Raw genomic sequence first — 57,353 nt, forward strand, 5'->3', positions numbered from 1 at the left:
AAGCCTTTGAACGGCCCACCGCGCAATGGCTCGCGGGCCGACTCACGCTCCTTGGCCTGGAACGCTTCCAGCCCGCCGGACTGATAAACGCGCTCCGATTCATCGGAAAAAATCACCGCATCACCGTCGAAAGCGATGCGCAATTCGTCGCTGGCCGCGCGACTGGCGCCACCGGACAGAATCGTTGCTGCGGCGAAACCGGCGTCCAGTGCCGCGCGCACGTCTTCAGCATGCGTCGACAAAAACAGGTCGCAACCGAAGGCTTTCAGATACGGATACGGACTGCGCCCGCCGACAAACGCCGCGCGGGAAATCGCCAGACCGTAATGGTGAATCGAGTTGAACACGCGCAGGCCGGTGTCGGCGCTGTTGCGCGAGACCAGAATCACCTCGACCCGTGCGCGGCCGAGGCGACTGTTGAGCGCCAAAAGTTTTTCCACCAGCGGGAAGGCATCGCCGGGTGCCAGAATTTCGTCTTCGTGCTCGATCTGATATTGCCGATAGGCTTCAACGCCGCTCGACAGATAGACCTTGTGGCTCTCGCTCAGGTCGAACAAGGCGCGCGACGAAATCGCCAGCACCAGTTTGTCATCGATGTTCTTGGCCATGCCTTCCCCCAGAGCGACCGGCTTAAACGTTGCGCCGGTCGATAAAACTTAAATTGCGATACAACGCTTCGATGCGCGGCAACTCACAACCCTCGGCTTTCGCTGCCGCCAATGGTCGAGCGTAGATCGCTTGCAGCTCCAGCGGCCGTTTATGTAGAAAGTCGTGGTACATGCTCGGCCAGTAGTCGGGCATTTTCTCGGTCATCATGAACAGATAGTCGGCGTATCCCGGCGGTATATCGTGGCCACAGGCCTTGGCGCCTTGCACCACTTCGGCCATCAACGCCTGGATCAACGCACGGCTGTCGGCATCGGCCATCAACGGCGTGGTGCCTGCACCGAGCAACACCGAGAGTCCGTTGTAGGGAATATTCCACACCAGTTTCTGCCAGCGCGCCTGTTGCAGATTGGGCATTGCCTGGGAATCGATTCCGGCAGCGCGGAACAACCCGCAGCCCTCCTCGACAATCACCATGCGCGCGCCATCATCCATGGCCGGGCCGCTGTGATAGCCAACGTTGACCGCGCCGAGCGCCTGATGGGTGACTTGTCCGGGACCTTCGCGGTGTACACAGATCAGGCACAAACCGCCCAGCAGATGCAGGGAATCGGGGAGCAGTTCACGCAAACTGTCTTCGACGTCGAGACCGTTTTGCAGCACCAACACTTTCGCATCCGGTTTGGCCGCTTGAATGATAGAAGGCGCGAGGCCGGCGTTGCTGGTGGTTTTTGCCCCCACCAACAGCCAGTCACATTTGGGCATGTCTTCGGCCGACGAATAGGCCTGCGCCGGATGCAACGTCAGCGGGCCATGCACCGCGCTGTTGATTTGCAGACCGCGCTCAGCCACCGCCGAAAACTCGCTGCGCAACAGAAAGTGCACATCGAAACCGGCACGCGCCAGCATCACACCGTAAAAACCCCCAATTGCGCCGGTACCGATAATCCCTACGACCGGTTTATTCACTGCCCCCATCATGGCAACTCCTCTGCAACTCGACCCAGTGCCTGCACCAGCGCCGCGTTCAACGCATCGGCCGTCAGGCGCGTGTGCAATGCCCCAAAGAACTCACCGTCGCGCACCACAAACAGCGCCGGCAAATGAAAGACCTGATAGCGCTCGACCAACCCGCCGTTGTCGCCGGCATCGATCCAGCACAACTGATTGATGGCTAGATCAAGTCCCGGCAACACCTCGCGGGCATAACGGCAACTGGCGCAGCCGACACTGGTGAAAATCACCAGCGAAACGCCGCTCATCGCCAATAGCCGTTGATCGGCGTCGAAATCGGTCAGTTCGGATTCGACCACTATACTGGGGGAAACAATGTCAAATGACCGACACAGGGAGTCTGTGCTCATGGGACGTTTCATTCCTCATCCGGACGAGGTGCCGGTTGAATTAACCTTGCTCAAGCCTGAGTGTATTTCCAGGCAACAGCTGCACACTATCAGCCTCGGCGGCATCGCTTGCAATTACCACCGTGCCTGGCGTCATGGCACAGCGCTGCAAGTGCGCATGCCGACACTCAACGCCGACATCTGTTATCCGGGCTATGTGGCATGGTGCCTACGGCGTAAAAAAGGCTATCTGGTGGGCATCGCCTTCACCGATGAGCAGACGCTGTTCAGCGCGCGAATGGGTGAACAAGTGTGTCAGATCGAGCGCTACTGCCGCATGCACGAAACCCACGATGACCTGCAGGAAATTCAGGCGGTGGCCCTGCAATGGGTCGAGCAACATGCCGACGAGTTCTCCCACGACAGCGTGCGCAAGGCTTTTGCGCAGCCAGCGCTGGACTAAAGCACCTTTTGCCCATTGTCGAGCAGGCGCTTTACGCGCTAAGGTTCCGCTCCCCGACGCGCTTTAATCTGCTGTGCTCCGCCGCGCGGGGATCGCTGGCGGCCGGCACCCGTGACCTGACGAGTAAACGATGGCTGATTTACCGATCAACGACCTAAACGTCGCCTCTAACGAGACCCTGATCACTCCCGATCAGCTCAAGCGTGATATCCCTCTGAGCGATGCTGCCCTGCGCACCGTCACCAAGGGCCGCGAAGTCATTCGCAACATTCTTGATGGCACCGACCACCGTCTGTTCGTAGTGATCGGCCCGTGCTCGATCCACGATATCAAGGCTGCCCACGAATACGCCGATCGCCTCAAGGTGCTGGCGGCGGAAGTCTCCGACACCCTGTATCTGGTCATGCGCGTGTATTTCGAAAAGCCACGGACCACCGTTGGCTGGAAAGGCCTGATCAACGATCCGTACCTGGACGACTCGTTCAAGATCCAGGACGGTCTGCACATCGGTCGTCAGTTGCTGCTGGATCTGGCCGAAAAAGGCCTGCCAACCGCGACCGAAGCCCTCGACCCGATCTCCCCGCAGTATCTGCAGGACCTGATCAGCTGGTCGGCCATTGGCGCGCGTACCACTGAATCGCAGACTCACCGGGAAATGGCTTCCGGCCTGTCCTCGGCCGTCGGCTTCAAGAACGGTACCGACGGCGGTCTGACGGTGGCGATCAACGCCTTGCAGTCGGTCTCCAGCCCGCATCGTTTCCTCGGTATCAACCAGGAAGGTGGCGTGTCGATCGTCACCACCAAAGGCAACGCCTACGGTCACGTGGTGCTGCGCGGTGGCAACGGCAAGCCGAACTACGATTCGGTCAGCGTTGCCCTGTGCGAACAGGCGCTGAACAAGGCGAAGATCAAGCCGAACATCATGGTCGACTGCAGTCACGCCAACTCCAACAAGGATCCGGCCCTGCAACCGCTGGTGATGGAGAACGTTGCCAACCAGATCCTCGAAGGCAACCAGTCGATTATCGGTTTGATGGTCGAGAGTCATCTGAACTGGGGTTGCCAGGCGATTCCAAAAGACCTCGCCGACCTGCAATACGGCGTGTCGATCACCGATGCCTGCATCGACTGGTCCGCCACCGAGAACACCCTGCGCAGCATGCACGCCAAGCTCAAGGACGTGTTGCCGAAACGCCAGCGCAGCTGATCAGCGTTTTACTGGCATAAAAAAACGCCGGGCATTGCCCGGCGTTTTTGTGTGTGCGATTCAGATCTTGGCGGCGCGGCGCTGATGGCGCTCCATGTAGCGCTCGACGTAAGAGCAGGACGGGATCACCGTGTAACCCATCTCTTCGGCGTACTGCAGCGCGCTCTCGGTCAGCGCTGCGGCAATGCCACGGCCACGCAGGGCGTTAGGCACGAAGGTGCGATAGATATCCAGGGTCTGTTTCCCCAGATCCATATAGGTCAGGTAGGCACGATGACCGTCCACATTGGTCTCGAACTGATGACCAGCCTGGTCATGGTGGATGGACAACGCCTCGCTCATCACTACTCCTCGCGGGTCTTGAATTCTGACCCCTACCTTACCGATGTTTTTCCGGCGAAGGAACATCTACGCCACCCCGTGCCTGATGGACACCGAGAAGAGCCACACCGATCTCGCGCAACCTGGCACCTGATAAATAGTAGGCACCATTGGCAAAAATGCTCAAGGTACGCTCGTCATCAAGCGAGTTGGCGTGGGTTGCTCCGATGGACGCAGGGTGGGCCTGGAAGAAGATCTTGCCAAACCGGTCACCTGAACATTGCCGGATGTTGAGACTTAAGACGTGCAGCCTTTTTTAAAGTCACCTCAACATGCACAAAGATAAGCGAAGCAGCACGCAAATTCGGAACAAAAGTGTCGACGTATTCATCTAGAAAGACTTTAGCCAAGACTGCAAAAACAGCACGTGGCAACGGGAACTTTTTCGCATTAACTCGCTCAGCTCGGGGCTTGCAGCTGTATATTTTTTAAACAGCGCAGTTAAAAGTTGCTCGAAAAAGAATCAACGCCTACAATTTTTTTTGCTTCTTGCCTTACGTCAGTTTACTTACTACAAGTAATGGGTAGTATGTACGCCGGCTATTTCCTCAATCGTGAGGAGACAGCCACTTAATTGAAAGTCCTTGAAGGGGAACACGATGAACAACGTTCTGAAATTCTCTGCTCTGGCTCTGGCCGCAGTTCTGGCTACCGGTTGCAGCAGCGCATCGAAAGAAACCGAAGCACGTCTGACCGCTACTGAAGACGCAGCTGCTCGCTCCCAGGCTCGTGCAGACGAAGCTTACCGTAAAGCTGATGAAGCTCTGGCTGCTGCTCAAAAAGCACAACAGACTGCTGACGAAGCTAACGAGCGTGCTCTGCGCATGCTGGACAAAGCTAGCCGCAAGTAATAATCCTTCGGGGTTGTTATCGAGCCGACCCGATTTTTCGGGTCGGCTTTTTTATGTCCGATGCTTTTCCCCGGGCAATAAAAAACCCGCCGACGCTCCACGCATCGGCGGGTTCTGCACCCCGACTTATTGCTGCAAGTCGATCGGTGTACTCGAGACCATAGGCGCCGAGGTACTCGGTGTGCCGATTTCCGTTGGCAGGCCATCTTCGGCTGCGACCACATCACGCACCACATCCCAGTTCACACGCAGGTTGCTGGTGACGTCTTCACGCTTGAGCATCGCGTTGATCACCGCAGTGTGCTTGTCGACCACTGACGGGTTGCCCTTGTCGTCGATCGGCGTGTGCGCTTCCAGATAGACCTTGCCGCCACTGCTGCCGAACTTGTAGGCATCGTTGAGGATGCGTACAGACGTACCGACCGGGACCATGCCGGCCATTTCCAGCACGTTGTTGTTGAACATGCGGAAGCAGCCGTGGCTCGTGCGCATGCCGATACCGAATTTCTTGTTCGAACCGTGGATCAGGTAACCCGGCGTGCCCAAGGTGAACTTGAACGGACCCAGCGGATTGTCCGGGCCGGCCGGTACTACGTTTGGCAGCGGATCACCGTCGGCGGCGTGTTCCGCCTTGATCGACGCTGGAGGCGTCCAGGTCGGGTTTGGCGTCTTGGCGATGATCGAGGTGTGGGCGATTGGCGAGCCCCAACCTTCACGACCGATACCCAGCGGGAACGTATAAACCACGTTCTTGCCTTTCGGGAAGTAGTAGAGGCGGTATTCGGCGAGGTTGATGACGATGCCTTCACGCGGGCCCGGCGGCAGAATGAAACGGGTCGGCAAAACGATTTCGGTGCCAGCGCCCGGCAACCAGGCATCGACGCCCGGGTTGGCCGCGACCATTTCCGAGTAACCCAGATCGTACTTCGTGCCCAGATCGGCGAAAGTGTCTTCGTACTTGGCTTTGATCACCTGCACTTGGCCGATGATGTCTTCACCGGGTGGTGGCAGGGGAAACTCCAATGCAGCAACGGGACCGGCCACACACAGGGCGGCAAGTGACAGGCAGCGGGTGACGGCAGGAAAGCGCGGCAACATCCGGAAAATCCTTCGCATGATCAACAAGGGTATAAGGGCGCGATTGTACACCGCACTTTGAATATTGGGGGAGACAGCCCGATGGACCGCGTCAGGCCTTGAAAAGATCGCAGCCTGCGGCAGCTCCTACAGGTGTACGCCCTTCCTTGTAGGAGCTGCCGCAGGCTGCGATCTTTTGACCTTAAAGCTCGAAACGCAGCTCCGGCCAGATCGGCGAGGTGCCGCGCTTTTGCGATTCCAGAATAGCCCGGCACAACGAACACAGGCGCTGATCCTGAAACACCCGGCGATCCACACTCGACCAGCGTGGCTGCGCTGGCAACAGACTGCCGCACAGAGTGCGATCAGCCGAGCCACCGAGTTCGAGTTGCCGCGTCACCAGATGCACCCGCACTTCCTGGCAGGCGAACAGATCCAGCTGCTCGTCAGGCTCGATCAGTTGGTAGGCAAACAGGGACCAGGCAGAACGCGACATCGGGGGCTCCAAATAAGGGGGCGCCACATTAGCCGAAAGCCTGCCCTTAGAAAAGCCTCATAACAGCGGTTTTAGCGTCGGCCAGACATTTTCCAGCAACTTGCCCTGAGCCCCGGCCGCCGGGTGCAGACCATCGGCCTGCATCAGGTCCGGATGACCGCCCACGCCGTCGAGGAAAAACGGCACTAGCGGGATCTTTTTATCGTCGGCGAGTTTGCCGTAGACCTCGGCGAAGGCATCGGTGTAACGCTTGCCGTAATTGGGCGGCAGCTGCATGCCGAGCAACAGCACCTTGGCCCCGCTCTGACGCGAGCTGTCGATCATCGAGGCAAGATTTTGTTGCAATTGATTTGGCGGCATTCCGCGCAAGCCATCATTGCCACCCAGTTCGAGGATCACCAGTTCCGGCTTATGCTCTGCAAGCAGCGCGGGCAGGCGCGCCTGGCCTCCGGCACTGGTGTCGCCGCTGATGGAGGCATTGACCACTTTGTCGTCGAAACCCTCCTGTTTGAGCCGTTGTTCGAGCAACGACACCCACCCCAAGCGGGTATCCAGTCCGAAACCGGCGCTGATACTATCGCCAACGATCAGGACAGTACCCGCCGCTGCGTTCTGGGCCATGCACATCAAGGCCAGGCCAGCACTCAAAAACCACACACGCATCGGATTCTCCATGGGCGCAAGCATTCTCACCGCGAAGAACCTCAGCAAAGTGGTTCCCAGCGCGGAAGGTGAACTGACTATCCTGCACGAACTCAGCCTGGAACTGAACAAGGGCGACAGCCTGGCCATCGTCGGCGCGTCCGGTTCGGGTAAATCCACCCTCCTCGGCTTGCTCGCCGGTCTCGATCTGCCGAGCAGTGGCGAAGTCATTCTCGCCGGCCAGGGCCTGAGCAATCTCGACGAAGACCAGCGCGCACGCATTCGTGCCGAGCATGTCGGTTTCGTCTTCCAGTCGTTCCAGTTGCTCGACAGCCTCAATGCGCTGGAAAACGTCATGCTGCCGCTGGAACTTGATGGCCGCAAAGATGCGCGCGAGCGTGCAACCGAATTGCTCCAGCGCGTCGGCCTCGGCCAACGCCTGACGCATTCACCGCGCCAACTCTCTGGTGGCGAACAACAGCGTGTGGCGATTGCCCGTGCCTTTGCTGCCGAGCCTGACGTGCTGTTCGCCGACGAACCCACCGGCAACCTCGACAGCCACACCGGCGAGCGCATCAGCGATCTGCTTTTCGAGTTGAACAAGGAACGCGGCACCACCCTGGTGCTGGTGACCCACGACGAACGCCTGGCCCATCGCTGCCGGCGCCTGATCCGTCTTGAAGCCGGGCTGTTGGTCGCCCCCCTGGAGCCTTGATGGCACGTTTGCCGCTGTTGCGCCTGTTCAGTCTCGCCATTCGCCAACTCATGCGCGATGCCCGCGCCGGGGAATTGCGCGTGTTGTTTTTCGCTTTGGTCGTGGCGGTGGCGGCGAGTACCGCCATCGGCTATTTCGGCGCCCGCCTGAACGGCGCCATGATGCTGCGCGCGACTGAATTTCTCGGCGCCGATCTGGTTCTCGAAGGCAGCTCTCCGGCCCGTGAAGAACAGATCAGGAGTGGTACTGAGCTGCGCCTGAATCACGCGCAAGTGGTGGAGTTTTCCAGTGTCATCGCCACCGACAACGGCATTCAGCTGTCGAGCATCAAAGCCGTCGACCGCGCCTATCCGCTACGCGGCGAACTGAAGAGCGCGCCAGCGCCTTTCGCCACCGAAGAAACTGGCGATGAACCGCAACCCGGCGAAGCCTGGGTCGAGGCACGCCTGCTGACCGCACTGGATCTGAAGATCGGCGACAGCATCGATGTCGGCATGAAGACGTTGAAACTGGCGCGCGTGCTGACCTACGAACCGGATCGCGCCGGCAACTTCTATAGCCTCACGCCGCGGGTCATGATCAACCTCGACGACCTCGCCGCCACCGGCGTGGTGCAACCCGGCAGCCGCGTGAGTTACCGCGAACTTTGGCGCGGCGAACCACAGGCACTGGAAACCTATCGGCAACTGATCAAACCCGGGCTCGCCGCCAACCAGCGGATTCAGGACGCCCGCGATGGCAACCGGCAGATTGGCGGTGCACTGGGCAAAGCCGAGCGCTATCTGAACATGGCCAGTCTGGTCGCCGTGCTGCTGGCCGGGGTCGCGGTGGCGTTGTCGGCCAACCGTTTCGCCAGTCGCCGCTTCGACGCAAGTGCCTTGCTGCGCTGCCTCGGATTGTCGCGGCGGGAAACCATGGTGCTGTTCAGTTTGCAGCTGACCGTGCTCGGCCTGCTCGCCGCACTCAGTGGCGCATTGCTCGGCTGGCTCGCGCAGTTGGGCTTGTTCGCCCTGCTACATGACTTGCTGCCAACCGACGTCCCTCCGGGCGGTCTGTTTCCAGCCATCGCCGGGATCGGCACCGGGCTGGTCGCATTGGCCGGTTTCGCCTTGCCGCCGCTGGCTGCGCTGGGCCGCGTGCCGCCGCTGCGTGTGCTGCGCCGGGACATGTTGCCCATCCCGTCGAGTACCTGGATGGTTTACGGCGCAGCCTTGGGTGCGCTCGGCCTGATCATGTGGCGCCTGAGTCTGGATCTGCTGCTGACGTTCGCCCTGCTCGGTGGTGGCGTGGTCGCCGCGTTGCTTTTGGGCGGCTTGCTGCTGTTGCTGCTGCAAAGCCTGCGGCGGATGCTCGCCCGTGCCTCGCTGCCGTGGCGGTTGGGTCTGGGCCAGTTGCTGCGCCATCCGTTGGCAGCGGCCGGTCAGTCGTTGGCATTCGGTCTGATTCTGTTGTCGATGGCCTTGATCGCCCTGCTGCGCGGCGAACTGCTCGACACCTGGCAAAACCAGTTGCCGAAAAATGCGCCGAACTACTTTGCTCTGAACATCCTGCCGGCAGACAAACAGGCGTTCACCGATCATCTGATCAAAGTGTCCGCGCAAGCCGCGCCACTGTATCCGGTGGTGCCGGGGCGATTGCTCAGCATCAACGGTGAAGCCGTGCAGCAAATCGTCAGCAAGGATTCGGCCGGCGATCGCGCCGTTCAAAGAGATTTGAGTCTGACTTGGGCCGCTGACTTACCGGCGGGCAACAAGCTCACTTCGGGTGAATGGTGGAAGGATCAGCCGACCGACGATGTTCCCGGCGTATCGGTGGAAGGCAAAGTCGCCGAAAGCCTCAAGCTCAAACTCGGCGATCACATGGTGTTCAGCGTCGGCGGGGTCAATCGTGAAGCGAAGGTCACCAGCCTGCGTGAGATCAACTGGGACAACTTCCAGCCGAACTTCTTCATGATCTTTCAGCCCGGCACGCTGAAGGATCTGCCGGCGACTTACCTGACCAGCTTCTATCTGGCGCCAGGTCATGATCAGCAGATCGTCGAACTGTCACGCACGTTCCCGGCAGTGACCATTCTTCAGGTCGAAGCGCTGCTGGAACAACTGCGCAGCATCCTCGCCCAAGTCACCCTGGCGGTCGAATATGTGTTGTTGTTTGTTTTGGCAGCGGGCATGGCCGTGCTGTTTTCCGGCTTGCAGTCGACGCTCGATGAACGTATTCGCCAAGGTGCGCTGTTGCGTGCCCTGGGTGCGGAGCGGCAGTTGCTGATCAAGGCGCGGCGCATCGAGTTCGGCTTGCTCGGGGCGGTCAGCGGCTTGCTCGCAGCGATCGGCTCGGAAGTGGTGAGTCTGGTGTTGTATCGCTATGCGTTCGATCTGCCGTGGCATCCGCATCCGTGGTTGTTGGTGCTGCCGTTGATTGGCGCCGCGCTGATTGGTGGCGCCGGCGTGTTCGGTACGCGCCGGGCACTCAACGCAAGTCCACTGACAGTGTTGCGTGAGGGTTGATAGACTCAGTCGGTCTTAATCACAAGAAGTTGCCATGAGCCGTTATCGCCCTCCACGCCCCGCCGGCACCGCGTTGATCACCCCTGAGGGTGAAGCGCGGATGCGTGCCGAATTTCATGAGCTGTGGCATGTGCGCCGTCCGCAGGTGACGCAATCGGTCAGCGAAGCGGCGGCTCAGGGTGATCGCTCGGAGAACGCCGAATACACCTACGGCAAGAAGATGCTGCGCGAGATCGACAGTCGCGTGCGCTTTCTGACCAAACGCCTGGAAGCGCTCAAGGTCGTCAGCGAAAAACCCAGTGATCCGAACAAAGTCTACTTCGGCGCCTGGGTGACCATCGAAGACGAAGACGGCAAGCAATCGCGCTACCGCATCGTCGGCCCGGATGAACTGGATCTGAAACTGGGCCTGATCAGCATCGACTCACCACTGGCCCGCGCCTTGATCGGCAAGGCGCTGGATGCAGAAGTCCGGGTGCAGACTCCGACTGGTGAACAGTTCGTTTACATCGTCGCCATCGACTATCCGTAAAGCGTATCAGCGGCGAGTGATCAGGCCCTGCCGCGCAACGCGGACCAGTTGTTTGATCATCTCTGGTGCATCTTCGGCAGTCGGGGCCTGAATCACTGCCAGATCAAAACTGTCAGTGGCGAAACGCGCCAGCGACTCGCCGTCTTCAACGAACTGGATCAGGAACGCGGCAGGACCGCCGCTGCGACGTGGCCAGCCATCGAGATAACGCAACAGCGTCGGCTGATGTTTGCCGCCAAGGAGGATTTTCGGGTTGCGTTGAGTGATATGCGCAGTGATCGGCGCGGGACGTGCTGGAGGGCGTAGTGCATTCATCGTGTCGTGTCTCTGCCTCAAAAGTCTGCATGGCAGGTGAGAGGCAACACCGAACCAGCGCTTTAGCGGTATTTCGAAGCCCTGTTCCGGCTTCTGACGGCAACTGTTGAAGTCACCTGGCGCCCCGCAAGTAGCTGTTTAAATCGGCGCATGGGCAACATCCTAGAGAACGTGACCGATCAGTGTCAAGAATCAGCCGCAACAAAAAAGGCCCGCACAATGCGGGCCTTTTCCTTGAGCCAGAGCGCTTAACCGGCGATGGCGCGGTCCACCGAGAGCTTGCCGGCGCCTTCGATCAGTACAGCGAGGCTGCCACCGAGCAGGGCGAGAGCGAACTCGTAACCGTTGTTGGCCATAAACAGACCGTTGCTGATGTGTACGGTGAAGATCGCCACCAGCGACAGGAAAGTCAGACCCAATGCCGCCGGACGCACCAGCAGGCCGATGATCAAGGCCAGGCCGGCGAAGAACTCAGTGCCGCCAGCCAGGGTCGCCATCAGGTAGCCCGGGTGCAGACCAATGCTGTCCATGTACTGCGCCGTACCTGCCAGACCATAACCACCGAACAGTCCGAAAAGCTTTTGCGAACCGTGCGCCGCGAAGATCACGCCGACAGCGATGCGCAGGATGGTCAGACCGTAGCCGGCGCGGGTGAACAGTACTTTGTTGATCAGAGAGCTCATGGGGCATTCCTTGTTTTGCGAGAAGTTGTGTGTGTTGGTTGGCCGCTATATTAATCAGTAAATTTCATGTTAAAAGCGCAAATATTCCGCCATAACAATCAGTTTATTAGATCATTTCCGTGAGACGACTTTTTGCGCCCCGGGCTCCAACGACTCCCGCTCCCGGTCGAACGCCAAGTAATACTTGTTCACGCTATTAACATAGCTGACCGGCCCCATTCCCACCTGCTCCATGGCGATGCGCTCGACCTGGAAGAACCACTGATTAGGGTTCAACCCACGCCGCCGGGCCTCAGCGCGCATGCCCTGCACGCGCTCGGGGCCGATGTTGTAGGCCGCCAAGGTAAAGGCCATGCGCTCGCGCTCATTGAGCTTGGGGCTGTTGAAGAACTTGCGGCGGATCATCGCCAGATATTTGGCCCCGGCCTGCACATTCGCATCGAGATTCTGAATGTTGCTCACGCCGACTCGCTGAGCGGCGGAAGGCGTGATCTGCATCAGCCCGGTCGGGCCACTGCCGCTGCGGGCATTGGGTTGCAGGCGTGATTCCTTGAACGCCAGTGCGGCCAGATTGAGCCAGTCCATGTTCTGCGCCTGGGCGTGCTTTTGCAGGGTCGGGCGCAGTTTTTCCAGGCGCTGGCGGTCAGCCTTGGCCAATGGATAGTGGACTTGATAGAGACGGCGATAGATGCGCAGAAACGCGGCATCTTCGTTGGACGGTTTCTTGTAACCACCGAGGAAGCGGTCAATGCTCGCGCGCAACATCGCAGCATCCCGGCGTACAAACCAGTATTCCTCGCCCGGCTCGCTGATCATCAGTTGCCGGTCAAAACGCAATTTCGGCAGAATCTTGCCCCAGCGTTCGGCGATGGGTTGCTCGACGATAGTCAGATGGAAAATCCCGCCCTGAACCATCTCCAGCACATCTTCGACCGCCAGCGTCGGATCAACCCACTCAATCTTGATCGGCGCCAGTTTGTGCAGCGCCAGTTTCTGGTTGAGCTGACTGACCGCCTCCCCCGCCGCACTGCCGGTCGGCAACGCCAGGGTTTTGCCGGAGAGCTGCTCGACTTTGGTGTAGCGCCGCTCACCCTTGATCCCGACCAACACCAGCGGCACGTTGCTGGCGATCGGTTCGCTGCTGGCCACCGCATAGCCAGATTGCAGATCGAGCAATTCGCCCGGCGCGACCAGATCACCTTCGCCACGCTGCAAGGCGCCGAGCAGTTGATCCTTGGCTTTGGGAATGATTTTGAGGGTAAGTTGCTGGCCATCGCGGGCGTGGCCGTTGAGGTATTGCTCGAAGGCACGCAGGCGATGGTATTCGACGCCGATGGCCTGACCCTGAACTTCACCGGAGCTGTTGCGGCTCTGATTGACCAGCACGCGCAACACGCGGCTGCTGCGGATCTCGGACAGGTCGCGCACCTTGGCGGCCGGCACGGCTTGCAGCGGCCCGGGCAGGCGCGCAACCGCCGTCATCGGCAGCAGTAACGATCCACACAACAGCAGCAAAACCGAGGGACGAACCATCCACTCTCCGGAAAGAATACGGGGCAATTTCATCCCTGAAAGATCGAAATCACCGACGAAAACAGAGCGCTTGGAGCGCTGGCAAAGTGCGAGAGACTGGCACAGTAATGGCACTTCTGCCAAACCGGGCTGCGTCGCGGCATCAAAAGACAGCTATAACTCGTTGTAGTTCTTGGCTTTTCTTATGAATCTACAGCTCTGGTATGCTTTCCGGCCTTCGGCCCGAGGTAGCAACCATGCAACTCATCGATATCGGCGTCAACCTGACCAACCCCAGTTTCGCCGACAAACACCAGGCCGTGCTTGATCGCGCCTATGCCGCCGGGGTTTGCCAACTGGTGCTGACCGGTACCAGCGTCGAGGGCAGCGAACAGGCTCTGGAGCTGTGCCAGCAACTGGATGAGAGCGGTCAACGGCTGTTCGCCACCGCCGGTATTCACCCGCATTCGGCCAGTGACTGGAACACCGACAGTGCCCGTCGTTTGCGCAGCCTGCTGCAAGAGAAAAACGTCGTTGCCGTGGGTGAATGCGGTCTCGATTTCAACCGTGATTTCTCGCCGCGCCCGCAGCAGGAAAGAGTCCTCGAAGAGCATTTGGCCTTGGCCGTTGAACTGCAATTGCCGGTGTTCCTGCACGAGCGCGATGCCAGCCAGCGTTTGCTGGAAATCCTCAAAGGCTTCCGCGATCAACTGCCCGCCGCGGTGGTGCATTGCTTCACCGGCGAGCAAAAAGCCTTGTTCAGCTATCTCGACCTGGATCTGCACATCGGCATCACCGGCTGGATCTGTGATGAGCGCCGGGGCACGCATTTGCATCCGCTGGTGAAAGAGATCAAACGCGGGCGCTTGATGCTGGAAAGTGACGCGCCTTATCTGCTGCCGCGCACCCTGCGACCGAAACCGAAGAACGGGCGCAATGAACCGGCCTATCTGACCGAAGTACTGCGCGAAGTGGCGTTGCATCGTGGCGAAACCGAGGAAGATCTGGCAGCGCACACCACCGCGTGCGCCCGCGCGTTCTACAACCTCCCCGCCCTCTCCTGACACAGCAGAATTTCCTTGTGGGAGCGAGCCTGTTCGCGAAAGCGGTGGTTCAGATGGCAATGATGTTGGCTGACACGCCCTCTTCGCGAGCAGGCTCGCTCCCACAGGGGGAATAATGCGCCCTGTTGACTCATATCAAGATCCGCAGATCTGCATAGCGGCACAATAATGGCACCTTGCCAAAACTGTTTCCGCTATCAGAGAAGACCTCCATGGGTGCCTGGCTTAGCAATATCTCGCTGAAATACAAATTCTGGGCGGTCAATGCGGTCGCCTTCGTCACTACCCTGCTGCTGGTGCTGTACGCCGTGCAGCTCGAACAACAGGCGCGCAGTCACGCGTCACTGGCCTCGGCGCAAGCCCAGGCACAACTGCTCAAGGCTTGGCCGGCCGGGCAGCCATTGCCTAAAGCCGATCAGGTGCTGACCTTCAAACACGGCGAAGCACCGCGCCTGAATGATCAACCCTTGCTGGAAATCACGGAAAGCAACGGCTGGAACGAAATCAATCACCTGCCGCTGTTCGGCGACAACCCATTGATGGGCGCCGAAGTGTTCAGCCGCGCCGATGGCCAGCAGGTCGCGGTGATTGCCTACGGCCCGAGCCTGAGTCAGGTGTTCAGCGAGCGTTTCGCCAATTACGCAGTGGCGGTGTTCATCCTGATGTTCGCCATGCTGTGTGCCTCGCAACTGTTGATCCGCTTCCTGCTCAGCCAGCTCAACACCTTGAAAGACGTGATGCTCCACGTCGAAAAAAGCGGTGATCTCTCGGCCCGAGTGCCATTGGCGGGCAAAGATGAAGTCGGGCAGATGGCCAATGCGTTCAACGCGATGCAGGCCGGTTATCAGCGCGTTGTCAGCACCGTGGCCAACACCGCACGGCAACTGGATGTCGGTGCGGCGCGGCTGGCGTCGAGCATGAACGAAGTGCGTAACGGCATGCTCGGCCAGCAGAGCGAAACCGATCAGGCCGCTACCGCGATCAATGAAATGACCGCCACGGTTTATCACATCGCCCAACACGCCGGCGCCACCCGCGACCTGTCGCAGACCGCCGATGGTCTCGCCGGCAGAGGTCAGCAAGTGGTCGCGCGAGTACAGCACTCGATTGCCGGGCTCTCCAGCGGTGTGCAGCAGACCGCCGAGATGATTCAACGGCTGGCCGAAGACAGTCAAAAAATTAATGGCGTGGTCAGCGTGATTCACAGCATTGCCGAGCAGACCAATCTATTGGCGTTGAACGCTGCGATTGAAGCGGCCCGTGCCGGTGAGATGGGCCGCGGTTTTGCAGTGGTCGCCGATGAAGTGCGCAATCTGGCCAAACGAGTACAGACTTCGACTGACGAGATCACCACCATGGTCTCGGCGTTGCAGGCCGGCACCCGCGATGCGGTGGACTTCATGCAGGAGAGTTCGTACAAGGCCGACGATTGCGTGCAGCAGGCGCAAGAGGCCGGCGAGGCGCTGGCGGAAATCACCGGGGCGGTGGCGCAGATGCGTGAAAGCAATACGCAGATTGCCGTGGCGGCGGAGCAGCAAAGCCAGGTTGCCGAAGAGATGAACCGGGCGGTGGTGAGCATTCGCGATGTGACCGAGAACACGGTGCAGCAGACTGTGGATTCGGCGACGACCAGTAATGAATTGGCGACGTTGGCTGGGGAACTGAGCAAGGCCATAGGTCAGTTGAAACTCTGAAGATCAAAAGATCGCAGCCTTCGGCAGCTCCTACAGGTGTACGCATTTCAATGTAGGAGCTGCCGAAGGCTGCGATCTTTTTTGTCCATAATCCCTATGATGCCAATAGCCAACCTTGATTCGCCGCCCTCCGCGCCCGGGCCTATTCTTCAACCATGAGTTCAACATGGATCGAGGAGTAGAAAACATGGGCAAACGTCACCCCAACCTTCCCGCATGGCAATGGCGCGCGTACCCGGGCAATCATCAGCACCCGACCAATCTGGTGTTGCACCTGATCGCCGTGCCGTTGTTTATCGTCGCGTTTCTGCTGATCGTCTCCGGGGTGTTCAGCCTGAGCCTGGCCAGTGTGGCCATCGGCGTGATTGGCATCATCGCGGCGCTGGGTTTGCAGCGTCATGGCCACAGCCTGGAGGCGCAAGCCTCCGAGCCGTTCAGTGATCGTAAAGATGCCGTCTCGCGGTTACTGGTCGAGCAGTTCCTGACCTTCCCGCGTTTCTTTCTCAGTGGCGGCTGGTGGCGCGCCTGGCGTGAGCGCCACCGTCGGCATTGAGTCAGGCGAAAATCGTGACGGTCTGGCGACTCATCGCAATCAATTCACCTTCCGCGCTCCACAACTTGGCGGCGACATGGCCGTAGCCGTCGGCGGCGTACTCGATGTCGGCCAGGTATTGGCACCAGTCCAGCGTGCTCAAATCGTGTAGCGGCTGCACAAATTCGATGGTCCAGGTCAGCGTGCTGCCCGGTGCAGGCTTCTTCAGATACGGCAACAGCGCGGGCGGCCACGCATCTACCAAGGCCAGCAGATGCGCCTCGTTGACCGGCTCTTCTTTGACATCGCCGCGTAACCGCACCCAGCCTCCCATCAAACGCGATTGATTGCCGGTGAACGGCATCCCACCGACACTCCAACGCATCGCCAGATGACGCATGAATTCCGGGGTCACACCTTTGATGTAAGGCAGCTCCTGGCATTCGTCCCAGTGTTTCATTGCCGGCGCCGGATACGCTTCGACGGCAACCTCCGACGGCCGCGAGGCACCGAAACTGCCTTGGACGATGGTCACCACCTGACCATTCTGCATCGCCCGGCCCATGACCTGGCTGACGGCTTTGCCTTCGCGCAGCACCTCCACTTCGAAGCTCACCGGGACTTCCGGCTCGACCGGGCCGACGAAGGTAATTGCCAGCGAACGCACCGGGCGATCCGCCGGCACTTTCGCGCGCATGGCTTCGTATTGCAGCGCGGCAACCAGACCACCGAAACTGGCACGGCCCTGACCCCATTCGGCAGGAATTGTCAATTCCGGTTGGCGGCGGACCGCCTCGAGCAGATCGCTAAAGCGCATGGCAACCTCAGAAAACGAGAAAGGAATGCAGCGATCTTAACCAGACCTGCAGAGCGCCGCAGCGTCTATTCCGGTCAAAGAGACTGACAGAAAGGCCTTACACCTATATCCGCCACATTGAAGATCCCTTGTAGGAGTGAGCCTGCTCGCGATAGCGGTCTGACAGCCAACACAGTTGTTGAATGTCAGACCGCTATCGCGAGCAGGCTCACTCCTACAGGGGATTTGTGGTGATTCAGGATTATTTGAAACAGGCTGAACTGAGTTTTTCCAGCACGCGATCAGCCTTCGCTTCGGCGTTGATCATGGTCGCCTGCCAAGTGGCGACACAAGGCTGCAGATCAGCCTCCAGCTCAGCCTTCGCCAACCACTGCCAGCAATCGTGCCAGTCACCCAACGCGCCTTGGGCCGATTTCAATCGCGCCAGCGCCGTTTCGGGCAAGCGATCCAGTTCGGGATAGGCTTCGATGCCGTAGCGCACGCGTTTGATCAGCAAGCGCAAGCGATGACGGTCGTGAGCAGGATCGTGCAATGCTTCGTCGAGTTTCTGCCATTGCTTGCCCAGGCGTTTTTCGATGCGTTTGTCCAAGCTCTTGAGCAAGCCCTGACGCTGGGAAGCGCGCAGGAATCGCGGGAAAGCGTCGAGGATCATCAACAGCGAAGCGACCTCGGCACTCGCCGCCAGCGCCGGATAGGCCTCAGCCATTTGCGCCATGCGTCGTTGCGCCGCTTCGGGTTGATCATGCTTGAGCAGATAAGCCGCCAACACCTCGCGATCACGCCATGGCGTGGTCAATTGACCGACTGCCGAAGCGGCGTCTTCCAGTTGCTCGACGCCTGGCAAGCCGCGCAATGGCCGCAACAGGCTGCGCAAGCGCCGCACCGTAGTGCGCAGATCATGCAACGCTTCGGGGTCGGTGCGTGCCGTCAATCGCGCCTGACAGGCCAACAGACGCACCTCCAGACTCAGGACATGAGCCACCAACCGGTCAACCAACGCAGACATCACTTGCTCCTGATTCAAATGGCTCTGACGATCATTCTGCTGCCCAGCGAACGCAGCCTCCTTGCTTCACGTCAGCAGCTTAGCGGCCGGCGCGGGATTCGCGAATGTAGAAACGCGCCTTCTCGGCCTTCTTGCTGCAACCTTCGAAACCCTCGAATTGCTGCTGGGTCTTCGCGGCGGTCAGCAGCGACAACGCCTTCGAGTAGCTGACGGTGCCGGCAAAGCCTTCGGCCTTGGCCAGATCCAGCTCATGCCAGGCCGCGTCGAGCTGACTGCCGCAGCTGTCGCGGTAAGCGGTTTTACCGGCGCAACCGGCCAATACCAGAGCCATCAACGGCACACAGATCCAGGCTTTCATCACTCACACCTCAAAATAGGTCAACAGTCGTGCAGGTAAGACGGCTTGGCTGCGAAAAAGTGCCTCGCCGGCGGGTGAAACCGCGCAACTGAGAAGGATAGCGCCGAAGGGTCATGCAGTATCGAAAAAACGACGTCACCGGCGCACTCAACGACCTCGGCGATTGAGCCAGCCCGACGATGGGTGCATTGTGCAACCTTGTCGGGAGGAGTTTTGATGAAAAAGCGTGTCGCACTGGTGCTGGGCTCCGGTGGAGCCCGGGGTTATGCCCATATCGGAGTCATTGAAGAGATCGAACGACGCGGTTACGACATCGCCTGCATTGCCGGGTGTTCGATGGGCGCGGTAGTCGGCGGGATCTACGCCGCCGGTAAACTCGACGTTTACAAGAACTGGATCGAAAGTCTCGACTATCTGGATGTGCTGAGGCTGGTCGACGTGAGTTTCCGCCTCGGCGCAATTCGCGGCGAAAAGGTCTTCGGGCAGATCCGCAAGATCGTCGGCGAGATCAACATCGAAGACTTGCGCATCCCCTACACCGCCGTCGCCGCCGACCTTACCAACCAACAGGAAATCTGGTTCCAGGAAGGCTGCCTGCATCAGGCGATGCGCGCCTCGGCGGCGATTCCGAGTCTGTTCACGCCAGTGATGCAAGGCAATCGCATGCTGGTCGACGGCGGTATTCTCAACCCGTTGCCGATCGTGCCGGTGGTGTCGAGCCACTGCGATCTGATCATCGCGGTCAATCTCAACTCGACCAACCAGCGTCACTACAAATTGCCGGTGATCCAGCGCCCCGCCGCTTTTCGCTCACGCTTCGACAACTTGATCAGATCGCTGGGGTCGAAGATGCCGTTCCGCCGAACACAGGCCGAACAATTATTACGGCTCGAGCAGGAAGCGCTGCGCGCCGAAGCAGCAGCCATCAACCCTTGGCTCGAAGGCGCCGAGCCGGAAAGCCAGCAACCCGCCGCCGCGCCCGAGCGTGAAGGCGCACCGAAATCGGCGACCGGTTCGTTCATCATCGATAACGTCGGGCCGGCCTCGCTGCTGGATTTGATCAACCAGAGTTTCGAGGTGATGCAGACCTCGCTGGCACAGTACAAGATTGCCGGGTATCCGCCGGATATCCTGATCAACGTACCGAAGCGGGTGTGCCGGTTTTTCGAATTTTACAAAGCGCCGGAGTTGATCGCGTTGGGGCGCGAGATTGCGCGGGATACGCTGGATCGGTATGACAGTGAGCAGAGCAGAGAGCCTTGAAGCTCTCCGTTGTCTCAAGGCCGCCTTCGCGAGCAGGCTCGCTCCCACAGGGGATTTGTGAACGACGCAGATCCAGTGTGGGAGCGAGCCTGCTCGCGAAGAGGCCAGATCAGCCAATATCACTCAATAGCCGATACCCGACCCCAGCCTCAGTCACGATAAACCGCGGCCGCGTCGGATCATCCGCCAGTTTCTGGCGCAAATGCCCCACCACAATCCGCAGATAATGGCTGTCTTCGGTGTGCGTCGGCCCCCAGATATCCTTGAGCAATTGCTGCTGGGTAATCACCCGCCCCGGATGCCGTGCCAGTTGCGCCAGCACCGCGTACTCCTTGCGGGTCAACGCCACTTCGACACCATCGAGCAACACCCGCCGATAGGCCAGATCCACCGTCAACGGGCCGAAACTCAATGCCGCCTGCTGCGCCTCCCCCGCCGGCGCCTGACGTAACAACGCGCGGACCCGAGCAAGGAATTCCTGAATGCCGAACGGCTTGGTCACGTAGTCATTGGCGCCGCCATCCAGCGCCTGGACTTTCTGCCCTTCGCTGGCGCGCACCGACAGCACCAGCACCGGCGCAGTGGCCCATTCGCGAAACTCGCGCAGCACTTGCTGGCCGTCCATGTCCGGCAGGCCGAGGTCGAGCACCAGCAAGTCCGGTTTGTTCAGCGCGGCCTGCGCCAACCCTTCCGTACCGGTGCCGGCCTCGAGCACTTTGTAGCCTTGGGAAGCGAGGCTGATGCGCAGGAATTTGCGGATCTGCGGTTCGTCGTCGATGACCAAAATGGTCGTGGTCTGGCTCATGAATTCACATCAACACAAATGATTGGCAAGAGAGTAGCGCAGTCGCAATCAGGCTTCATCGTCCATCCCCGGTTGCGTCTGCAACGGCAAGTGCAAGGTGATGCAGGTGCCGCGTCCGTCGATGCCATCGGCGACGCTGATACGACCGCCGTGCGCACCGACCATGCCCTGACAGATCGCCAGGCCCAGGCCGGTGCCCTGGCCACCGCGATCACCCCGGGCAGCGGTGTAGAACATGTCGAAAATCTTCGCCCGCTCGTCCTCGGGAATCCCCGGCCCTTCATCGCTGACCGAGAAGAAAATCTCCTCGTCATTCGCTCCCGCACTGAGTTGCAAGCGACCGTGAACGGGTGAGAAACGCGCTGCGTTTTCCAGCACATTGACCAGCGCCTGTTCGATCAACGCGGCATGCACGAACAACAGCGGCAACTCGCTCGGTACATCGGTGCTGACCTGCAGTGGCGCCAACACCGCACGCAGACGATTGAGCGAACTGCCGACGATATCTGCCGGCGATACCCAGTCTCGCGCAAGCTTCAGCGCGCCGTGGCCGAGCCGGGTCATGTCGAGCAGATTCTGAATGTAGCGGTCGAGGCGTTCGGCTTCATCGCGAGTGCCTTCGAGCAGTTCACGACGATCCTCCAGCGGGATCGCTTCGCCGAGGGCGAGCAAGCTGTCGATGCTGCCGCGCATGGCGGTCAGTGGCGTGCGCAAGTCGTGAGATACCGAGGCCAGCAAGGCACTGCGCAGTTGTTCGGTTTCACCGTGCAGGCGCGCGGCTTCCAGATCGTCCGCCAATTGCGCACGGGCCAGCGCTTGCGCCAACGGTTGACTCAACGCGGTAAGCAAACGCCGCCGTTGCCCGCTCAAGGTCTGGCCTTCTTTCGCGCAGACACCGAGCAACGCCAGCGGCCCGTCTTCGACTGACAGCGGCCACCACCACCAACGCCCGAACGGCAACGTGCCGGTGCCCATGCCCGCCGGTTGATCGTGCTGCCAGGCCCAGTCGGCGGCGGCACGCTCGGACTCGGTAAACTCCAACGGCCCGCCGGTCTCGACTTTCCAGCCGCCCTGGCCGTCGCGATTGAGCAGGCACAGTTGCAGATCGCTCCAGCCGTTGAGGTGTTGCGCGGCGGCGCTGACCACGGCTTGGCGATCGGTCGCGGCGGTGAGTTTGCGCGACAGGTCGAGCAGTTCGGTGGTTTCTTCCTGGGTGTCGCGCAAGGCCTGCAACTGCCGACGCTGACGCGCCGCGAGGTTGCCCGTCAGTGCCGCCATCAACAGGAAAAACAGCAGGGTCAGCACGTCTTCTTCGCGCTGAATGCTGAAGGAGAAATTCGGCGGAATGAACAGAAAATCGTAGGTCAGAAACGACAGCGCCGCGCAGGCCAGCGCCGGGCCGAGGCTGCTGCGCACCGCGACCAGCAACACGGCCGCGAGGAACACCAGCGAGATGTTCGGCAGTGGCAACACACTCGACACCGCCCACGCCAGAGCACTGGCCAACACGGTGGCGAACAGCGCCAGCGCATAGTCGAACCACACCAGGGTCAGCGGGTTTCGCGGGCGTGACTGCGGGTGTTCATGATCATTGTCGAGGACGTTGATTTCCAGCCCATGGGCTTGACGCAACAGACGCGCCGCCAAGCCACCACCGAACAGTCGACGACGCCAACTCGGCCGAGACTGGCCGACCAACACCAGACTCGCACGGCGCTCGGCAGCATGCTGGACCAAGGTTTTCGCCACTTCACCGGCGCGCAACAAAACCACTTCACCACCGAGGCGCTCCGCCAATTGCTGAGCGCTTTGCAGGCGCAGACGCGATTGCTCGTCGCGCACCGCACCGTTATCGACATGCACCAGACTCCACGGCAGATGCCGGCGCTGGGCGACGCGACTGGCATGGCGCACGAGGCGTTCGGCTTGCGCATCACCATCGACGCCGACCAGCAAGCGCCCACGCACCGCCGGAGCGGCCTGACCGAGCTGGCGATAGCCTTGGGCGAGATCGTTATCGACCTGCGCGGCGGCGGTTTGCATCGCCAGCTCACGCAACGCGGTGAGGTTGGTCTGGGTGAAAAACGCATCGATCGCCGCGCGCGCCTGCTCCGGCACGTAGACCTTGCCTTCACGCAAGCGCTCGAGCAATTCGCGCGGCGGCAGGTCGATCAGCAGCAGTTCGTAAGCTTCTTGCAGCACCCAGTCCGGCAGGGTTTCGCGCACTTGCACGCCGGTGATGCCGCGCACCTGATCATTGAGACTTTCCAGGTGCTGGACGTTGACCGTGGTGAACACGTCGATGCCGGCGGCGAGCAGTTCCTGAATGTCTTGCCAGCGTTTCGCGTGGCGACTGCCGGGGGCATTGCTGTGTGCCAGTTCATCGACCAGCACCAACTTCGGCTTGGCCGCGAGGAGGCCGTCGAGGTCCATTTCTTCGAGCATCACGCCACGGTATTCCGAGCGTACCAGCGGCTGCTGCGGCAGGCCGCCGAGCAGCGCTTCGGTTTCAGCGCGGCCGTGGGTTTCGACGACGCCCGCAATAACTTTCACGCCTTGGCGCAGCTGTGTGTGCGCAGCCTGAAGCATGGCGTAAGTCTTGCCGACACCGGGTGCGGCGCCGAGGAAAACCTTCAGGCGGCCACGGCCGTCACGGGGCAGGTCTGCTAACAGCGCGTCGGCGCGGCCGGAGTCGCTCATGCTTGATGTTCTCTCTTGCTGATGATTATGCGGTGACTGTCATGACCTCTTCGCGAGCAAGCTCGCTCCCACATTTGGAATGCGTATTCCTGTGGGAGCGAGCCTGCTCGCGAATGGCCGCGCCGCGGATTCAGAGTTTTTCCAGTGCCATGTTCAGCTCAAGCACATTCACCACCGGCGGCCCCACCAGCGGCTGTTCGATATGCGCATCGAGCAGCTGCTGAAGTGTCGATACCGGCACATTTCGCGCTGCCGAGACACGCGCCAGTTGATAGGCAATTGCTGCCGGTGGCAAGTGTGGATCGAGGCCACTGCCGGAAGTGGTCAGCAGCGCCAGCGGCACCGGACCCTGGCCGGGAACCTGCAGTTTGTTGGCCTCATCGATCACCCGCGTGGCGAGTGCCGGATTGCTCGGTGCCAGATTGCTCGCGCTGCTGGAAACCGTAGCAAACGCACCGGCGGAGGGACGTGGGTGGAACCACGCATCGCCGACAAAATCCTGCGCGATCAGCGACGAGCCGCGGACTTTGCCGTCGGCGTCGTGCACCAGGCTGCCGTTGGCTTGCGCGGGGAAGGCGACTTGCGCAATGCCGGTTACCACCAGTGGATAGGCGACGCCGGTGACCAGGGTTATCAGCACCAGCAGGCTCAGGGCCGGACGTATCATTGTGGACATTTCAAGATCCTCGAATTCGTTGGGCAAACTTTGGTGGGGTGTCAGGGAGATCTTTTCCCCCTCACCCCAACCCTCTCCCCCGAGGGGGCGAGGGAGAAAGGGAGCCGATTTGTGTGCTGTTCAAGACCTGAGTTCGGCTCGGGATTTCAGGTCTGTACAGCTCCCGTAAACATCTCGGTCAGTCCCCTCTCCCTCCGGGAGAGGGTTAGGGTGAGGGGCTCTTTTCCGCCTCACACCAGATGCAGCGCCGTGAGCAACATGTCGATCGCCTTGATCCCCACGAACGGCACCAGAATCCCGCCCAATCCATAGATCAACAGATTGCGTCGCAACAACGCCGCCGCACTCGCCGCCTGCACCCGCACACCGCGCAGCGCCAGCGGAATCAGCACGACGATGATCAAGGCGTTGAAGACAATCGCCGAGAGAATCGCGCTCTGCGGACTGGTCAACTGCATGATGTTCAGCACGCCCAGTTGCGGATAAATAGAGGCGAACAGCGCCGGCAGAATCGCGAAGTATTTGGCGACGTCGTTGGCGATGGAAAACGTCGTCAACGCACCACGGGTCACCAGCAATTCCTTGCCGATCTGCACCACGTCGAGCAGCTTGGTCGGGTCGCTGTCGAGGTCGACCATGTTCGCCGCTTCGCGTGCTGCTTGTGTGCCGTCGTTCATCGCCATGCCGACGTCAGCCTGGGCCAGCGCCGGGGCATCGTTGGCGCCGTCGCCGCACATCGCGACCAGGCGACCGTCGTTTTGTTCGTGACGAATGCGTGCGAGTTTTTTCTCCGGGGTGGCTTCGGCGAGGACGTCATCGACCCCTGCTTCAGCGGCAATGGCAGCGGCGGTCAGCGGGTTGTCGCCGGTGACCATTACGGTGCGAATGCCGAGTTTGCGCAGTTCGGCAAAACGCTCACGAATGCCCGGTTTGACCACGTCCTTGAGGTGGATCGCGCCAAGCAGTTTACCGTCGGCGCAGACCAGCAATGGTGTACCGCCGCTCTGCGCAATCTTGTCGATTTCCCGCGACAGTGCCGGAGCCAGATCCGAACGTTTCTGGCCGAGGAAACTCAGCAGCGAATCCACCGCGCCTTTGCGGTAGACACGACCCTGATAGTCGACACCTGACAAACGGGTTTCAGCGCTGAACGGCACAGCGGTCAGGGTTTCCAGCGCCGGCTCAGGCTGTGGGTGCAGACCGCGCAGGTATTCGACGATGGATTTACCTTCAGCGGTTTCGTCGGCCAGCGAAGCGAACAACGCACCTTCGGCCAGCTCACGACCACTCACACCCGGCGCGGCATACACCGCGCTGCAACGACGATTACCGAAGGTGATGGTGCCGGTCTTGTCCAGCAACAGCACATGCACGTCGCCCGCCGCTTCCACCGCGCGACCGGACTTGGCGATCACATTGAGGCGCACCAGACGATCCATCCCGGCGATACCGATCGCCGACAGCAAACCGCCAATGGTGGTCGGGATCAGCGTGACCAGCAACGCCACCAGAAACACCAGCGGCAGGCTGCCGTTGGCGAAATGGGCGAATGGCTGCAGCGTTACGACCACCAGCAGGAAGATCAGGGTCAGGCCGATCAGCAGGATATCCAGCGCCACTTCGTTCGGAGTTTTCTGGCGTTTGGCGCCTTCGACCAGCGCGATCATGCGATCGAGAGTGGACTCACCGGGGTTGGCGGTGATCTGCACCAGCAGCCAGTCGGACACCAGTCGTGTATTGCCGGTAACAGCCGAACGGTCACCGCCGGACTCACGAATCACCGGCGCCGATTCACCAGTGATCGCCGCTTCGTTGACCGCTGCGATGCCTTCGATGACTTCGCCGTCACCGGGGATCATCTCCCCGGCTTCGACGCGCACCACATCGCCTTTGCGCAGGCTAGCGGCTGGCACCACTTGAAAGCTGCCGTTGGCCAGTTTGCGTCGCGCGCTGAGGCCTTCGCTGCCAGCCTTGAGGCTGTCGGCGCGGGCCTTGCCGCGACCTTCGGCCAAGGCTTCGGCGAAGTTGGCGAACAGCACGGTGAACCACAGCCACAGGGCGATTTGCGCGGCGACGAAGGTCGGCACGTCGGCATCGGGAATAAAGCACAGCACGGTGGTGAAAATCGCCGTCAGCTCAACCACCAGCATCACCGGCGAACGCTTCAACTGCCGAGGGTCGAGCTTGACGAAAGCTTGCAGCAGCGCCGGCCGCCACAGGGCCGAGATCGCGGTTTTCGGTGCTTCTGCCGACTTGGTCGGCTCTGCAGGTTTTGCAGGAACGTGCATATTCATGATGGATTCCTTAGAAGCCCATACTTAAATGTTCGGCAATCGGGCCGAGCGCCAGAGTCGGCAGAAAGGTCAGGCCGCCCACCAGCAAAATGGTCACGGTCAACAGGGTGACGAACAGCGGGCCATGGGTCGGGAAGCTGTTCTGGCCGATCGGCGCGGTTTTCTTCATCGCCAGGCTGCCGGCCAAGGCCAGAACCGGAAGGATGTAACCGAAGCGACCGATCAACATGCCCAGGCCCAGCATCAGATTGTGGAACGGGGTGTTGGCGCTCAGGCCACCGAATGCCGAACCGTTGTTGGCGCTGGCCGAGGTGTAGGCGTAGAGCAACTGGCTGAAACCGTGCGGGCCGGGGTTGCTGATGGTTGCCGCAGCACTGGGAACCGCGGCGGCAATCGCACCGAGCACCAGCACGCCAACCGGCATGACCAGCAAGGTCACCACCAGCAATTGCACTTCCCGCGCCTGCAGTTTCTTGCCGAGGTATTCCGGCGTACGCCCGATCATCAGACCGGCGAGAAACACCGCGATCAGCACGTTGAGCAACATGCCGTAGAGCCCGGCACCGACGCCGCCGAAGATCACTTCGCCGACCATCATGTTGACCAGCGCAACCATGCCGCTGAGCGGGTTGAGGCTGTCGTGCATGCCGTTGACCGAGCCGTTCGAGGCCGCCGTGGTTGTCACCGACCACAGCACGGTGGCGGTGGTGCCGAAGCGTGCTTCCTTGCCTTCCAGCGGCGCAGTCTGTTCGACGGCTGCGTTGTTCAGAGTCGGGTTCGGTTGATATTCGGCCCACAGCGAGGTCGCGCCGCCGATCAGGAACAACGCCAGCATGCAGGCGATGATCGCGCGGCTCTGGCGCAGGTCTTTGACGTAGTGACCGAAAGTGAAAACCAGCGCCACCGGGATCAGAATGATCGAAGCGACTTCGAACAAGTTGCTCCACGCGGAAGGGTTCTCGAACGGGTGCGCCGAGTTGACGCCGAAGAAGCCACCACCGTTGGTGCCCAGTTGCTTGATCGCAATCTGGCTGGCGGCCGGGCCGAGCGGAATCACTTGATCAACGCCTTGCATCGTCACGGCATTCACATATTGTGCGAAGGTTTGCGGCACGCCCTGCCAGACCAGATACAGCGCCAGTAACAGGCACAGTGGCAGCAAGCCGTAGAGGGTGGCGCGGGTCATGTCGACCCAGAAGTTGCCGAGGGTTTTCGTCGACTTGCGGCCGATGCCACGGCACAACGCAACCAGCACGGCGAGGCCGGTGGCAGCGCTGACGAAGTTCTGCACGGTGAGACCGACCATCTGGCTCAGGTAGCTGAGGGTGGCTTCACCGCTGTAGGACTGCCAGTTGGTGTTGGTCATGAAACTGACCGCGGTGTTGAACGCTTGGGTCCATTCCTGTCCCGGCAGGTTCTGCGGGTTCAGCGGCAAGTGATCCTGGAACAACAGAATCGCGAACAGCAGCAGGAAACCGGCGAGATTAAACGCGAGCAGCGCCAGGGTGTACTTCTGCCAGCTCTGCTCAGCCTCGGAGTCGACCCCGGCGATGCGATAGCAACCGCGCTCGACCGGGCCGAGAACCGGCGTCAGCCAGGTGCGCTGACCTTCCATCACCTTGTAGTAGAAGCGCCCGAGGAACGGCGCCGGCAGCAAGACCACCGCAAAAAACGCGAGGATCAGCCAATAGTCATAACTGTGCATAGCCGCTCCTAGTTCCGATCCGCGCGCAACAGCGCAACCAACAGATAAATGAACAGCCCCACTGCCAATAGCAGTGACACCCCGTCCAGAACGCTCATGGAAGATCTCCGTGTTACGGCGTATTGCCGTGTGTGCAGGCATTGTCGGAAAGGAGGCTGTAAAGGAACGAGAGCGAGGGTGTTGGCTGTGCATAAAGAAAGCGTAAAGAGTGGGTTTATGCGGGCGTTACAGCAGTTTTTTGCGCCGTCAGGCCGGGCCTCTTCGCGAGCAGGCTCGCTCCCACAATTTGAAATGCATTCCCCTATGGGAGCGAGCCTGCTCGCGAAGACGGCATAACCGCCAACATCGCACCCAACTGGCGCACAAAAAGCAGCTATCCCACCGCGAACATCCCCGATACGACAGCTTTCAACTCATTACGACTTGTTTCAGCGCACTGGCACGTCCACTGCAAACGCCCTACCCCGAGCTTTCCAAACCGTTCAGGGGGCAAACGCATGAACACACAACTCAAACCCACACTAGGCACCTTGCACCTGTGGGGCATCGCCGTAGGGCTGGTGATTTCCGGGGAATACTTCGGCTGGAGTTATGGCTGGGGCGTCGCCGGGACGCTGGGTTTCCTGGTGACCTCGTTCATGGTCGCGACCATGTACACCTGCTTTATCTTCAGCTTCACCGAACTGACCACCGCGATTCCCCATGCGGGCGGGCCGTTTGCCTACAGCCGCCGCGCCTTCGGTGAAAAAGGTGGATTGATCGCAGGTCTGGCGACGCTGATCGAATTCGTTTTCGCCCCACCGGCAATCGCCCTGGCCATTGGCGCCTACCTTAATGTGCAATTTCCGGCACTCGATCCGAAACACGCGGCGGTCGGCGCCTACATCGTGTTCATGGGCCTGAACATTCTTGGCGTGAAGTTGGCGGCGACTTTCGAATTGATCGTCTGCGTACTGGCCGTCGCGGAATTGCTGGTGTTCATGGGTGTGGTCGCGCCGGCGTTCAGCTTCAGCAACTTCGCTCTCAATGGCTGGGCGGGGTCGGATGTGTTTGGCGCACCGGCAATTGCCGGGATGTTCGCGGCCATTCCGTTTGCGATCTGGTTCTTCCTCGCCATCGAAGGCGCAGCGATGGCTGCCGAAGAAGCCAAGGATCCCAAGCGCACGATTCCCAAGGCCTACATCAGCGGCATCCTGACCCTGGTGCTGCTGGCGATGGGCGTGATGTTCTTTGCCGGCGGCGTTGGCGACTGGCGCACCCTGGCCAACATCAACGACCCGCTACCGCAAGCGATGAAAACCGTGGTCGGCGACAACTCCGGCTGGCTGCACATGCTGGTGTGGATCGGCCTGTTCGGCCTGGTGGCGAGTTTCCACGGGATCATTCTGGGTTACTCGCGTCAGTTCTTTGCCCTCGCCCGCGCCGGTTATCTGCCGGCCTCGCTGGCGAAACTCTCACGCTTCCAGACGCCGCATCGGGCAATCATTGTCGGCGGCATCATTGGCATTGCCGCGATTTACAGTGACGGTCTGATCAACCTCGGCGGCATGACCCTCACCGCGGCGATGATCACCATGGCCGTGTTCGGCGCCATCGTGATGTACATCATGAGCATGCTCAGCCTGTTCAAGCTGCGTAAATCGGAACCCAATCTCGAGCGTACTTTCCGCGCGCCGTGCTATCCGTTGATTCCGCTGATCGCCTTGGTACTGGCGGTGGTGTGTCTGGTGGCGATGGCTTGGTTCAACGCGTTGATCGGCTTGATCTTCCTCGGCTTCATGGCGGTCGGTTTCGGCTACTTCCTGCTCACCGGGCAACTGCGCGCAAATGCACCGGCCGATGCGATGCTGACAGGTAATTGAGGGATTTCGGGTGTACCGGGTACAAGCGGCCTAGAATGGAACCACTGCGAGTTCACTTCGCTCAAAAGTGGTATGCAGCGTTGCACGGCGAAATCCTCGTCCGTCGACCTGCCATTAAGGAGAGCCGTTATGCCTTGGTATGCGTGGTTGATTCTGGTCGTTGCAATCGGCTCGATCGTCGGCGGATTGATGATGTTGCGCGACACCGCCAACAAGGTCGATCTGACCGATGAAGAACGCAAGCGCGTTGCCCAACGCAATGCCGAAGCTGATGCCAAAGATGCACAAGACCGTTGAACACAACCCCGCCTGATCGGCGGGGTTTGTGCTTTTTATAGCCATTGGACCTATCTGCACGCTTTTAAGAAGTAGAAGTACAGTCACCATCTAATTTTCCTTGGTTAAGATGGGGACATTGTTGCGGAGAGTTCCAAATGCGTTATTCGCAGGACCATAAAGCCCAGACCCATCAGCGCATCATCAAGGAGGCTTCGGCACGCTTTCGCAAGGACGGAATCGGCGCTACCGGTCTGCAACCCCTGATGAAAGCGCTGGGCTTGACCCATGGCGGTTTCTACTCACATTTCAAATCCAAGGACGAGTTGGTCGAGAAGGCTTTGCAAGAGGCCGGTAACCAGGTCGACGGGTTATGCGCCGAGATTTTTTCGCAGGATAATCCGCTTGATGCCTTTATCGAGACGTACCTGTCCGAATGGCACCAGACATCGCCACATGAGGGTTGTCCGTTGCTGACCATTTCTTCCGAGCTGGGCCTGCGCGGCCAACCGAGTCCCACCAGCGATGTGGTCCTCAATGCTCGGCTGGAGCAGATCGAGAACAGCCTCGAAGGTGAGAACAGCGCAGACCGCGCCATCGTCATCATGTCGACACTGGTCGGCGCGCTGCTGCTGTCACGCAGCGTCGCGGATGCCGAGTTTGCGCAACGCATTCTCGATGTCACCCGCGATCACCTCAAGAACCGGGACTAAGCCTGCCAGCGCTTGAACAGCACGCTGGCATTGACTCCGCCAAACCCGAAACCATTGGACAGTGCATATTCGATCGACATCGGCCGCGCCTGGCCATGGACGATGTCCACCCCTACGCTTGCCGGATCCGGATTGTCGAAATTCAAAGTCGGCGGTACCACCTGATCACGAATTGCCAAGAGCGTGAAGATCGCTTCAAGCCCGCCAGCGGCGCCGAGCAAATGACCGGTGGCTGACTTGGTCGAGGTCACGGCGATTTTATTCTGCGTGCCGAACAACGCTTTGATCGCCGCCAACTCGCCGAGGTCGCCCACCGGGGTCGAGGTCGCGTGAGCATTGAGGTGCTGCACCTGATCCGGCGTGATTCCCGCCTGCGCCAATGCCAGCGTCATCGCCCGCCGCGCGCCACTGCCATCTTCAGGCCCGGCCGTCAGGTGATAGGCGTCGGCGCTGGTGCCATAACCGACCAGTTCCGCCAGCGGCGTCGCGCCTCGGGCCAAGGCATGTTCCAAAGACTCGATCACCAGCAGCCCCGCGCCCTCGCCCATCACGAAACCGTCGCGACCGCTGTCGAACGGCCGAGATGCGCGCTCCGGGGTGTCGTTGTAACCGCTCGACAGTGCCCGAGCCGCCGCGAAACCGGCCAGACTGACGCGGTCGATGCAGGCTTCCGCGCCGCCACACACGGCAATATCCGCTTCGCCGGCGCGGATCAATCGCGCCGCATCGCCGATCGCTTGAACACCCGCAGCGCACGCCGTCACGGGTGCGCCCAAAGGACCTTTGAGGCCATGCTGAATGGACACGTGGCCTGCCGCGAGATTGACCAGAAACGACGGAATGGTAAATGGCGATAATCGCCGAGGACCGCGGCTGTCGGTCGTGCGAACAGCGTCGGCAATCGCGCCGAAACCGCCGACACCGGAGCCGATGATCGTCGCTGTACGTTCTTGGTGTTTGCTCTCTGACGGATGCCAGTCAGCCTGCTCCAGCGCCTGCCGAGCGGCCTCCATGGCGAACAGAATGAAGCGGTCCATCTTCTTCTGTTCCTTGGGTGGCGTGGCGCGATCCGGATCAAATCCTGCTTCAGCGTCCTCTTCCAGCGTTGGCACCGCGCCGCCGACTCGCGTGGGCAAATCAGCGACCGTTGCCTCAGGCAAGTTACGCAAACCAGAACGCCCGGCCAGCAAACGCTGCCATACGACTTCAAGATCGCTGCCCAAGGGTGAAACCAGGCCCATGCCCGTGACGACTATTCGACGCGAATCCATACCGTGGTGACCTCTGATCATTTCAATTGCCGGACTTGTAGCGTTGGGCTGCCGCACTGCGGGAAAGGTTCGGCGCCATGACATGGCGAGCCGCAACAAATGCGTGCCATTCGCCTGCATCAGGCAGTGAAGGAATGGTGATCAACTCGCCCTGATCCAGCCCGGCCAGCGCCGCATCGACCATCTCACCTGCATCCATGACCATTTCTGCCGGAATGCCACTGGCATCGATACCGGAGCGCTCCCAGATTTCGGTGCGGGTTACGCCGGGCAGCACGGCCTGGATCTGCACGCCGGTGCCTTCGAGTTCAGTGTTCAGCGACTGGGTCAGGCTCAGTACGTAAGCTTTGCTGGCGCTGTAGGTCGCATTGAAGCGCTCCGGAAACAACGCCACCACCGAGGCGATATTGATGATCGTGCCGCGCCCGGCCTTAGCGAAACTCGCGGCCGCGGCCGAGGCAAGGCGCGTGACGGCGGTGATGTTCAACTGGATCAACCGCTCCAACTGGTCCATATCGGCGTTGGCCAGTAATCCGTCCGCTGCCACACCAGCGTTATTGACCAGCAGGCTGATGCTGGAATCGCTGCGCAGGCGTTGTTCGAGTTTGAGTACGTCATCCTTCTGCGTCAGATCTGCCTTGAGGACTTCAACCTGAACGCCATGGGCATCACGCAAATGGCTCGCAGAACTTTCCAGACGGTCCTTGTCACGGGCAACCAGCAGCAGATCAAAACCACGCGCCGCCAGGCGCTGAGCGTAAATCGCACCGATACCGGACGATGCGCCGGTAACGAGAGCAGTACCTTGGGATTGGGCGGAACTCATGAGAATGCTCCTGGAACGCTTGATGAAGGAAGTTGCCGATGAGCCATGTTGGCTCGACGCACCGGCAAATTATTATAGGCATAATCCAAACGCCATATGATAGCCGTAATTTTAAATTGGCCGACGGCTGCCCTCTCCGCCAACACTAGCGGCCATGCGCTGCGCAAGTAAAAAAGGCCGGTCAATGACCGGCCCCCTTGGCGTTGAACACTTAGCTTAGTTGACTTCCAGCTTGTCGCGATTGCGATCCAGAATCGCCTTGCCGATACCCTTCACTTCCAGCAACTCATCCACCGATGCAAAAGGCCCGTTTGTTTCACGATAAGCAACAATCGCTTTGGCCTTGGCCTCACCAACTCCCGCCAGCTCCTTTTGCAGCGTTGCCGCGTCGGCATCGTTAAGATCGATTTTTGCACTCAGAGAAGGTGCCGCGGTATCCATCACCAAAGGCGCCTTGGGCGACTCCGCTGGCGCAACAGGTGCGGCAATAGCGGCGATCGAGGCGCTGGTAAGGAAAGCGAAAATCAGAGAGTAGAAGTAACCGGTACGCATTAGTGACGCTCCATCATCGTTTGAGAAAGCAGCTTTTCCGAAGCTGCTCTCCAAACGTAGGTCATGATGGAGCTGTGTCAAAAATACGAGCGTTACAGGATGTGAAACAATCAGGGCTCGAGACGGCGTTGCTGGTAGATCCAGTCGACGATCTCGCCGTCGGGGGTGTAGCCACTGACGGTCTCGCGCAGCAATTGGCGAACGCGTGAATAGTCATCCTGCTCGACGGCAGACAGCAAATCCGTCAAACGAAGCTTGAGCAAGTCCCATGGCAAATGATCTTCGCTGGCACTCATGATCATAGGGTGCGGTGTAGCCGCCACGTTGTCCCCGATCAGCAACTCTTCGTACAGCTTCTCTCCCGGGCGAAGTCCCGTAAATTCAATGGAAATATCACCTTGCGGATTACGTTCAGAACGAATGCTCAATCCCGACAGATGAATCATTTTCTCAGCCAGTTCGACGATTTTTACCGGCTCCCCCATGTCCAGGACAAATACATCCCCGCCCTGCCCCATAGATCCTGCCTGGATGACCAATTGCGCAGCCTCGGGAATGGTCATGAAATAGCGGGTGATCTTGGGATGAGTGACCGTCAACGGGCCGCCGGACTTGATCTGGCTGTGAAACAACGGAATCACCGAACCGGACGATCCCAGAACATTACCGAACCGAACCATGGTGAAGCGGGTTTTATTAACCCGGGAAACGTTGGCCTTGTCGCCGAACATCACCGGGGCAACCTCCCGACTCAGCGCCTGTAGGGTCAACTCAGCCAGACGTTTGGTGCTACCCATGACATTCGTCGGCCGCACAGCCTTGTCGGTAGAAATCAGGACAAAATTCGAGACCCCGGACTGAAGCGCTGCCTGAGCGGTATTGAGGGTTCCGAATACGTTGTTGAGGACACCCTCCGCAATATTATGTTCCACCATTGGTACATGCTTGTAAGCCGCCGCGTGGTAGACAGTGTCGACCTTCCAGGTCTTCATCACATCGAGCAGCTTTTCCTGATGACGAATAGAGCCCAGAATCGGTAGCAGCCGCACAGAAACCGACTGCCGAGCCCCGCGCCCCTCCAACTCCGTCAGGATGCTGTAAAGGTTGAATTCACTGTGTTCGAACAACAACAGCGTCGTCGGCTCGAGCAAGAAGATCTGTCGGCATAACTCCGAACCAATTGAACCACCGGCACCGGTGACCATGACGGTCTTACCTTTTATACAACGCTCCAGCAGGTCTGGCTGGGCTGGCACCGAATCTCGTCCAAGCAGATCGGCGATATCCACTTCCTGAATATCTTCAACCTTCACTCGACCGCTAGCCAGATCCGTGAAATTGGGAACGCTGCGTATATGGAGGGGGAATCCTTCCAGCAGATTCAGAATCTCCCTGCGTCGAGCACGCGTCGAAGACGGGAGCGCGAGAAGGATTTCCTGCGCCCCCGTGGCGTCGATCATTTGCTGAATATGCTTGGGTTTGTAGACCTGCAGACCTGAAATCGAACGATCGGCAATGCTGGAGTCATCATCAATGAACGCAACAGGGCGCATGGCTCGCCCCATGCGCAATGCGGCGACCAGTTGGTTACCCGCAACACCCGCACCATAGATAGCCACTTTCGTCAGACCATCATCGCGTGATGTAAAGGGTACGTGCTGGGCGGCTGTGAACCAATCCCCCATGAAGTAGTGACGCATGCACAGACGCAAACCACCGATGATGACAAGACTGAGCCACCAGTAGTTGAAAACGATGGACCGGGGCACCACCGCCTCATGGTTGCTATACCAATAAACCACCAGTGCCAGAAACAGCGAAGAGAGACTTACAGCCTTGATGATCGCGATGAGCGCATCGTTGCCGAAATATCGCATGACAGCGCGGTACATGCCAAAACGGATAAAAAGGGGGATGGCGATGACGGGGGCACAAGCGAAGAGCCAGAGATGAACCTTCAAGGGATTGTACATGTCGTCGATGCCCAGACGAACGATGAACGCAAGCCAGAGCGCACCCCACACAAGCACGACGTCGGTGGCAACCTGTATCAGCCGTTTCTTGCGCCGCGGTAACCCCACCAGAAAAGATCGAATTTTATCCATTAGCATAATGGCTTAGTGCCCACTCCTTTCACCAAGGTCAGCGTTTCACATTGTAACCGTCTACCAGGACTCTAGGTGAACTCAAATTGGTTGCCCCCCACCAGGAGCGATCTCGCTCGTGCCAAATATTTCGCGACTCTGACAATTGAAATGTAACCTTTGAAGCAGAGAATGTCATATTTTGAGAGGGGTTACGGCGGTAAAAAGCGGAAAGGAAATTGAGACACACAGGGACATCGGCTACACTTGAGGGCATTCGCAATGCTATTCAGAACAAATGGAAATAATCTACAGAACATCAGAAATACATCTTGCCTGATTATCAAACAAACCTGCCACTTGTAACCAATTAGTTGCAAAAGAGATATCATGACTAGAAATCTTACCTCACCTCCTCAAGTGGTAACAACTGAAGATCGAACAGCGCTTAAAGGGCAGAGGCCGATCGTTATATGGCTGACAGGATTGAGCGGCGCAGGCAAGTCTACCATCGCCAACGCCTTGGAACTGGCACTATTAGAAGCCGGACGACACACTTATCTTCTTGACGGAGATAACGTCAGGCTAGGCCTGTGCAATGATCTTGGATTCTCCGATCGCGACCGTGAAGAGAACATCCGAAGAATCTCGGAAGTTGCAAAATTATTTCTAGATGCCGGGCTTATCGTAATAACGGCATTCATTTCGCCGTTTCTGCGTGATAGGGCCTTGGCACGCAGAGTTATTGGCGATCAAAATTTCATTGAAGTCCATATCGATACGCCTTTGACCGAGTGTGAACGTCGCGACCCGAAGGGCTTGTATGGAAAAGCAAGACAGGGACTGATCAAGAACTTCACTGGAATTGATTCAGCCTATGAAGCGCCTGTTGCGCCGAAGATAAGAATCAATACACTTGAAGAGGACCTCGAAAAATCGGTACAGCGCATTCTTGCTGTCCTTCAAGAAAACCTGGAAGCATGAACACATTTGTCGTTGTTGGAGCAGGTTTCAGCGGAACCGTCGCAGCTGTCGAGTTTTTGAATCGTGTACAACACGAAGCTCATCTACTCATCATCAACCGGTCTGGACTGATTGCTCGCGGACTTGCATATGGCACCAATAGTCCACTGCATCTTTTAAATGTACCAGCCGGTAACATGACAGCCCTTGCAGACGAGCCAGACTCCTTCCTCAACTATTGCCTTGAGCGCAACATGGAAGTGACGGCGAGTTCGTTTGTTTCGCGCAAAGTGTATGGCGACTATCTCGAACACTTGCTCAATCAGGCAATTGAACGCTCTTCGCCTCGCGTTAAAACAACTCAGATCAGTGCCGAAGTTGTCAGCCTTACTCCAAACGATCAAGGCGCCACCATTGAATTAGACTCGGGAGAGATATTCAAAGCTGATCAAGTCACATTGGCTTTCGGGCACTTCCCTCCCAGCAATCCTTCGGGCCTCGGGTCTGTGAGCGAAACGCACTACTATCAGCAGGACCCTTGGGAACAACACGCTGACTCTCAAATCCAGAAGCATGAGCCGATACTCTTGATCGGAGGCGGACTAACAGCAATAGATGTCATCAGCAACTTGATGAAGTCAAATCATCTCGGCAAAATTTACATGCTTTCGCGACGTGGCTTACTACCTAAACCTCATCGTATCGCGAGAGGTCAGCATACGGATCACACAAGCACCCGCAATCGCCTTCTTGAGTCAAAGCCATCGATACTTGGCTATCTGAAAATCATCCGGACTGCGATAAAAGCCGGACGAAGTGAACAGATTGACTGGCGGGATGTTATTGCATCGATTCGCCCCATTACTGCAGACCTCTGGAAACGCCTTCCCGACACCGAACGCCGTCGATTCCTGCGCCATCTCCAAAGCTACTGGGACGTACATCGCCACAGGGTCGCGCCGGATACATTCCAGATATTCGAAGATGCGTTAGACCGTGGCCAACTGATTCCATTGGCCGGACGAATCGTCTCGATGGATGTCGTGAACGGCGCTGTGAATGCAGTGATAAAGGAACGACGCAAGGCATCAACTCGATTACTGACCGTCAACCTGGTTGTGAACTGCACAGGCCCTACTTCCGATCCAGAAAGAACCAAAAGCCCTCTTGTCAAAAAGCTATTGAGGGAAGGACTGGTTGTTTCAGACACCTTGGGTTTGGGTGTTTGTGTAAACGATGATTACTGTCTGAAAAACACTCAAGGCGAGCCAAATGAATGGCTAAGCTATGTCGGCCCCATGCTAAAAGCCGATCACTGGGAGCTTACTGCGGTTCCCGAATTGCGTGTCGCGGCACGCTCGGTAGCATTAAGCGTCTGCAAGAAGTTTGAAAGGTAGGGCGCCGGCAGTAGTGTCAGCATGGAAAAAAATCCAAAAAAAGGGTGATCAATAGATCACCCTTTATTCATGTCAGACGATTTCAGGCTTGAGCGCCATCATCAATCCACTTGCAAAGGATGTGTACACCCTCTTCAACCATGATTTTTGGCGACCAGTTCAGAACGTCCTTGGTCTCCTCAATGGTGCAAGAAGCGTGACGCACATCACCATGGCGATACTTGCCATTGATATGATGCTCAGGAGCTTTGTAGTAGCGAGAAATGATATCCGCCAACTGGGCTACGCTGGTCGCTTCGCCCGAACCTACGTCATAAGGCTTGGTGGTACCGTCGGAGTGGATGGTCGCAGCAAAAATTGCGTTGGCCACATCGTCGATGAAAACGAAGTCGCGAATAATTACGCCATCTTCATAGACCGGAATACTCTTGCCTTCTTTCGCCATACGCGCGAACAGAGAAACGATACCGGTATAGGAGTTGATCAGGGACTGACCTGGACCATAAACGTTCTGTAGACGCAGCATTACAGGCGTCACGCCAAGTGCAAGGCACCAGGAGCTGAGGATATGTTCTTGAGCAAGCTTGGTTGCACCGTAAACACTGGTTGGATCAGGTGTTGTGGTATGAGAGTTGAATGGCAAAGCCTGAAGGCCAGGGAAATCCCACTCTGCGCGCTCCAGTTGCTCCCGGGAACGCTGGCCCGGATAAACGATCGCACCGTTAGCACCTTTCCATGCCCCTTCACCATAAACGGCACGGCTGGAAGTCAGAACAATACGCTCAGGCAACGCTTCCGGATTGTTGCGCACGAGCGCATCCAGCATCTGCGTCGTACCAGTAACGTTGACATGAGCGTGACGGCTCGCTTCCATCAACGATTGGCCGGTGCCTGTTTCTGCTGCCAAATGAATAACGACATCGGGAGCAAAGTCTTTCAAGACCCGATCCCAGTCCTCAGGACTGGTGACATCGCCTTTCACAAACTCAACACGCGAGTCCAGTGCCGCCGGACGCTCTGCGCTTGGATGCACCTGAGGATGGAGATTGTCGAAAGCAACAACTCGGCTGAATTGCCCGGCCAACAAAGGAGACAAAGCACAGCCGATAAAGCCCGCGCCGCCGGTAACTAGACATGTCTTGCTCATTAACCACTCCTGATCTTGATTCAAAAAAAATTACTTCGCGTCCTGCACAACCATGGAAACCTTGCCCAGGGTCACCTGAACAGAAGGATCCATATTTTCAAAACTGACTTGAGCACCCTCAACCTCGGAGGTAAGGCTCAAAAAGAGCTCATTATCTCCCTGTGCGTAGCGCTCGGCAAACTCCACCGGTCGCCCGTCCTTCACCCCTTGAATCTTGAGTGTGCCTGGGGCGCTTGCCTTCAGGGAAATCCGCACCGTTCGCAAACCTTTCGATGAGTCCGCCCACGTAAGCGCGAAAGAGCCCTTCAAATCCGAATTACCGCTCGTGGTGAGGACCGGGGATTCGTTGGCCACGTTGACACGGGCGCCTTGGCTCACAGCAAGATCATAGTTATTGGCGGATAACCACAAGTAACTCTCGCTCAAAATGTTATCGAGATGACGCTCAGTCATCACGTAGAGCACAACATCCGGTTTGTACTTCTCAATCAGGGCCGGAACATTAGGAGCGAGCGATTGATTGTCGATGTTATGTCGAACCTGAATCGTTTCATAAAAGGCTGCTTGCAAGTACGGCGACAATGAGTCCCCCATCGAATCCCGCAACACCAACGCTCTCAAGTGTTTTTTCGCCGATTCGTTGCGGGTATTTCGCGGTAGATCCAATAGCCCTGTGTGAGTACTGCCTGGCACAACCTGAGCTGAGCCATCATCACCTACGATCGCAAATTCAGGCAAAGGGGAAGCCAGCTTGGGCATCGTCCAAGGATTGGGTTCCGGCAGGCTGATCATTGCTTTGAATTCACTTCCGTAATTAGGATTTACGACAGCACCATCAGCCGAAGGAACGTACAGATCCTTGAATTTCGGATCGAGTGTGGCCAGTCTGTTGCTAATTTCCCTCCAGCCTACCCAAGCGCCAAAATCCGTCCAATGACTATTGAATGGCGAATAGGTATCTCCAATTGAGCGAGCCTGTTGCAGACTTGGACGCAAATCAATCAACGGCAGATGCTGCGGCGAACTCAGTAACTGATCGAAGATGTGAGTACCAATGCGCCCCTCGGACCATTGAGGAAGCTTATCCGGATAAATAGACCACTTGGCTGGCGCGACAACAAACAACATCGGAATATCGCGACGAGCCAACCACTGCTCTTGGCCACCTACTGTGCCGCTCCAGGCGTTCAGTTCAGCATCATTATAGTGACGACGTCCGAGAGCCTGTGACATGTTCTTGTTGAAGAAGTCTCCCAGAAAAACCCAACCATCACGTCCGACAACAGCGATAGCCTTGTCATTGGTGGTCCCGAGAGCGTAAAGAAAACTCGAGTAGCCCTCGACGGCGTTATTCCAGAGCGGCGTGGTTCTGCGAATCCCGTCCCTCAGGTTTGCCCATTCACCCGGATGCTTAATGATGGACTTTATCGCAGGAGCGAACTGGGGAGAAAACATCACCGCAATACCAGGCACGCACAAGGCGAGCATGAACAACCCAATGATGACCCGTGGCGTAAATACTGATCTCATATATTAAAACCGGAAGTAGAGAAAAGGGCTGTATGCACCGGAAAGAACTTTCATGCTGGCAAGCATGAAGAGTGAACCGAGGCCAAATACGCCAGCAACAAGGCGCTGACTGGAAGATAGACGATCACACAGCCATTTATAGACCGGGAAGCTGAGAATAGCTCCCGCAACCAAGGCCAATAACAATCCGTTGCTCATATACTCGGCAACTACGTAGTTTTCCGGACCGCTCCGCAGATTCAACATCAAAGCGCTCATGTGGAACGCATGCTCGAACGTTTCCGAGCGGAACAGTACCCAGCCGAAAACCACCACCGCCAAGGTATAAAACCAACGCAGCACGAAAGGTATGCCGCGGCTCTCCATATTGGTGAAGCGCTCTATCACAAGGAACAGGCCATGCCATAGACCCCATGCAACAAATGTCCACGAAGCGCCGTGCCATAACCCTGTGAGGATGAAAACCGCCATAAGATTTACGTATGTTCGAGCGGCGCCTGTTCGGTTGCCGCCCAAAGGCACGTAGACGTAATCGCGAAACCACCCGGACAAGGTCATGTGCCAGCGGCGCCAGAAGTCGCGAATAGATGCGGCCTTATAGGGGTAGTTGAAGTTTTCCGGAAACCGGAACCCCATCATCAAACCCAATCCGATAGCCATGTCGGAGTACGCGGAAAAATCGAAATATATCTGCAACGTATAACTGGCAGCGCCCAACCAGGCCGTACCAAAATTCAGTTCAGACGAAGGCAATGCGAATATAGCGTCAGCGGTAATTGCAAAGGTATCAGCCAACAACACTTTTTTTGCAAAACCAATAACAAACCGGGTGATGCCTTCAACGACCATATCGGGGTTGACAGAACGATCCGGAAGCTCTGCTGCGATATCACGATACCGCACGATAGGTCCGGCAATCAGTTGCGGAAACAACGATTTGAACGTACCGAAAATCAACAGACTTTTAGTTGCCTGAATGGTGCCACGATACACGTCGACCAGATAACTGATGCCTTGGAAAACAAAAAAACTGATGCCCAGGGGCAGAAGGACGGATATGACCGGAACCGCTGACGGGTGCCCAAACTTCTCAGCGATGATATTGATATTCTGCGTAATAAAACCGATGTACTTGAAATACCCTAATACCGATAGGTTAAAAAACAGACCAAGAATGAGAAAAATCCTGGCAAGTTTATTCGCCCTTTCACTGCCATTCGGTTGTCGGTATATCGCAATCAAGTAACCGAAAGCGTAGTTTCCGACAATGGCGGCCAAGAGAATCCAGACCCCCTTCGCATCCCCCAAGTAGTAAAAAAATAGACTTGCAACCAGAATCAAAATATTTCTGAGTCGATGCCCGACCAGCTTGTAAGCTATCAAAAAAGCGGGCAAAAACAGAAAAATGAATAGGTAAGAACTAAAAACCATAATCTACTTTCCAGTTGGTAACGATGGCAATGTTGCCTACGCAGGAGAGTGGCGAGATCAACACTTTCTCAAGCATTGTTATTTTTTCAACGCCCAACGGTAGGCACGACGTAAAAGTGGTGCCAACCGTGGAAATCTGAACATTATAGAACGTTTCAAAGAAACAAGAACTCCCCCTGCGAAGCGTGCCGTTCTGGCGATTTGCATTTGCTCACGAAGGTCTCCCGAAGGAAAACAACTAGATAACGCCTGTACTTTATACTCTAGCTTGACGTAGCTTTTCGACGCTTGGGCGGGCGTCATTATGCACCTGCTTATAAAGCCAGCGTCCTGAGCGCAATACGTAATCAGTCGCTCGAGAACATGAGGAAGATCCCCATCTCCATAGCGCGGCTCATCAAAGTCACTCCATTTCCACTCATGCTCAAACAGCTTTTTTAACGCATCTGGCCTGAACCAATACATCGATCCATAGGTTGCGATGGGAGTCTCGGTATCCAAAGGAACGCTCAGGCCAAGTTTACTGGCGATGTCCACCGCTCGCTCCCTGTTGAGAAACCACCCATGACCTAACGTAGGATAACCAATATGCACCGCAGGCGGCATTGCAACGCCCACCCATGGCTCCTTCTCAAACATCTCGAGTACATTGGTTACGTATTCACTACTGGAAAGAAGGTTCTCGAACAGATGGCGCTTGAACATGGATGCTTTTGCCCAGGCATCTTGCGGTGACTTCTTGCTATGAAGTCTGCAAATGTAATCGAACCCACCACGGAGCACGACGTCGCGGCAAGTAATAAATAACGCAGACGTATCCCTGCCAAAGTTGGAGTCGCAAACCAATACCGAAAAATCACAATAATTAAAATCGGCAAGAGCATTGATGATCTGTGCTTTCTTTACTTCGGAATCGGTCGTGATAAACAGCGAACAATTCAGCGAAACATTCTTTACCAAATCCATTATTTCATCGAGCATATCCACATAATAAACATGCGCAATAACAGCAACCTTCTTCAGTGAGAGCGCAGAGCTAATGGGGTTAGCATGAGTATCGGAAAGAATGCTCAATTGTTCGAGATTTGTATAAATCGTGCGCAAAGGCGTGGTGCGGATCAGATTTTTCCAGATTAACCCTTCGTCGTAATCTGACGTCTCTCGCATACAGTCCAAGGCACGCTTGACATCGATTGCCTCGCTTTCGAGAAAACCAGGATCGTGAAAAAAAGGTCGGCGCTTTAGAATTGGTGATCGTCGCTCAATGGTTAAATCAATTTCAGAAAAAACCGGATGATCGGTGTTGTAAGTCGCAGGCTCCAGATAAACTGAATACTGAAAACCCAAGTCTTTGAAATACTGAGTAAAACGCCCTTCGTGCTTTAAAATAGAATCTTCATAAGATTTTATCATTGGCATCTCATGCCAATATTTATAAAAGCCATCAGAGCAAAGCATCTTGTTACGCACGGCAATGAAGTGCGATTGGATATGAAACGGCAAATCGCCTTTACCGGTAAAAGGATTTGGCGAAATCTGGTTATGAGCAGACACTCCCCAAAAATCCACGTCTGCTGCACTCATCGAATCAAACAGTTCCGAAAAAGGAAAAATCGGAGCGTAGAAAGTATAATTCAGGAACAGCGCCTCGTCATACTGACGTAACGCTTCCCAACCAAACTTGTCTATCGACTCCTTATAAGCCCATACATCGAAACCAATATTTTCCCGACAGTAAATAACATCGACTAATGGCTCAATCTTCTTTAGCGAATCCGGAACAATTTTAGAGTTAGAAACAAAAAAAATGGTATCGACGTGCGCGCGAAGCTTACGAAGCTTATAGACTATATAGTCATCCACCACTCCGTCATTATCATAAAAAAGATAAAAAGCAACTCTACGCATATTCAATCTGATTCCATTAAGTTCTCAAACAAACCGTATGCATTCATCACCCGAAAGCACATGCATAGACTTATGACAAACGGCGAACCGTTAGATTCGCCACTTGTCATCGCTGCTTATTTACCTCTGAACAACGATGCGATTCGACTCAATACCCGTCGTTGTACGGACAGTTTCGCTCGATCTATCCAACGCAAGCGACTCAAAATATCCGAATCACCCATGAAAGAGTTCAATTTATCACTCAAGATTCGAGCCTGATCCAAAGCTCCCATCCTTTCACGAAACGTCCCACCTGGCAAGAATGTAACCAGTTTCTCATGCAGCTCTCTGGCTTGATCCAGCCACTCGACAGGAGGTACGTAAGTATTGTTAGCGGTAGAATAGTGGTCTACGCGATTACAAACATCTTTGGCTTTACCCAACCATTGAATTTGATACTGTATGTTTCCGTTAGGCAACATAGAACCAAGCCGCTGCAGCTTGTATTCCAGCTTAGTGTAATTGACCGATGCCTGATATGTGTTAATAACACATCTCATGTGATAACCATCACTCATTACCGAATAACCTAACAGTCGCTCTAGTACATGAGCCAGACTGCCGTCCATATGATTCGGCTCTGGATCGAAGTCGGACCATTTGAAAGGATAGGTTGAAATTTTCTTGATAGCTTCCGGTCGAAACCAAAACATCGTTCCATATGGCGCCATCGGTGTTGAGTCATCAAACGCTGTGGTAATGCCTAGTTTTTTGGCCCACTCTGTCGCTGGTTCGCGGTTCTCGAACCAGGCATGCCCCAATGTTGGGTAGGCAATATGAACTACGGGAGGAAAAACCATCCCCAAACTTTCATTTTTTTCAAACAACCCAAGAACGCGCCGTACATATCCTGGACTGTGCAACAGATTGTCAAACATATGCTGTTTGAACATCAGCGCCATATTATGACCATTTTGTGGGGATTTTTTTGAATGAATCCGGCACAGGTAGTCATATTCATCTGACAACAGAACATCGCGAAGCGTCATGAAAAGGGAACCCATGTCCCTTCCACGATTTTCCTCGGTAACGCGCACCTCAAATTTATTTACATTATATTTTAGCAGCGCAAGCTCAATATTCTTTTTCTTCTGCTCACTGCTGGTAGTAATATAAAGGTCATATGAGTATGGAATATTAGTAATATACGACATAGCCTCTTCAAGCATGTCGTCATAATACAAGTGAGCCAACACCGCGATACGGCGCGGCTTACTATCTGGCTCAGCAAAGTCCTCGCCCGGAAGAACTTCGAGCAAGTCCATATTGGTATGAAGTGTTCGCGGCTGAGTGCTACGGACGACATTCTTCCAGATAAGAGAAGTGTCGTAGTCACTTTCCTCCTCTATTTTTTTCATTACCCCTTTCAGGGTCATCGCGTTTTGTTCTAGAAAAATCGGATCATGGAAAAACGGGCGCCGCTTTAAAATCGGGCTACGATTCTCGAACATCAACTCAATACTCTGGAACGCGGAGTATTCAGTTGGATAATCTTCTACAGGAAATGTTACCTCAAAGCTGAATCCGCAATCACTAAAATGCTTGGTAAAGCGGGATTCATGCTGAAGAATAGAGTCCACATAGGAGTTGATCATCGGCATATCACGCCAATATTGCTTGAACTCAGGAGATGTAAACATTTTCTTACGCACTGCAATCCAGTGCGAATTCAAATGAAGCGGAAGTTCATCACGCCCAGTGAATGGGTTAGGCACCATTGCCTTGTGCGCGGTGATCCCCCAAAAATCACACTCCATCGCGTCCATTTTTTCAAACGTTTCGGAGAACGGAAAAATCGGACCGAAGAACGTGTAATTCATCAGAATCAGTTCATCATATTCTTCCAGCTTATCGAGACCAAAAGTCTCCATAGCCTCTTTATATCCCCAAACATCAAAACCGATATTCTCACGGACATAAACAACATCAACGACATCTTCGAGTTTCTTTCTTGACTCGACTGTCAGCGCAGAGTTTGACACGACGAAGATCGTTTCAATGCTATCCTTCAGCGATTTCAACTTATGAGTAACATAGTCATCGACCTGACCCTGCTCATCATAAAAAAGATAAAATAGTACGCGCTTCATATAACCACCAATTCAAATAAGGCTTATTTTTTTGACATCGAGAATATTTTTTTTGCCAGCCACATCCGGCTGCCTGTAAGCGCGTGGAGCGCCGCATAACTCGCCTGAACTTCGCGTAGCTGCTGCTGACAGCTTTCTTCTCGCGTAGCGACGACTCCAAGCTCATACGAAACTTCATTGAGTGAATTTATCAATTTAGATATTTCCACATTACTTTCGGAGAGCGCTTTTTCCATTTTGATTATCGCCTCTTCCATTTCACATCGCGCTTCTTTCAGCGCGATCAACTCAGCATGTTGCGTAAAAAAAACATCATTATGATGTTGTCTCAACGCCTCGAGTTCAGCTTGCTGCACAAGCGTCTCTTGATCTCGTTGCTCCACCGCCCTATTGACTGCTTCGTGCATCGGCGAAGAGAAAAGAGCCAGCATTTCGGAAAATTCGGCCTGTGCGTTTTCGATAACCCGCCAGTAATCACTCTGCATTTCGTTGCACACAGAATATACACGCTCTGCAAACGTTCTCTGTTTGCGTTGCGGGTCAGCGCCCGAGTTGTGGTCATGGTGACGGTTCTCAACTCCCAGGTAAGCATCAATTTCATGCTTCGCTTCCGCGATCGGAACTGGCCACTCAAGCTTCAGTTCGGCTTCAACCCGCTCTACGCTGCCTGCCCAATCCTCCAACAATTGATCATAAGTAATCATCGCTCGGGGAATTTCACGTGTAGCTTTTTCAGCTTCAAAAAAGTACTCAAGCCACAAAACTTCAGTATGTTTGGGTCCCCACTTCTCTTCACCTACCATTCGAGCGACAGAACTGACAACCTCATCAGGATGACGGGTAACCAGAAGTGCACGCGGCGCAATATCCAGCGATTCAAGAACTCTAAGCCATAGAGGAACAATACGACACATTCTCGGTTCTTTGATAATCCAAAGCATCTGGTCGCTGTATTCACGTCGAACCAACGCGATCAACTCTTCATATGCCGTCTGTGTCGCTGGGTGCTCAAGCCACCGCTCAGGCATTTCACTGACGTCAAACCAGGTACGCCCTAAAGCGGTCAGAAGCCGCTCATGAATGGCCAACGCGTCTGCGCTTTCAAAAAAACCTTTAGGGTTCGGTTTGGCAGCAGGCAACAAGTTTCCCGACAACGCTGCGCCACGTAGGTTAAGTACACGGGTTACCGCCGAAGTACCACTTCGAGGCATTCCCAATACCAGAATCGCAGTAGGCTTAAGCATGATGAGTCACCGATGAATCTGTAGAAGAGAACCATAAATCGGGAGATTCAACCAAATCTGTCAAACCAGTAGAAAGGCGCGACGGATTGGGCAATACCCGGAACATCCCGATATCGATTTTTCGATCCAGGAACTGCTCTTGTCCATCCACAACAGCCAAGACACCCGCGTTCAAGAAATACATTGCAGGCATTAGCTGGCAAACAAAAGGGAAAACCGCCTTGACTCGAGTCCCCTCTTCTACAGTTTCAATCGCGTCTTGAGTCGTGGAACTGACTGCTCCGCTCAACTCCAGTCCAGAGGTAGTACGAATCATCATACCGAATCTTACTTTCTCGACAGATTCCGAAAACTCTGCTTCGTATACAAAATTATAGGCCTCACCCTCCTGAATCACGTTGACCCGGCGACCGTCTAGAGTTTCAATCTGAGCATTATCTATGGACACACCGTTGGAGCTATAACTTAAGGTGCTTTGCGGAACCATGCCCTCATCGTAATAGGCATCTTCTTTAGTCTCGGCGTCTTTTTTGGCACTGATTACCAACTTGGAATCGACTCTATCAGCGGCCGAAACAAACTTGTCAGGACTTTGCAGCTCATCATTTATCTGCGATTTAATTTCTGCTCTCAGTGCCTCCACAGAATCAGCAGGTGAATAGATTAATTTATGATACTTTGAGACAACCGACTTTGGACCGCCAAGGGCAAGTACTTCTCCCTGATCCAAGAGAATAGCCCGGTCACAAAGTTCGGTTACAATCCCGGCAGAATGAGATACGAAGAGGATAGTAGAACCATCATCCCTTAGACGCTGAATGCGCGCGAAACACTTACGCTGGAAGGCTTCATCACCGACCGCCAACGCCTCATCTACAATGAGTAAATCCGGGCTTACATTAATAGCTACGGAAAATGCCAAGCGGACATACATTCCGCTTGAGTAACTCTTTACCGGCTGCTCAATGAAATTGCCGATATCTGCAAATGCAGCTATTGCCTCAAATCGGGAATCGATTTCTTCCTTGGAAAGACCAAGCACAGAACCATTCAAGTAAACATTTTCACGCCCGGTAAAATCCGGATTGAAACCAGCACCCAACTCAAGCAAAGCAGCAATACGCCCGTTAACCTTGATTCCGCCCTGGCTTGGAAATAGCGTACCGCAAATCAACTGCAAGAGAGTTGACTTACCGGAGCCATTACGACCGACAATCCCAAACGTTTCTCCACGCTTGACTTCAAAACTAATGTTTTTTAACGCATGAAACTCTCTGAACCAGTTCTTCTTCTTACTCGCTGGAGAAAGCATCTGCAGAAGCCGATGATGGGGCTTCTCATATACGGGAAAGCTTTTACTCACATTGCTCACAATCACTGCAGAGTCAGAGCACATCGCCAAAGCCCCTTCTTGTCGCCGAAAACCATGTATATCCGATCAATGCAAACAGCGAACTGGCCAAGGCATATAGCCCTAACCCTGTCCAATCGGGCATGCCGCCCCACAGAGAAACCTCTCGTGCCTGATCGATAATGAAAGTCAATGGATTGAGGGAAAACACAAATCGATATTGCTCTGGAATGGCATTAACCGGAACGACAGCCGAGGAAGTAAACAATAGTGCGGTGGACAGCACCCCTGTAACCTGACTGATATCCCGAATATATACCCCCAGAGCGGAAAGAAACCAGCCAACCCCCAACATCAATATGATCAAGGGTAAAAACACGACCGGCAAGAGAACAATACTTAAGGAAAACTGGTGATCGACTGCCAGCCTTAGCACGATCAGGACTACAACGTTCATGAAGGTATGAAACAACGCCGAGACCACCATCGGCCAAGGAAGTATCTCAATAGGAAAAATAACTTTTTTAACGTAACTTACATTACTGGTAATCAGCATTGGCGCACGAGTAAAACACTCTGCAAAGAAACCATGCACGATAAGGCCAACAAAGAGAATTATCGCAAAACTGTTGACCGAACCAGAGGGCTGTGGCCAACGGCTATTAAGAATGCTGCCGAATGCAAAAGCGTATACACACAGCATCAAAAAAGGACTTAAAATCGACCATAACAGGCCAAAACTAGCTCCGCGATATCGCCCGAGCACTTCACGCTTGCTCAATGCAAGTATCAACGAACGATTGCGTACAACCGAAATGGCTGGTGCAAGAATACTCGCCTTCAAACTTCCAACAAAACTGGTCATAGCCACTCCAAGAAGCATCGCACTATCGACTAAACCAAATAAATCTCAATAATCAACAATCAAAAAACAAATTACTGGCATAAATCATAAAAACTGAAATCAGGCACTTCGGAGAATATTGCTACTACCCCCTTCAGAACCTTTTCGTTTTTTCGATAAACATCACATCCATCCAACTGCATAAATAATCCTGTTCAAATTCTGTTGAGGAATACCGCTATCCAAAGGGCTAAATTCCCCTTCAGCGTTTGCCGATAAACACCCGACCGCATTAAAAAAACGCAGCGCCTGAGTAGTGGCGAGCATCTTGCCCTTTCAAAATTCTCTAAGACTATCAAGTTTGCAGGCGGCATACGCCCTTTTAACAACTCAACTGCTTTAAGGTTACGTCTATTCCACTCGAGCAAACGACCACCAAGCATTTTCTTTAAACGTGACAAGCCGGATATAACACCGGCATTTGCTCCAATCACATTATCTGAATGTTGTCGATAGCTGACATGCGATTCGAAATCGTAGAAAACCTGACCGCCACATGCCGTCGCCAATATGTAGAACCACCAGTCATGAGAAATAATTTCTGAATTGACGGTAACGCTGGCTATTTTTTTCAACGCATGATTGAACACCATCGTATTTCCGCCAGCAAGGCTTTGTACCAGTGCGTTTTTAAAGCTCGGCGGATACTTGAAGAGAGGTGAGTGACCAATTTTCACTCCCGACTCATTAACCAGCGCTGTTCGACCACAATAAAGTGAAGGGATATCTGTCGTGTTTCTTTTCAGCCACTGGATAGCGACACAGAGTTTATCTGCTGACCATATGTCGTCCTGATCACAGAACGCGTAGTAATCCGCGACGATATTTTGATTCTTGACCAAAGAAACAAAGTTATTAGCGTAACCTTGCTGCGGACCTGAGAATATAAAAAGCCGCTCCGTACCCAGCTTTTTCTGAAAGCTACGGAGAATCTCCAAGGTACGATCTTGCGATCCGTCATCGGAGGCATAAATAACCCAATTATCGTAAGTTTGACTGATGATAGAGTCGATCTGCTCCGCGAGATAGCGCTCCCCCTGATAGGTGCAAAGTAGTATCGCAACCGTCCCAATCGTTTCATTACCAACGGTCACTGCATTGCTTTCCTTGCGTAAAAAAGAGTCAGTCACCGTATGCAGGCCATTTTTCCAAGGTGCAACACATTTTTCGGGGGGAGCATGTTCGATACCTTCGCGGTTCTTGTTAAAAAAGCAGAGGCTGCTGCCAGAAATCATTGGCTCTGAGGCCAGCCGCTTGAGAATCCTGAAATCGAGAGGAGCACGAAAATCAGAATGTCGATCTTATCAAACCCACGCCTGGATCTCAAAAAATCGCCGCTGGACCGTCAATTTCAGAGATGTTTCAGCCTGGTCGGCAGCCTTTCACGGTAGATATTTTTCAAAAGTCATGAAAGTAAATTCCTATTGAGATGAGGCTGACCCTGCCCCAAACTTCCAAGCAAGTACGACGATTGGAAAATAGGCTAGCAAAATACCTACCATGCCTTCCAATGCGTTGGTGGCGACAAACACAGCAATGGGAAGAAGCCAGAGTACGTTGATTGCGAGCACAGCCAAAGTAACAAACCTATGACTCTTGAAGTGCCTTGCGGCATTTTGATAGGCGTGACTGCAGTGAGCCTGATAAATTTTTTCGCCTCTGGCGACTCGACGAAAAAGTGTAAATGTAGCGTCTACTACAAAGACACCAAGCAATATCAACCAGCACCATAGAAAATCAGGCGAATGCCAGGCTGAAACAAGAGAAAAGCCGCCTAATGTAATCCCCAGAAAACCGCTACCCGCGTCTCCCATGAATATTTTCGCAGGCGGAAAATTCCAAAAGAGAAACCCCATGACCGCCACAGACAGTAACAAAGGTATAGCAAAAAGTTCTGCCCCACCCGCAAAGTAGTAGACAATACACACACCTAAACAAGCGCAAATGGCTTCTACACTTGCAAGACCGTCAATGCCATCCATAAAGTTATATAAATTGAGAAGCCAGACCAGGTACATCGCGCCGACCACCGGGCCAGCCCAACCCAAGTCTAGTGTTTGGGAAAAAATCGATATGGTTGGCAACCCGTTCAACCAGAATAGAAGCCAGCCTGCAGCAATAAAATGCCCCAACAGACGCCACGCAGCAGCGATGTGTCCATGGTCATCAGCAAAACCCAATATTGCTATAAATAAGCCTGCGCCACCCAGTGCTACTGCCTCCGACAGCGCTAAAGAGTCAAATTCGACTAGTATTGGAAGCGCTACAATGAAAGAGATAACAATCGCGACGCCCCCACCTCTAGGCGTAGGTGCCGAGTGAGAACTTCGCTCGTTCGGGACATCCATTATGCTTGCCTTGAGTGCGTAGCGACGCAAAGCCCAGGTCAAAGCGAGGGAGACGCAAAGAACAACAAATAATAGCCCACAGAAAATCATTTTTTCTGACTATCCTGAAAGTGAAGAGCACTACGGCGGAACGCTAGATCCCTTGTTATCGGAGGAGACCACCCCAACAAACGGCAAGTTTCACTCATATCGACTTGCAGCGAACTACAAAGGCGCTGAGTCATCCCGCTGCGTCCAGCCAAAAAACCAGCCAATTTCAGCAGGCCGACCGGAACCGGTATCAAGCGACTTTTTTTTCCTAATGCCTTCGCCATTAATCCAAGCAACTGCGATGTGGATATGTCCGCGCCATCACTGACCATGAATACACGTCCCTCAGCGGACGGATGGCTGATACAGGTAGCAATCAAATCCACCAGATTATCAATAAACACCAGACTTCGCTGATTGTTAATAGCACCCAGCGGAAGCGGAACTCCCCTATCCAGCCAGGTCATCATATTCAGAAAATTTGCCTTAACACCCGGCCCATAAACCAGCGGCGGACGAATGACAACCAATTCCATACCTGTTTCTGAACTTATTTCTCTTAATCCCTCTTCAGCTTCGAATTTCGATAGCCCATAAGGATCTTGCGGCAGTGAACTCAGAACAGATGTAAAAGGCTGACCTGGAGGAGTACTCTCACCATTCACTTTGATAGAGCTTATATATATAAAGCGCTTTACGCCTGACTTGGCGGCATTTCTCGCCAGATTCAAAGTACTGTAGACATTGATTTTCCGAAATTCATCCATCGCGTCCGGAGCAGTTTCGTCCATCACATGAACCCTGGCAGCACAGTGAACGATTGCGTGAATACCATCGAGCGTAAAACCGATATCTGGGGAGTTCATATCCCAATATACGGTTTTACACAGCCCGCTGATTCTTGACTGGGAGCGTACAGCGGCCAAGGGTGTAAATGTTTTATCAAGAAGCAGCTTAAAAACTACCGCCTCACCTACGAATCCTGTTGCCCCCGTAACCAGAACCAGCGGCTGATTCATCTTTTCTTCGTTCCTGACAGCGCTGCAACCCAGCATAAAATAAAGAAAAGCGCTTTATCGCGCTTACGTCGCCGACACTGATATGAACTCAATGACAGAAGCATCAACTCTCTGCGACTAAAGCCAATCCATTGACGAATAAATCGATCATCCATCAGACCAATCAGCTCTACAATTATTCGAACCTGCTTGAACCACCAACCGTCCCACACTGTTTTGTAGCGGGCGATTAATGTCTTGATCCCGGTATTGGCACCGACCTGATTACGGTCATGCTGTCTGTATTGCATCGTGGATACTGGATCAATCACCCACTTGAACCCACGGCTACGAGCAAACGCATAACAATACCAATCGTGCAGATCAACATACTGCAACGCCGGCCAATTAGTAAGGAGTGAAGTTTTAAGAGCGTCTGCCAGTCTGCGCCCTAACACATAGGTGCAGCCTGGCCCTGCTGCTTCGAACAAGTAATCCCATTCGACTTGAGGCTGAGCCTTGTCTAACAAGCGAGACTTTCCGCTCGCCCAAAAAGCAGTAACATTGCTCGAGTATGCGTCACATTGATCATCAACCAGAGTACGGGTTGCCCGGACAAGCTTGTCCTCGTGCCAAATATCATCTTGATCAGCGAAGGCGATAAAGTCATGTCCGGAAAAATCGACATCCCGTATCAGGCGAAAGAAATTACGTGATGCCCCACCGAACTTGCCGTGCGGTGGCAGAACAACCACATTGGGATGACGTGCCGCGTAGGCAGCACACCAAGCCTCAGTGCCATCGGTAGACAAATCGACACTGATGTAGATTGATACATCCGTCATGGATTGGGCTTGAATCGAATCAAGTTGTTGCTCGATCCAAAGCATACCGTTGTACGCAGCCAGCAAAACTGCAACGTTCTGATTTTCTACTGGCATGCGAATCCTGCATAGACGGTGCTGGATTTACTAATCCAGAGTGTGCTTCGCTCGAATTACAGCGAGCCATGATCCAATAGCTTTTGAAGATATTGGCCGTACCCGGTTTTTTTCAGGCGCTCAGCCTGAGCCCCAAGTTGTTCCGCGTCAATCCACCCATTGGTATAAGCAATTTCTTCAAGACACGCAATCTTGAATCCTTGACGATGTTCAATGGTGTGCACAAAGTGGCTTGCTTCGAGCAAAGAATCATGAGTCCCTGTATCAAGCCATGCAAAACCACGTCCGAGCATTTGAACACTGAGCGATTTTTGCTGAAGATAAACTCGGTTGACGTCAGTAATTTCCAACTCGCCTCGTTCAGACGGCTTGATGCTTTTGGCGATATCAACAACCTGATTGTCGTAGAAGTACAAGCCAGTTACTGCATAGCTGGATTTTGGCTGAGCAGGCTTTTCCTCAATACTCAAGGCACGACCGGAATCATCAAACTCGACGACACCAAAACGCTCCGGGTCAGAAACGTGATAGCCAAAAACTGTGGCTCCACTTTCCTGATTGCTGGCGGCGCGCAAGTTGTCCGAGAAATGATGCCCGTGGAAAATATTGTCGCCCAGAATCAAGCAGCAAGGGTCCTCGCCAATAAATTCCTCACCGATAATAAATGCTTGAGCCAAGCCATCAGGACTTGGTTGCTCTGCATAGGTCAACTTGATGCCATACAGGCTGCCATCACCCAGCAGCTTACGGAAACAAGGCAAATCCTCAGGTGTAGAAATAATGAGGATTTCCCGCATGCCTGCAAGCATTAGCACCGACAGCGGATAGAAGATCATCGGCTTGTCGTAGATAGGCAACATTTGCTTGGATACGCCCAGGGTCAACGGGTGTAGACGCGTACCCGAACCGCCAGCGAGAATGATGCCTTTACGATTTGTAGTGATCATTTATTTAAAACTTCCATAAGCATTCGGGTGACACCACTTTGCCAATCCGGCAAGTGCAGAGAGAAATTGTCGCGAATTTTTTGAGTATTTAGACGCGAATTCAATGGCCGACGTGCGGGAGTTGGATAGGCCGTCGTATCAATCGGATTCACCTCCTTGACTGCCAGATCTTCGCCAACTGCACGTGCAAAGTCGATGACGTGAGCCGCATAACCGTGCCAAGAAACCTCACCACCGGCAGCCAAGTGATACAAGCCACCCAGTTCAGGGGCTTGCTGCACTTTCTGAATTGCCAAGACAGTAACATCCGCAATGAGATCTGCACCTGTAGGTGCGCCAATTTGATCGGCAATGACATTGAGACTTTCGCGGTCTTTCGCCAGGCGCAACATTGTTTTGGCGAAGTTGTTACCACGCGCGCCATATACCCAACTGGTACGAAAGATCAGGTGCTTGCAGCCGGACTGCAGAATCCCCTGCTCACCGGCGAGCTTGCTGGCTCCGTAATGATTCACCGGAGCCACATCGTCTGTCTCTTGCCAAGGAGACAGACCGAGGCCGCTGAATACGTAATCGGTCGAATAGTGTACTAGCCATGCACCCAGAAGCGCTGCTTCTTCCGCCATAACCCGGGTCGCTTCACCATTGACCCGATCCGCCAGTTCCTTGTCCGACTCGGCCTTGTCTACTGCGGTGTAAGCCGCGGCATTAACAATCACATCGGGTTTGACTTGGCGAATAGTCATACGCAGCGCGTCGAGGTTCGCCAAGTCACCGCACAAATCACCAACCGCGTTACGATCCAGTGCAATCAAATCACCAAGAGGGGCGAGAGCGCGTTGAAGCTCCCAGCCAACCTGGCCATTTTTGCCGAGCAAAAGGATTTTCATGCTTTCACCGAACGGTCGCTGTAGTTGGCGTCAATCCACTGCTGGTAGCTGCCACTTTTTACATGCTCCACCCATTCGATGTTAGTCAGATACCACTCGACGGTTTTACGAATTCCGGACTCGAACGTTTCTTCCGGAGTCCACCCCAACTCTTTTTGGATCTTGCTGGCATCAATTGCATAACGCTGATCGTGGCCCGGGCGATCCTGGACATATGTAATCAAGCTGGCATGCGGCCGATGGACGGAATCAGGACGCAACTCATCAAGCAAAGCACAAAGTGTGTGAACCACCTCGATGTTCTGCTTTTCGTTATGTCCGCCAATGTTGTAAGTCTCGCCGATTACACCTTCAGTAACGACTTTATACAATGCACGAGCGTGATCTTCGACATACAGCCAGTCGCGAACCTGATTGCCTTTGCCATAAACCGGCAGCGGCTTGCCTTCCAGCGCATTGAGAATGATCAACGGGATCAATTTCTCAGGAAAGTGGCAAGGGCCATAGTTGTTCGAGCAATTTGTAATCAATGTCGGCAGGCCATAAGTACGTGCCCAAGCGCGAACCAAGTGATCGGAACTGGCTTTGCTGGCCGAATAAGGCGAGCTTGGCTGATAGGGAGTGGTCTCGGTAAAGAGATCTTCTGGCCCTTCAAGATCACCGTAAACTTCGTCGGTTGAAATATGATGGAAACGGAAGTTGGCTTTACGCGCATCATCCATTGAAGTCCAATAGTGGCGGGCAGCTTCCAGCAGAGTGTAAGTTCCGATGATGTTGGTCTGAATAAATTCGGATGGACCGGTAATCGAGCGGTCGACGTGGGACTCTGCGGCCAGGTGCATGATGGCATCTGGTTTATGTTCACGCAGGACACGGTCGATCTGATCGCGATCACAGATATCGACACGCTCGAACACATAGCGCGAGTCGCCGCTAACTTCCGCCAGGGACTCAAGATTACCGGCATACGTCAGCTTATCGACGTTGATCACTGCGTCGCTAGTATTGGAAATGATGTGACGGATGACTGCCGAGCCGATGAACCCGGCGCCGCCGGTAACTAGAATTTTCACGCGAAACCATACCCTTGAGCTGCGGACAGTGACACCAACGAGCACTGTCTAATCCATGAAAGCAGAAGCCGTCAAACTGAGGCTTCCGTCAGAGCCAGACTGAATCGACGTGGAATAGTCCACTATCGAACAAGGGGTGTATTTTACAGCTTAATGAATCTTTTACTAATGGATATAGACAGCCTGGGACGCAAATTCGACAGACGCCCTGCGCCTTGCACATTCAGACGAGACGCTTGCGTGCTGCCCTGGACGAACGACCCAGAAACCAGCCAAGTACTGGACCCACAAGCA

Annotated in this window: 54 protein-coding genes (2 of these 54 running past the window's edge); 15 read left to right on the forward strand and 39 right to left on the reverse strand. The window is 55.4% G+C overall.

Features of this window, described 5'->3' with window-relative positions; genetic code table 11:
- The 3 genes in view from CKW17_RS15265 to CKW17_RS15275 are tightly spaced (at most 22 nt apart) and all read right to left on the reverse strand, a layout consistent with a single transcriptional unit that may run on beyond the window.
- Window positions 1-608, reverse strand: the 5' portion of a protein-coding gene (locus CKW17_RS15265) for a 5'-nucleotidase (RefSeq protein ID WP_034155247.1). It extends 298 nt beyond the left edge of the window; 608 of the gene's 906 nt are visible here — the first part of the coding sequence; it begins with the start codon at window positions 606-608; the stop codon falls past the left edge of the window.
- A 22-nt stretch (window positions 609-630) separates the two neighbouring features.
- On the reverse strand, window positions 631-1,587 hold the full coding sequence (locus CKW17_RS15270; RefSeq protein WP_095120482.1) for a putative 2-dehydropantoate 2-reductase: 957 nt from the start codon (window positions 1,585-1,587) through the stop codon (window positions 631-633).
- Window positions 1,584-1,970: a co-chaperone YbbN gene (locus CKW17_RS15275; protein WP_095120483.1), complete on the reverse strand. Its 387-nt coding sequence runs from the start codon at window positions 1,968-1,970 to the stop codon at window positions 1,584-1,586. The genes CKW17_RS15270 and CKW17_RS15275 overlap by 4 nt, the downstream gene beginning before the upstream one ends.
- On the opposite strand from CKW17_RS15275, the gene CKW17_RS15280 reads away from it, so the two are divergent.
- A complete protein-coding gene (locus tag CKW17_RS15280; RefSeq protein ID WP_064120260.1) occupies window positions 1,969-2,412 on the forward strand; it encodes a PilZ domain-containing protein in 444 nt (147 codons plus the stop codon). The genes CKW17_RS15275 and CKW17_RS15280 overlap by 2 nt on opposite strands.
- Window positions 2,413-2,542: 130 nt before the next feature.
- Window positions 2,543-3,619: a 3-deoxy-7-phosphoheptulonate synthase gene (locus CKW17_RS15285; RefSeq protein WP_007908583.1), complete on the forward strand. Its 1,077-nt coding sequence runs from the start codon at window positions 2,543-2,545 to the stop codon at window positions 3,617-3,619.
- Window positions 3,620-3,679: 60 nt separating this feature from the next.
- On the opposite strand, the gene CKW17_RS15290 is transcribed toward CKW17_RS15285, so the two are convergent.
- Complete coding sequence (locus tag CKW17_RS15290; RefSeq protein WP_003226804.1) at window positions 3,680-3,961, reverse strand: GNAT family N-acetyltransferase; 282 nt, start codon at window positions 3,959-3,961, stop codon at window positions 3,680-3,682.
- 638 nt (window positions 3,962-4,599) lie between these two features.
- On the opposite strand from CKW17_RS15290, the gene oprI reads away from it, so the two are divergent.
- The gene (oprI, locus tag CKW17_RS15295) at window positions 4,600-4,851 is read left to right on the forward strand and encodes an outer membrane lipoprotei OprI (protein WP_003199355.1); all 252 of its coding nucleotides are present in this window, start codon (window positions 4,600-4,602) and stop codon (window positions 4,849-4,851) included.
- 126 nt (window positions 4,852-4,977) lie between these two features.
- On the opposite strand, the gene CKW17_RS15300 is transcribed toward oprI, so the two are convergent.
- From CKW17_RS15300 to CKW17_RS15310, 3 genes are all read right to left on the reverse strand, one after another.
- Window positions 4,978-5,949, reverse strand: coding sequence for a L,D-transpeptidase family protein (locus CKW17_RS15300; protein ID WP_095120484.1), 972 nt, complete (start codon window positions 5,947-5,949; stop codon window positions 4,978-4,980).
- A gap of 181 nt (window positions 5,950-6,130) precedes the next feature.
- Window positions 6,131-6,424, reverse strand: a complete 294-nt coding sequence (locus tag CKW17_RS15305; RefSeq protein WP_007908575.1) for a hypothetical protein — start codon at window positions 6,422-6,424, stop codon at window positions 6,131-6,133.
- A 57-nt stretch (window positions 6,425-6,481) separates the two neighbouring features.
- Window positions 6,482-7,087, reverse strand: a complete 606-nt coding sequence (locus CKW17_RS15310; RefSeq protein WP_007908573.1) for an arylesterase — start codon at window positions 7,085-7,087, stop codon at window positions 6,482-6,484.
- A 10-nt stretch (window positions 7,088-7,097) separates the two neighbouring features.
- On the opposite strand from CKW17_RS15310, the gene CKW17_RS15315 reads away from it, so the two are divergent.
- The 3 genes from CKW17_RS15315 to greB are packed head-to-tail and all read left to right on the forward strand — an operon-like array spanning window position 7,098 to window position 10,817.
- A complete protein-coding gene (locus CKW17_RS15315) occupies window positions 7,098-7,781 on the forward strand; it encodes an ABC transporter ATP-binding protein (RefSeq protein WP_007908572.1) in 684 nt (227 codons plus the stop codon).
- Complete coding sequence (locus tag CKW17_RS15320; protein ID WP_095120485.1) at window positions 7,781-10,285, forward strand: ABC transporter permease; 2,505 nt, start codon at window positions 7,781-7,783, stop codon at window positions 10,283-10,285. Before CKW17_RS15315 ends, CKW17_RS15320 begins: the two co-directional genes overlap by 1 nt.
- A gap of 34 nt (window positions 10,286-10,319) precedes the next feature.
- Entirely contained in the window at window positions 10,320-10,817 is a 498-nt protein-coding gene (greB, locus tag CKW17_RS15325; protein ID WP_016985509.1) for a transcription elongation factor GreB, read from the forward strand.
- A 6-nt stretch (window positions 10,818-10,823) separates the two neighbouring features.
- Here the strand turns inward: greB and CKW17_RS15330 are convergent, their stop codons facing one another.
- The 3 genes from CKW17_RS15330 to CKW17_RS15340 all read right to left on the reverse strand — a co-directional run bounded on the left by CKW17_RS15330 (window position 10,824) and on the right by CKW17_RS15340 (window position 13,348).
- Window positions 10,824-11,132, reverse strand: coding sequence for a hypothetical protein (locus CKW17_RS15330; RefSeq protein WP_077573983.1), 309 nt, complete (start codon window positions 11,130-11,132; stop codon window positions 10,824-10,826).
- 248 nt (window positions 11,133-11,380) lie between these two features.
- On the reverse strand, window positions 11,381-11,815 hold the full coding sequence (locus CKW17_RS15335; RefSeq protein ID WP_007908568.1) for a DoxX family protein: 435 nt from the start codon (window positions 11,813-11,815) through the stop codon (window positions 11,381-11,383).
- Between the two features lie 111 nt (window positions 11,816-11,926).
- The gene (locus CKW17_RS15340; RefSeq protein WP_095120486.1) at window positions 11,927-13,348 is read right to left on the reverse strand and encodes a transglycosylase SLT domain-containing protein; all 1,422 of its coding nucleotides are present in this window, start codon (window positions 13,346-13,348) and stop codon (window positions 11,927-11,929) included.
- Window positions 13,349-13,584: 236 nt separating this feature from the next.
- Here CKW17_RS15340 and CKW17_RS15345 point away from each other — a divergent pair, with 236 nt between their 5' ends.
- From CKW17_RS15345 to CKW17_RS15355, 3 genes are all read left to right on the forward strand, one after another.
- Window positions 13,585-14,391 (forward strand): TatD family hydrolase, encoded by an 807-nt coding sequence (locus CKW17_RS15345; RefSeq protein WP_095120487.1) that lies wholly within the window; start codon window positions 13,585-13,587, stop codon window positions 14,389-14,391.
- 212 nt (window positions 14,392-14,603) lie between these two features.
- Entirely contained in the window at window positions 14,604-16,085 is a 1,482-nt protein-coding gene (locus CKW17_RS15350) for a methyl-accepting chemotaxis protein (RefSeq protein WP_095120488.1), read from the forward strand.
- Window positions 16,086-16,272: 187 nt separating this feature from the next.
- On the forward strand, window positions 16,273-16,638 hold the full coding sequence (locus CKW17_RS15355) for a terminase (RefSeq protein ID WP_034155260.1): 366 nt from the start codon (window positions 16,273-16,275) through the stop codon (window positions 16,636-16,638).
- Window position 16,639: 1 nt separating this feature from the next.
- On the opposite strand, the gene CKW17_RS15360 is transcribed toward CKW17_RS15355, so the two are convergent.
- The 3 genes from CKW17_RS15360 to CKW17_RS15370 form a co-directional block, all read right to left on the reverse strand.
- Window positions 16,640-17,434 (reverse strand): acyl-CoA thioesterase II, encoded by a 795-nt coding sequence (locus CKW17_RS15360; protein WP_095120489.1) that lies wholly within the window; start codon window positions 17,432-17,434, stop codon window positions 16,640-16,642.
- Between the two features lie 241 nt (window positions 17,435-17,675).
- Window positions 17,676-18,440, reverse strand: a complete 765-nt coding sequence (locus tag CKW17_RS15365) for a CHAD domain-containing protein (protein ID WP_095120490.1) — start codon at window positions 18,438-18,440, stop codon at window positions 17,676-17,678.
- 79 nt (window positions 18,441-18,519) lie between these two features.
- Complete coding sequence (locus CKW17_RS15370) at window positions 18,520-18,798, reverse strand: hypothetical protein (RefSeq protein WP_016770894.1); 279 nt, start codon at window positions 18,796-18,798, stop codon at window positions 18,520-18,522.
- 216 nt (window positions 18,799-19,014) lie between these two features.
- Between CKW17_RS15370 and CKW17_RS15375 the strand changes: the two genes are divergently transcribed.
- A complete protein-coding gene (locus CKW17_RS15375; RefSeq protein WP_095120491.1) occupies window positions 19,015-20,061 on the forward strand; it encodes a patatin-like phospholipase family protein in 1,047 nt (348 codons plus the stop codon).
- 109 nt (window positions 20,062-20,170) lie between these two features.
- On the opposite strand, the gene CKW17_RS15380 is transcribed toward CKW17_RS15375, so the two are convergent.
- The 6 genes from CKW17_RS15380 to kdpF form a co-directional block, all read right to left on the reverse strand.
- Complete coding sequence (locus tag CKW17_RS15380) at window positions 20,171-20,866, reverse strand: response regulator (protein ID WP_095120492.1); 696 nt, start codon at window positions 20,864-20,866, stop codon at window positions 20,171-20,173.
- 48 nt (window positions 20,867-20,914) lie between these two features.
- Window positions 20,915-23,566, reverse strand: coding sequence for a sensor histidine kinase KdpD (locus CKW17_RS15385; RefSeq protein ID WP_095120493.1), 2,652 nt, complete (start codon window positions 23,564-23,566; stop codon window positions 20,915-20,917).
- Between the two features lie 130 nt (window positions 23,567-23,696).
- Entirely contained in the window at window positions 23,697-24,242 is a 546-nt protein-coding gene (kdpC, locus tag CKW17_RS15390; protein WP_095120494.1) for a potassium-transporting ATPase subunit KdpC, read from the reverse strand.
- Window positions 24,243-24,472: 230 nt separating this feature from the next.
- Complete coding sequence (kdpB, locus tag CKW17_RS15395; RefSeq protein WP_095120495.1) at window positions 24,473-26,536, reverse strand: potassium-transporting ATPase subunit KdpB; 2,064 nt, start codon at window positions 26,534-26,536, stop codon at window positions 24,473-24,475.
- A 10-nt stretch (window positions 26,537-26,546) separates the two neighbouring features.
- Entirely contained in the window at window positions 26,547-28,241 is a 1,695-nt protein-coding gene (gene kdpA, locus CKW17_RS15400) for a potassium-transporting ATPase subunit KdpA (protein ID WP_095120496.1), read from the reverse strand.
- 8 nt (window positions 28,242-28,249) lie between these two features.
- A complete protein-coding gene (gene kdpF, locus CKW17_RS15405) occupies window positions 28,250-28,339 on the reverse strand; it encodes a K(+)-transporting ATPase subunit F (RefSeq protein WP_007899818.1) in 90 nt (29 codons plus the stop codon).
- A 399-nt stretch (window positions 28,340-28,738) separates the two neighbouring features.
- On the opposite strand from kdpF, the gene eat reads away from it, so the two are divergent.
- From eat to CKW17_RS15420, 3 genes are all read left to right on the forward strand, one after another.
- Window positions 28,739-30,103: an ethanolamine permease gene (gene eat, locus CKW17_RS15410; RefSeq protein WP_007908507.1), complete on the forward strand. Its 1,365-nt coding sequence runs from the start codon at window positions 28,739-28,741 to the stop codon at window positions 30,101-30,103.
- A 129-nt stretch (window positions 30,104-30,232) separates the two neighbouring features.
- Window positions 30,233-30,400: a DUF2897 family protein gene (locus CKW17_RS15415; protein WP_095120497.1), complete on the forward strand. Its 168-nt coding sequence runs from the start codon at window positions 30,233-30,235 to the stop codon at window positions 30,398-30,400.
- A 137-nt stretch (window positions 30,401-30,537) separates the two neighbouring features.
- On the forward strand, window positions 30,538-31,092 hold the full coding sequence (locus tag CKW17_RS15420; RefSeq protein WP_038364332.1) for a TetR/AcrR family transcriptional regulator: 555 nt from the start codon (window positions 30,538-30,540) through the stop codon (window positions 31,090-31,092).
- Here the strand turns inward: CKW17_RS15420 and fabF are convergent.
- The 4 genes from fabF to CKW17_RS15440 all read right to left on the reverse strand — a co-directional run bounded on the left by fabF (window position 31,089) and on the right by CKW17_RS15440 (window position 35,846).
- Window positions 31,089-32,363: a beta-ketoacyl-ACP synthase II gene (fabF, locus tag CKW17_RS15425; protein WP_095120498.1), complete on the reverse strand. Its 1,275-nt coding sequence runs from the start codon at window positions 32,361-32,363 to the stop codon at window positions 31,089-31,091. The two genes, CKW17_RS15420 and fabF, sit on opposite strands and share 4 nt — an antisense overlap.
- A gap of 22 nt (window positions 32,364-32,385) precedes the next feature.
- Window positions 32,386-33,189 carry an SDR family oxidoreductase gene (locus CKW17_RS15430; RefSeq protein WP_095120499.1) on the reverse strand — a complete coding sequence of 268 codons (804 nt, stop codon included), beginning with the start codon at window positions 33,187-33,189 and terminating at the stop codon, window positions 32,386-32,388.
- A gap of 216 nt (window positions 33,190-33,405) precedes the next feature.
- Complete coding sequence (locus CKW17_RS15435) at window positions 33,406-33,741, reverse strand: helix-hairpin-helix domain-containing protein (protein ID WP_007908495.1); 336 nt, start codon at window positions 33,739-33,741, stop codon at window positions 33,406-33,408.
- A 110-nt stretch (window positions 33,742-33,851) separates the two neighbouring features.
- Entirely contained in the window at window positions 33,852-35,846 is a 1,995-nt protein-coding gene (locus tag CKW17_RS15440) for a nucleoside-diphosphate sugar epimerase/dehydratase (protein ID WP_095120619.1), read from the reverse strand.
- A gap of 369 nt (window positions 35,847-36,215) precedes the next feature.
- Here CKW17_RS15440 and cysC point away from each other — a divergent pair, with 369 nt between their 5' ends.
- Together cysC and CKW17_RS15450 are read left to right on the forward strand one after the other, a co-directional pair.
- Window positions 36,216-36,809 carry an adenylyl-sulfate kinase gene (gene cysC, locus CKW17_RS15445; RefSeq protein ID WP_095120500.1) on the forward strand — a complete coding sequence of 198 codons (594 nt, stop codon included), beginning with the start codon at window positions 36,216-36,218 and terminating at the stop codon, window positions 36,807-36,809.
- Complete coding sequence (locus CKW17_RS15450; protein WP_095120501.1) at window positions 36,806-38,185, forward strand: FAD/NAD(P)-binding protein; 1,380 nt, start codon at window positions 36,806-36,808, stop codon at window positions 38,183-38,185. The genes cysC and CKW17_RS15450 overlap by 4 nt, the downstream gene beginning before the upstream one ends.
- 82 nt (window positions 38,186-38,267) lie before the next feature.
- On the opposite strand, the gene CKW17_RS15455 is transcribed toward CKW17_RS15450, so the two are convergent.
- The 16 genes from CKW17_RS15455 to CKW17_RS15530 form a co-directional block, all read right to left on the reverse strand.
- Entirely contained in the window at window positions 38,268-39,332 is a 1,065-nt protein-coding gene (locus CKW17_RS15455) for an NAD(P)-dependent oxidoreductase (protein WP_095120502.1), read from the reverse strand.
- A 30-nt stretch (window positions 39,333-39,362) separates the two neighbouring features.
- Window positions 39,363-40,862, reverse strand: coding sequence for a hypothetical protein (locus tag CKW17_RS15460; protein ID WP_095120503.1), 1,500 nt, complete (start codon window positions 40,860-40,862; stop codon window positions 39,363-39,365).
- Between the two features lie 3 nt (window positions 40,863-40,865).
- On the reverse strand, window positions 40,866-42,293 hold the full coding sequence (locus tag CKW17_RS15465; protein WP_095120504.1) for an MBOAT family protein: 1,428 nt from the start codon (window positions 42,291-42,293) through the stop codon (window positions 40,866-40,868).
- Between the two features lie 78 nt (window positions 42,294-42,371).
- Entirely contained in the window at window positions 42,372-44,201 is a 1,830-nt protein-coding gene (locus CKW17_RS15470) for a rhamnan synthesis F family protein (RefSeq protein WP_095120505.1), read from the reverse strand.
- A gap of 116 nt (window positions 44,202-44,317) precedes the next feature.
- The gene (locus CKW17_RS15475) at window positions 44,318-46,333 is read right to left on the reverse strand and encodes a rhamnan synthesis F family protein (protein WP_095120506.1); all 2,016 of its coding nucleotides are present in this window, start codon (window positions 46,331-46,333) and stop codon (window positions 44,318-44,320) included.
- Window positions 46,334-46,356: 23 nt separating this feature from the next.
- Window positions 46,357-47,577, reverse strand: a complete 1,221-nt coding sequence (locus CKW17_RS15480; RefSeq protein WP_095120507.1) for a sulfotransferase — start codon at window positions 47,575-47,577, stop codon at window positions 46,357-46,359.
- The gene (locus tag CKW17_RS15485; RefSeq protein WP_095120508.1) at window positions 47,570-48,973 is read right to left on the reverse strand and encodes an ABC transporter ATP-binding protein; all 1,404 of its coding nucleotides are present in this window, start codon (window positions 48,971-48,973) and stop codon (window positions 47,570-47,572) included. The genes CKW17_RS15480 and CKW17_RS15485 overlap by 8 nt, the downstream gene beginning before the upstream one ends.
- Window positions 48,963-49,793, reverse strand: coding sequence for an ABC transporter permease (locus CKW17_RS15490; RefSeq protein ID WP_095120509.1), 831 nt, complete (start codon window positions 49,791-49,793; stop codon window positions 48,963-48,965). Before CKW17_RS15490 ends, CKW17_RS15485 begins: the two co-directional genes overlap by 11 nt.
- A 194-nt stretch (window positions 49,794-49,987) precedes the next feature.
- Window positions 49,988-51,067: a glycosyltransferase family 2 protein gene (locus tag CKW17_RS15495; protein WP_256586242.1), complete on the reverse strand. Its 1,080-nt coding sequence runs from the start codon at window positions 51,065-51,067 to the stop codon at window positions 49,988-49,990.
- A gap of 186 nt (window positions 51,068-51,253) precedes the next feature.
- Window positions 51,254-52,270 (reverse strand): glycosyltransferase family 4 protein, encoded by a 1,017-nt coding sequence (locus CKW17_RS15500; RefSeq protein WP_095120511.1) that lies wholly within the window; start codon window positions 52,268-52,270, stop codon window positions 51,254-51,256.
- Window positions 52,267-53,229, reverse strand: coding sequence for an SDR family oxidoreductase (locus CKW17_RS15505; RefSeq protein WP_095120512.1), 963 nt, complete (start codon window positions 53,227-53,229; stop codon window positions 52,267-52,269). Before CKW17_RS15505 ends, CKW17_RS15500 begins: the two co-directional genes overlap by 4 nt.
- Complete coding sequence (locus tag CKW17_RS15510) at window positions 53,226-54,149, reverse strand: glycosyltransferase (protein ID WP_095120513.1); 924 nt, start codon at window positions 54,147-54,149, stop codon at window positions 53,226-53,228. Before CKW17_RS15510 ends, CKW17_RS15505 begins: the two co-directional genes overlap by 4 nt.
- Window positions 54,150-54,205: 56 nt before the next feature.
- Window positions 54,206-55,096, reverse strand: coding sequence for a glucose-1-phosphate thymidylyltransferase RfbA (gene rfbA, locus CKW17_RS15515; RefSeq protein ID WP_095120514.1), 891 nt, complete (start codon window positions 55,094-55,096; stop codon window positions 54,206-54,208).
- On the reverse strand, window positions 55,093-55,986 hold the full coding sequence (gene rfbD / locus CKW17_RS15520; protein ID WP_095120515.1) for a dTDP-4-dehydrorhamnose reductase: 894 nt from the start codon (window positions 55,984-55,986) through the stop codon (window positions 55,093-55,095). Before rfbD ends, rfbA begins: the two co-directional genes overlap by 4 nt.
- Window positions 55,983-57,059 carry a dTDP-glucose 4,6-dehydratase gene (gene rfbB / locus CKW17_RS15525; RefSeq protein WP_176470079.1) on the reverse strand — a complete coding sequence of 359 codons (1,077 nt, stop codon included), beginning with the start codon at window positions 57,057-57,059 and terminating at the stop codon, window positions 55,983-55,985. The genes rfbD and rfbB overlap by 4 nt, the downstream gene beginning before the upstream one ends.
- Before the next feature lie 223 nt (window positions 57,060-57,282).
- Window positions 57,283-57,353 carry the final stretch of a LapA family protein gene (locus CKW17_RS15530; protein ID WP_095120517.1) on the reverse strand. It continues 169 nt past the right edge of the window, so only the last 71 of its 240 coding nucleotides appear in the window; its start codon lies beyond the right edge, outside the window; its stop codon occupies window positions 57,283-57,285.

The organism is Pseudomonas sp. Irchel s3f10 (assembly GCF_900187515.1).
GTDB lineage: Bacteria > Pseudomonadota > Gammaproteobacteria > Pseudomonadales > Pseudomonadaceae > Aquipseudomonas > Aquipseudomonas tensinigenes.

Excerpts from the sequence above, each read along its gene's own strand:
- CKW17_RS15270 (WP_095120482.1), bottom strand. The coding sequence starts at position 1,587 with ATGATGGGGGCAGTGAATAAACCGGTCGTAGGGATTATCGGTACCGGC.
- CKW17_RS15280 (WP_064120260.1), top strand. The coding sequence starts at position 1,969 with ATGGGACGTTTCATTCCTCATCCGGACGAGGTGCCGGTTGAATTAACC.
- CKW17_RS15275 (WP_095120483.1), bottom strand. The coding sequence starts at position 1,970 with ATGAGCACAGACTCCCTGTGTCGGTCATTTGACATTGTTTCCCCCAGT.
- CKW17_RS15285 (WP_007908583.1), top strand. The coding sequence starts at position 2,543 with ATGGCTGATTTACCGATCAACGACCTAAACGTCGCCTCTAACGAGACC.
- CKW17_RS15290 (WP_003226804.1), bottom strand. The coding sequence starts at position 3,961 with ATGAGCGAGGCGTTGTCCATCCACCATGACCAGGCTGGTCATCAGTTC.
- oprI (WP_003199355.1), top strand. The coding sequence starts at position 4,600 with ATGAACAACGTTCTGAAATTCTCTGCTCTGGCTCTGGCCGCAGTTCTG.
- CKW17_RS15300 (WP_095120484.1), bottom strand. The coding sequence starts at position 5,949 with ATGTTGCCGCGCTTTCCTGCCGTCACCCGCTGCCTGTCACTTGCCGCC.
- CKW17_RS15305 (WP_007908575.1), bottom strand. The coding sequence starts at position 6,424 with ATGTCGCGTTCTGCCTGGTCCCTGTTTGCCTACCAACTGATCGAGCCT.
- CKW17_RS15310 (WP_007908573.1), bottom strand. The coding sequence starts at position 7,087 with ATGCGTGTGTGGTTTTTGAGTGCTGGCCTGGCCTTGATGTGCATGGCC.
- CKW17_RS15315 (WP_007908572.1), top strand. The coding sequence starts at position 7,098 with ATGGGCGCAAGCATTCTCACCGCGAAGAACCTCAGCAAAGTGGTTCCC.
- CKW17_RS15320 (WP_095120485.1), top strand. The coding sequence starts at position 7,781 with ATGGCACGTTTGCCGCTGTTGCGCCTGTTCAGTCTCGCCATTCGCCAA.
- greB (WP_016985509.1), top strand. The coding sequence starts at position 10,320 with ATGAGCCGTTATCGCCCTCCACGCCCCGCCGGCACCGCGTTGATCACC.
- CKW17_RS15330 (WP_077573983.1), bottom strand. The coding sequence starts at position 11,132 with ATGAATGCACTACGCCCTCCAGCACGTCCCGCGCCGATCACTGCGCAT.
- CKW17_RS15335 (WP_007908568.1), bottom strand. The coding sequence starts at position 11,815 with ATGAGCTCTCTGATCAACAAAGTACTGTTCACCCGCGCCGGCTACGGT.
- CKW17_RS15340 (WP_095120486.1), bottom strand. The coding sequence starts at position 13,348 with ATGGTTCGTCCCTCGGTTTTGCTGCTGTTGTGTGGATCGTTACTGCTG.
- CKW17_RS15345 (WP_095120487.1), top strand. The coding sequence starts at position 13,585 with ATGCAACTCATCGATATCGGCGTCAACCTGACCAACCCCAGTTTCGCC.
- CKW17_RS15350 (WP_095120488.1), top strand. The coding sequence starts at position 14,604 with ATGGGTGCCTGGCTTAGCAATATCTCGCTGAAATACAAATTCTGGGCG.
- CKW17_RS15355 (WP_034155260.1), top strand. The coding sequence starts at position 16,273 with ATGGGCAAACGTCACCCCAACCTTCCCGCATGGCAATGGCGCGCGTAC.
- CKW17_RS15360 (WP_095120489.1), bottom strand. The coding sequence starts at position 17,434 with ATGCGCTTTAGCGATCTGCTCGAGGCGGTCCGCCGCCAACCGGAATTG.
- CKW17_RS15365 (WP_095120490.1), bottom strand. The coding sequence starts at position 18,440 with ATGTCTGCGTTGGTTGACCGGTTGGTGGCTCATGTCCTGAGTCTGGAG.
- CKW17_RS15370 (WP_016770894.1), bottom strand. The coding sequence starts at position 18,798 with ATGAAAGCCTGGATCTGTGTGCCGTTGATGGCTCTGGTATTGGCCGGT.
- CKW17_RS15375 (WP_095120491.1), top strand. The coding sequence starts at position 19,015 with ATGAAAAAGCGTGTCGCACTGGTGCTGGGCTCCGGTGGAGCCCGGGGT.
- CKW17_RS15380 (WP_095120492.1), bottom strand. The coding sequence starts at position 20,866 with ATGAGCCAGACCACGACCATTTTGGTCATCGACGACGAACCGCAGATC.
- CKW17_RS15385 (WP_095120493.1), bottom strand. The coding sequence starts at position 23,566 with ATGAGCGACTCCGGCCGCGCCGACGCGCTGTTAGCAGACCTGCCCCGT.
- kdpC (WP_095120494.1), bottom strand. The coding sequence starts at position 24,242 with ATGTCCACAATGATACGTCCGGCCCTGAGCCTGCTGGTGCTGATAACC.
- kdpB (WP_095120495.1), bottom strand. The coding sequence starts at position 26,536 with ATGAATATGCACGTTCCTGCAAAACCTGCAGAGCCGACCAAGTCGGCA.
- kdpA (WP_095120496.1), bottom strand. The coding sequence starts at position 28,241 with ATGCACAGTTATGACTATTGGCTGATCCTCGCGTTTTTTGCGGTGGTC.
- kdpF (WP_007899818.1), bottom strand. The coding sequence starts at position 28,339 with ATGAGCGTTCTGGACGGGGTGTCACTGCTATTGGCAGTGGGGCTGTTC.
- eat (WP_007908507.1), top strand. The coding sequence starts at position 28,739 with ATGAACACACAACTCAAACCCACACTAGGCACCTTGCACCTGTGGGGC.
- CKW17_RS15415 (WP_095120497.1), top strand. The coding sequence starts at position 30,233 with ATGCCTTGGTATGCGTGGTTGATTCTGGTCGTTGCAATCGGCTCGATC.
- CKW17_RS15420 (WP_038364332.1), top strand. The coding sequence starts at position 30,538 with ATGCGTTATTCGCAGGACCATAAAGCCCAGACCCATCAGCGCATCATC.
- fabF (WP_095120498.1), bottom strand. The coding sequence starts at position 32,363 with ATGGATTCGCGTCGAATAGTCGTCACGGGCATGGGCCTGGTTTCACCC.
- CKW17_RS15430 (WP_095120499.1), bottom strand. The coding sequence starts at position 33,189 with ATGAGTTCCGCCCAATCCCAAGGTACTGCTCTCGTTACCGGCGCATCG.
- CKW17_RS15435 (WP_007908495.1), bottom strand. The coding sequence starts at position 33,741 with ATGCGTACCGGTTACTTCTACTCTCTGATTTTCGCTTTCCTTACCAGC.
- CKW17_RS15440 (WP_095120619.1), bottom strand. The coding sequence starts at position 35,846 with ATGGATAAAATTCGATCTTTTCTGGTGGGGTTACCGCGGCGCAAGAAA.
- cysC (WP_095120500.1), top strand. The coding sequence starts at position 36,216 with ATGACTAGAAATCTTACCTCACCTCCTCAAGTGGTAACAACTGAAGAT.
- CKW17_RS15450 (WP_095120501.1), top strand. The coding sequence starts at position 36,806 with ATGAACACATTTGTCGTTGTTGGAGCAGGTTTCAGCGGAACCGTCGCA.
- CKW17_RS15455 (WP_095120502.1), bottom strand. The coding sequence starts at position 39,332 with ATGAGCAAGACATGTCTAGTTACCGGCGGCGCGGGCTTTATCGGCTGT.
- CKW17_RS15460 (WP_095120503.1), bottom strand. The coding sequence starts at position 40,862 with ATGAGATCAGTATTTACGCCACGGGTCATCATTGGGTTGTTCATGCTC.
- CKW17_RS15465 (WP_095120504.1), bottom strand. The coding sequence starts at position 42,293 with ATGGTTTTTAGTTCTTACCTATTCATTTTTCTGTTTTTGCCCGCTTTT.
- CKW17_RS15470 (WP_095120505.1), bottom strand. The coding sequence starts at position 44,201 with ATGCGTAGAGTTGCTTTTTATCTTTTTTATGATAATGACGGAGTGGTG.
- CKW17_RS15475 (WP_095120506.1), bottom strand. The coding sequence starts at position 46,333 with ATGAAGCGCGTACTATTTTATCTTTTTTATGATGAGCAGGGTCAGGTC.
- CKW17_RS15480 (WP_095120507.1), bottom strand. The coding sequence starts at position 47,577 with ATGCTTAAGCCTACTGCGATTCTGGTATTGGGAATGCCTCGAAGTGGT.
- CKW17_RS15485 (WP_095120508.1), bottom strand. The coding sequence starts at position 48,973 with ATGTGCTCTGACTCTGCAGTGATTGTGAGCAATGTGAGTAAAAGCTTT.
- CKW17_RS15490 (WP_095120509.1), bottom strand. The coding sequence starts at position 49,793 with ATGACCAGTTTTGTTGGAAGTTTGAAGGCGAGTATTCTTGCACCAGCC.
- CKW17_RS15495 (WP_256586242.1), bottom strand. The coding sequence starts at position 51,067 with ATGATTTCTGGCAGCAGCCTCTGCTTTTTTAACAAGAACCGCGAAGGT.
- CKW17_RS15500 (WP_095120511.1), bottom strand. The coding sequence starts at position 52,270 with ATGATTTTCTGTGGGCTATTATTTGTTGTTCTTTGCGTCTCCCTCGCT.
- CKW17_RS15505 (WP_095120512.1), bottom strand. The coding sequence starts at position 53,229 with ATGAATCAGCCGCTGGTTCTGGTTACGGGGGCAACAGGATTCGTAGGT.
- CKW17_RS15510 (WP_095120513.1), bottom strand. The coding sequence starts at position 54,149 with ATGCCAGTAGAAAATCAGAACGTTGCAGTTTTGCTGGCTGCGTACAAC.
- rfbA (WP_095120514.1), bottom strand. The coding sequence starts at position 55,096 with ATGATCACTACAAATCGTAAAGGCATCATTCTCGCTGGCGGTTCGGGT.
- rfbD (WP_095120515.1), bottom strand. The coding sequence starts at position 55,986 with ATGAAAATCCTTTTGCTCGGCAAAAATGGCCAGGTTGGCTGGGAGCTT.